The organism is Pseudomonas sp. 18058, from assembly GCF_902706155.1.
Classification (GTDB): Bacteria; Pseudomonadota; Gammaproteobacteria; order Pseudomonadales; family Pseudomonadaceae; genus Aquipseudomonas; species Aquipseudomonas rustica.
This window is the reverse complement of sequence record NZ_CACSJY010000028.1, coordinates 1-57671: the sequence shown is the minus strand read 5'-3', so window position 1 is coordinate 57671 and position 57671 is coordinate 1. Positions and strand designations below refer to the sequence as shown.

Annotated in this window: 48 protein-coding genes (1 of these 48 running past the window's edge); 31 read left to right on the top strand and 17 right to left on the bottom strand. The window is 58.7% G+C overall.

Annotated features, from left to right (window positions below):
- Positions 1–177, top strand: the 3' portion of a protein-coding gene (locus GVL50_RS16610; protein WP_306109863.1) for a Fic family protein. 165 nt of this gene lie to the left of the window's left edge; 177 of the gene's 342 nt are visible here — the last part of the coding sequence; its start codon lies off the left edge, out of view; the stop codon is at positions 175–177.
- A 111-nt stretch (positions 178–288) separates the two neighbouring features.
- On the opposite strand, the gene GVL50_RS16605 is transcribed toward GVL50_RS16610, so the two are convergent.
- The gene (locus GVL50_RS16605) at positions 289–2217 is read right to left on the bottom strand and encodes a transglycosylase SLT domain-containing protein (RefSeq protein WP_053122100.1); all 1929 of its coding nucleotides are present in this window, start codon (positions 2215–2217) and stop codon (positions 289–291) included.
- 214 nt (positions 2218–2431) lie between these two features.
- Here GVL50_RS16605 and GVL50_RS16600 point away from each other — a divergent pair, with 214 nt between their 5' ends.
- Entirely contained in the window at positions 2432–4354 is a 1923-nt protein-coding gene (locus GVL50_RS16600) for an ATP-binding cassette domain-containing protein (RefSeq protein WP_053122098.1), read from the top strand.
- A 190-nt stretch (positions 4355–4544) separates the two neighbouring features.
- Here the strand turns inward: GVL50_RS16600 and GVL50_RS16595 are convergent, their stop codons facing one another.
- The gene (locus GVL50_RS16595; RefSeq protein WP_053122097.1) at positions 4545–4982 is read right to left on the bottom strand and encodes a universal stress protein; all 438 of its coding nucleotides are present in this window, start codon (positions 4980–4982) and stop codon (positions 4545–4547) included.
- 102 nt (positions 4983–5084) lie between these two features.
- Here GVL50_RS16595 and GVL50_RS16590 point away from each other — a divergent pair, with 102 nt between their 5' ends.
- From GVL50_RS16590 to GVL50_RS16560, 7 genes are all read left to right on the top strand, one after another.
- Positions 5085–5522 (top strand): hypothetical protein, encoded by a 438-nt coding sequence (locus tag GVL50_RS16590; protein ID WP_159814295.1) that lies wholly within the window; start codon positions 5085–5087, stop codon positions 5520–5522.
- Positions 5523–6050: 528 nt separating this feature from the next.
- On the top strand, positions 6051–8198 hold the full coding sequence (fadB, locus tag GVL50_RS16585) for a fatty acid oxidation complex subunit alpha FadB (protein ID WP_159814293.1): 2148 nt from the start codon (positions 6051–6053) through the stop codon (positions 8196–8198).
- Between the two features lie 32 nt (positions 8199–8230).
- Positions 8231–9406 carry an acetyl-CoA C-acyltransferase FadA gene (fadA, locus tag GVL50_RS16580; RefSeq protein WP_053122093.1) on the top strand — a complete coding sequence of 392 codons (1176 nt, stop codon included), beginning with the start codon at positions 8231–8233 and terminating at the stop codon, positions 9404–9406.
- Between the two features lie 99 nt (positions 9407–9505).
- Positions 9506–9742, top strand: a complete 237-nt coding sequence (locus GVL50_RS16575) for a DUF1653 domain-containing protein (RefSeq protein ID WP_007910467.1) — start codon at positions 9506–9508, stop codon at positions 9740–9742.
- 114 nt (positions 9743–9856) lie between these two features.
- Complete coding sequence (gene topA / locus GVL50_RS16570; protein WP_053122091.1) at positions 9857–12487, top strand: type I DNA topoisomerase; 2631 nt, start codon at positions 9857–9859, stop codon at positions 12485–12487.
- 144 nt (positions 12488–12631) lie between these two features.
- Positions 12632–13156, top strand: a complete 525-nt coding sequence (locus GVL50_RS16565) for a DUF6586 family protein (RefSeq protein WP_053122089.1) — start codon at positions 12632–12634, stop codon at positions 13154–13156.
- Between the two features lie 106 nt (positions 13157–13262).
- A complete protein-coding gene (locus GVL50_RS16560) occupies positions 13263–13496 on the top strand; it encodes a hypothetical protein (protein WP_008082203.1) in 234 nt (77 codons plus the stop codon).
- A gap of 72 nt (positions 13497–13568) precedes the next feature.
- On the opposite strand, the gene sulA is transcribed toward GVL50_RS16560, so the two are convergent.
- Both sulA and lexA read right to left on the bottom strand, forming a co-directional pair.
- Positions 13569–14069, bottom strand: coding sequence for an SOS-induced cell division inhibitor SulA (gene sulA / locus GVL50_RS16555; RefSeq protein WP_159814291.1), 501 nt, complete (start codon positions 14067–14069; stop codon positions 13569–13571).
- A gap of 10 nt (positions 14070–14079) precedes the next feature.
- Positions 14080–14688 (bottom strand): transcriptional repressor LexA, encoded by a 609-nt coding sequence (lexA, locus tag GVL50_RS16550; protein ID WP_053122085.1) that lies wholly within the window; start codon positions 14686–14688, stop codon positions 14080–14082.
- Positions 14689–14917: 229 nt separating this feature from the next.
- Here lexA and GVL50_RS16545 point away from each other — a divergent pair, with 229 nt between their 5' ends.
- From GVL50_RS16545 to GVL50_RS16530, 4 genes are all read left to right on the top strand, one after another.
- Positions 14918–15625 (top strand): TetR/AcrR family transcriptional regulator, encoded by a 708-nt coding sequence (locus tag GVL50_RS16545; RefSeq protein ID WP_019648307.1) that lies wholly within the window; start codon positions 14918–14920, stop codon positions 15623–15625.
- Between the two features lie 158 nt (positions 15626–15783).
- Positions 15784–16794, top strand: coding sequence for a beta-N-acetylhexosaminidase (gene nagZ, locus GVL50_RS16540; protein ID WP_159814289.1), 1011 nt, complete (start codon positions 15784–15786; stop codon positions 16792–16794).
- 13 nt (positions 16795–16807) lie between these two features.
- A complete protein-coding gene (locus tag GVL50_RS16535) occupies positions 16808–17545 on the top strand; it encodes an S-methyl-5'-thioinosine phosphorylase (protein ID WP_159814287.1) in 738 nt (245 codons plus the stop codon).
- 9 nt (positions 17546–17554) lie between these two features.
- Entirely contained in the window at positions 17555–20848 is a 3294-nt protein-coding gene (locus GVL50_RS16530) for a DEAD/DEAH box helicase (RefSeq protein WP_159814285.1), read from the top strand.
- A 127-nt stretch (positions 20849–20975) separates the two neighbouring features.
- Here the strand turns inward: GVL50_RS16530 and GVL50_RS16525 are convergent, their stop codons facing one another.
- Genes GVL50_RS16525 through mfd form a run of 3 tightly spaced genes read right to left on the bottom strand, consistent with a single transcriptional unit; the run spans position 20976 to position 27704 of the window.
- Positions 20976–23666 (bottom strand): DEAD/DEAH box helicase, encoded by a 2691-nt coding sequence (locus tag GVL50_RS16525; RefSeq protein WP_159814283.1) that lies wholly within the window; start codon positions 23664–23666, stop codon positions 20976–20978.
- Between the two features lie 11 nt (positions 23667–23677).
- On the bottom strand, positions 23678–24244 hold the full coding sequence (locus GVL50_RS16520; RefSeq protein WP_053122077.1) for a CsiV family protein: 567 nt from the start codon (positions 24242–24244) through the stop codon (positions 23678–23680).
- 10 nt (positions 24245–24254) lie between these two features.
- Positions 24255–27704 (bottom strand): transcription-repair coupling factor, encoded by a 3450-nt coding sequence (gene mfd / locus GVL50_RS16515; RefSeq protein ID WP_159814281.1) that lies wholly within the window; start codon positions 27702–27704, stop codon positions 24255–24257.
- A 354-nt stretch (positions 27705–28058) separates the two neighbouring features.
- On the opposite strand from mfd, the gene GVL50_RS16510 reads away from it, so the two are divergent.
- Positions 28059–29522 (top strand): glyceraldehyde-3-phosphate dehydrogenase, encoded by a 1464-nt coding sequence (locus GVL50_RS16510; protein WP_008082184.1) that lies wholly within the window; start codon positions 28059–28061, stop codon positions 29520–29522.
- Between the two features lie 171 nt (positions 29523–29693).
- Here GVL50_RS16510 and GVL50_RS16505 read toward each other — a convergent pair whose 3' ends face one another.
- Positions 29694–30995: an MFS transporter gene (locus tag GVL50_RS16505; RefSeq protein WP_159814279.1), complete on the bottom strand. Its 1302-nt coding sequence runs from the start codon at positions 30993–30995 to the stop codon at positions 29694–29696.
- Between the two features lie 178 nt (positions 30996–31173).
- Here GVL50_RS16505 and GVL50_RS16500 point away from each other — a divergent pair, with 178 nt between their 5' ends.
- Both GVL50_RS16500 and sthA read left to right on the top strand, forming a co-directional pair.
- The gene (locus GVL50_RS16500; protein ID WP_371926004.1) at positions 31174–32118 is read left to right on the top strand and encodes an FAD:protein FMN transferase; all 945 of its coding nucleotides are present in this window, start codon (positions 31174–31176) and stop codon (positions 32116–32118) included.
- 197 nt (positions 32119–32315) lie between these two features.
- Positions 32316–33710, top strand: a complete 1395-nt coding sequence (sthA, locus tag GVL50_RS16495; RefSeq protein ID WP_038362239.1) for a Si-specific NAD(P)(+) transhydrogenase — start codon at positions 32316–32318, stop codon at positions 33708–33710.
- Between the two features lie 42 nt (positions 33711–33752).
- On the opposite strand, the gene GVL50_RS16490 is transcribed toward sthA, so the two are convergent.
- Complete coding sequence (locus tag GVL50_RS16490; protein ID WP_159814277.1) at positions 33753–34475, bottom strand: glycerophosphodiester phosphodiesterase; 723 nt, start codon at positions 34473–34475, stop codon at positions 33753–33755.
- Positions 34476–34489: 14 nt separating this feature from the next.
- Positions 34490–35071: a PilZ domain-containing protein gene (locus tag GVL50_RS16485; protein ID WP_159814275.1), complete on the bottom strand. Its 582-nt coding sequence runs from the start codon at positions 35069–35071 to the stop codon at positions 34490–34492.
- Between the two features lie 94 nt (positions 35072–35165).
- On the opposite strand from GVL50_RS16485, the gene GVL50_RS16480 reads away from it, so the two are divergent.
- The 3 genes from GVL50_RS16480 to GVL50_RS16470 all read left to right on the top strand — a co-directional run bounded on the left by GVL50_RS16480 (position 35166) and on the right by GVL50_RS16470 (position 38415).
- A complete protein-coding gene (locus GVL50_RS16480) occupies positions 35166–36416 on the top strand; it encodes a lipoprotein-releasing ABC transporter permease subunit (protein WP_053122066.1) in 1251 nt (416 codons plus the stop codon).
- Complete coding sequence (lolD, locus tag GVL50_RS16475; RefSeq protein WP_008087731.1) at positions 36409–37107, top strand: lipoprotein-releasing ABC transporter ATP-binding protein LolD; 699 nt, start codon at positions 36409–36411, stop codon at positions 37105–37107. The genes GVL50_RS16480 and lolD overlap by 8 nt, the downstream gene beginning before the upstream one ends.
- Before the next feature lie 63 nt (positions 37108–37170).
- On the top strand, positions 37171–38415 hold the full coding sequence (locus GVL50_RS16470) for a lipoprotein-releasing ABC transporter permease subunit (protein WP_053122062.1): 1245 nt from the start codon (positions 37171–37173) through the stop codon (positions 38413–38415).
- A 119-nt stretch (positions 38416–38534) separates the two neighbouring features.
- Here GVL50_RS16470 and GVL50_RS16465 read toward each other — a convergent pair whose 3' ends face one another.
- Together GVL50_RS16465 and GVL50_RS16460 are read right to left on the bottom strand one after the other, a co-directional pair.
- On the bottom strand, positions 38535–39881 hold the full coding sequence (locus tag GVL50_RS16465) for a heavy metal sensor histidine kinase (protein ID WP_159814273.1): 1347 nt from the start codon (positions 39879–39881) through the stop codon (positions 38535–38537).
- Positions 39881–40561, bottom strand: coding sequence for a heavy metal response regulator transcription factor (locus GVL50_RS16460; protein ID WP_159814271.1), 681 nt, complete (start codon positions 40559–40561; stop codon positions 39881–39883). The genes GVL50_RS16465 and GVL50_RS16460 overlap by 1 nt, the downstream gene beginning before the upstream one ends.
- 164 nt (positions 40562–40725) lie before the next feature.
- Between GVL50_RS16460 and GVL50_RS16455 the strand changes: the two genes are divergently transcribed.
- Both GVL50_RS16455 and queF read left to right on the top strand, forming a co-directional pair.
- Positions 40726–41253, top strand: coding sequence for a plastocyanin/azurin family copper-binding protein (locus GVL50_RS16455; protein WP_159814269.1), 528 nt, complete (start codon positions 40726–40728; stop codon positions 41251–41253).
- A 61-nt stretch (positions 41254–41314) separates the two neighbouring features.
- Positions 41315–42145 carry an NADPH-dependent 7-cyano-7-deazaguanine reductase QueF gene (gene queF / locus GVL50_RS16450; protein ID WP_159814267.1) on the top strand — a complete coding sequence of 277 codons (831 nt, stop codon included), beginning with the start codon at positions 41315–41317 and terminating at the stop codon, positions 42143–42145.
- 144 nt (positions 42146–42289) lie between these two features.
- On the opposite strand, the gene GVL50_RS16445 is transcribed toward queF, so the two are convergent.
- Together GVL50_RS16445 and GVL50_RS16440 are read right to left on the bottom strand one after the other, a co-directional pair.
- Positions 42290–42553, bottom strand: coding sequence for a DUF4404 family protein (locus tag GVL50_RS16445; RefSeq protein WP_053122053.1), 264 nt, complete (start codon positions 42551–42553; stop codon positions 42290–42292).
- Positions 42554–42662: 109 nt separating this feature from the next.
- Positions 42663–43283 carry an HAD family phosphatase gene (locus GVL50_RS16440; RefSeq protein ID WP_159814265.1) on the bottom strand — a complete coding sequence of 207 codons (621 nt, stop codon included), beginning with the start codon at positions 43281–43283 and terminating at the stop codon, positions 42663–42665.
- Positions 43284–43479: 196 nt separating this feature from the next.
- On the opposite strand from GVL50_RS16440, the gene GVL50_RS16435 reads away from it, so the two are divergent.
- Positions 43480–44169, top strand: a complete 690-nt coding sequence (locus GVL50_RS16435) for a VacJ family lipoprotein (protein ID WP_053122049.1) — start codon at positions 43480–43482, stop codon at positions 44167–44169.
- A gap of 54 nt (positions 44170–44223) precedes the next feature.
- Here the strand turns inward: GVL50_RS16435 and GVL50_RS16430 are convergent, their stop codons facing one another.
- Positions 44224–44523: a PilZ domain-containing protein gene (locus GVL50_RS16430; protein WP_159814263.1), complete on the bottom strand. Its 300-nt coding sequence runs from the start codon at positions 44521–44523 to the stop codon at positions 44224–44226.
- Between the two features lie 273 nt (positions 44524–44796).
- On the opposite strand from GVL50_RS16430, the gene rssB reads away from it, so the two are divergent.
- Both rssB and rssC read left to right on the top strand, forming a co-directional pair.
- Positions 44797–45978, top strand: a complete 1182-nt coding sequence (rssB, locus tag GVL50_RS16425) for a two-component system response regulator RssB (protein ID WP_053122045.1) — start codon at positions 44797–44799, stop codon at positions 45976–45978.
- Positions 45978–46460: an anti-sigma factor antagonist RssC gene (gene rssC / locus GVL50_RS16420; protein ID WP_042560140.1), complete on the top strand. Its 483-nt coding sequence runs from the start codon at positions 45978–45980 to the stop codon at positions 46458–46460. Before rssB ends, rssC begins: the two co-directional genes overlap by 1 nt.
- 374 nt (positions 46461–46834) lie before the next feature.
- On the opposite strand, the gene tal is transcribed toward rssC, so the two are convergent.
- The gene (gene tal / locus GVL50_RS16415; RefSeq protein ID WP_053122043.1) at positions 46835–47761 is read right to left on the bottom strand and encodes a transaldolase; all 927 of its coding nucleotides are present in this window, start codon (positions 47759–47761) and stop codon (positions 46835–46837) included.
- A gap of 202 nt (positions 47762–47963) precedes the next feature.
- Positions 47964–48920: a cellulase family glycosylhydrolase gene (locus GVL50_RS16410; RefSeq protein WP_159814261.1), complete on the bottom strand. Its 957-nt coding sequence runs from the start codon at positions 48918–48920 to the stop codon at positions 47964–47966.
- A gap of 292 nt (positions 48921–49212) precedes the next feature.
- Between GVL50_RS16410 and GVL50_RS16405 the strand changes: the two genes are divergently transcribed.
- From GVL50_RS16405 to GVL50_RS16375, 7 genes are read left to right on the top strand one after another with little or no spacing between them, the layout of a single operon-like run.
- Positions 49213–49653, top strand: a complete 441-nt coding sequence (locus GVL50_RS16405) for a low molecular weight protein-tyrosine-phosphatase (RefSeq protein ID WP_053122039.1) — start codon at positions 49213–49215, stop codon at positions 49651–49653.
- A 39-nt stretch (positions 49654–49692) separates the two neighbouring features.
- Positions 49693–51921, top strand: coding sequence for a polysaccharide biosynthesis tyrosine autokinase (locus GVL50_RS16400; protein ID WP_159814259.1), 2229 nt, complete (start codon positions 49693–49695; stop codon positions 51919–51921).
- Between the two features lie 40 nt (positions 51922–51961).
- Positions 51962–53044: a glycosyltransferase family 4 protein gene (locus GVL50_RS16395; RefSeq protein ID WP_053122031.1), complete on the top strand. Its 1083-nt coding sequence runs from the start codon at positions 51962–51964 to the stop codon at positions 53042–53044.
- A 15-nt stretch (positions 53045–53059) separates the two neighbouring features.
- Positions 53060–54172, top strand: a complete 1113-nt coding sequence (locus GVL50_RS16390) for a polysaccharide pyruvyl transferase family protein (RefSeq protein WP_159814257.1) — start codon at positions 53060–53062, stop codon at positions 54170–54172.
- Complete coding sequence (locus GVL50_RS16385; RefSeq protein ID WP_159814255.1) at positions 54169–55401, top strand: phosphoribosylaminoimidazole carboxylase; 1233 nt, start codon at positions 54169–54171, stop codon at positions 55399–55401. The genes GVL50_RS16390 and GVL50_RS16385 overlap by 4 nt, the downstream gene beginning before the upstream one ends.
- Complete coding sequence (locus GVL50_RS16380) at positions 55392–56495, top strand: hypothetical protein (protein ID WP_053122025.1); 1104 nt, start codon at positions 55392–55394, stop codon at positions 56493–56495. Before GVL50_RS16385 ends, GVL50_RS16380 begins: the two co-directional genes overlap by 10 nt.
- A 12-nt stretch (positions 56496–56507) precedes the next feature.
- Positions 56508–57554 (top strand): acyltransferase family protein, encoded by a 1047-nt coding sequence (locus tag GVL50_RS16375; protein ID WP_159814253.1) that lies wholly within the window; start codon positions 56508–56510, stop codon positions 57552–57554.
- Positions 57555–57671: the final 117 nt, after the last annotated feature.

Here is a 57671-nt window from a genome sequence, read left to right as displayed (position 1 = left end):
AACGAGCTCATGGGTAGCCTCGGGCTGGCTCACAAGGCAACCTTTCGCGCGAACTATCTCAAACCCGCACTGGCTATTAAATTGATTGAAATGACCGACCCCGATTCGCCCAGGAGCCCAGTACAAAAGTATCGCCTGACTGCACGGGGCAAAACGACAGCCCCCACATTCAGGTAGGAGCTGCCGCAGGCTGCGATCTTTTGATCTTGCTCCAAACAAAATGCCCGCATTTTCATGCGGGCATTTTTTTCAGGTCAAAAGATCGCAGCCTTCGGCAGCTCCTACAGTTCATTGGTCGTCGAAGTAGCGCTCATGCCAATCCACCAGCGGCTGTGGCGAGTTGAGTTTCTGGCCGTAGATCACCGAGTACGACAGTACGTTTTGCACGTACTGGCGGGTTTCGTCGAACGGGATGCTTTCCACCCAGACGTCGAAGCTCAGGTGATCGGCGCCGCGCAGCCATTGGCGCACACGACCGGGGCCGGCGTTGTAAGCGGCGGAGGCGAGGACGCGGTTGCCGTTGAACTGGCTGTGCACCTGGCTCAGATAAGCTGCGCCGAGCTGGATGTTTTTGTCCGGATCGAGCACTTGTTGCGGCGAGGCCAGCGGAATGCTGAACTTGCGCGCGGTTTCCTTGGCGGTGGCGGGCATCAGTTGCATCAGGCCGCTGGCACCGACGCCGGAGCGGGCGTCGTCCATGAAGGCGCTTTCCTGACGGGTGATGGCGAACACCCAGCTCGAGTGCAGTCCGCGAACCTTGGCTTCACGCACGAGAGTTTCGCGGTGGGCCATCGGGAAGCGGATGTCCAGGTCGTCCCAATACTGCGCCTGACTGATGGTGCGGATCGCCGGGAAATACCATTTCAGGTCATAAGCCAGTTTTGCCTGCGCGACCATTTCGTCACGATTGAAATGACGGCTGACGTGGTACCACTCGCGGCGACCGTCGACGATCTGCCCGCGCGCATGGAATTCAAGCGCACGGCGTACGCCAGGCGTGTTGCGAACCTTGTTGATCAACGCCTGGCTCAGCACCAGTGGCTTGTTGTTCAACGAATACGGCGATTGCGAGCGGTCGGCGGCGAGGAAACCGTAGAAGTCACGTTCACGCGCCAGATTTTTGTACAGGGTCTGTGCTTCCGGGTTCTGCGGTTGCGCCAGTTCCAGACTGCGCGCCTGCCAGTAACGCCAGCGGTTGGTGGTGGCGAGATCCTGCGGCAGACGCTTGGTCAGTTGGTAAGCATCGTCCCAACGCGCCAGACGCAACAGCAGACGCAAACGCCATTCGGACACGGTGTTGTCACGCAGTTCCGGGTCGTATTTGGTCATCACGTCCAGCGCGCGGCTGTCGAAACGCCGGGCCAGGGTCAGGCCTATTTCCCGGGCGATCGCGACTTTTTCATCGCGGGAGAAATGCATGCTGCTGGCGTAACCATCGAGCAGCGCCATGGCCTTGTCCGGATCCTGACGGGCGAGGCGGCGCAGGCCGAGGCTGACCACGTCGGACATCGGTTCATCCGCCGGAGTGAAGCGCGATGGTTGGTTGAGCAACTCGGGTTTCTGCGCGACATCGACCAGCAATCGACCGCGCGGGGCGAGGGTGGTCAGGCCGTTAACGAGGCTGTTGGCGAGCGGATAGTTGCGCGCCTGAGCGGCGAGTTTGGTGCGCTCCCAGCGTTTCTGTTCGGTCAACTGGCCGTCAGCGGCCCAGATGCCGAACAGCGCGTCACACGCGGCGGGCTGCGATTTGCCGGTCAGCCAGAGCTTGTCGGCATTGGCATAACCTTCGGATTTTTTGTCGTGGGTGATCTGGTACTGCGCATTCAGGCAGTCCAGTTCGGTGAAGTTGAGCTTCGGATCGTAGTACTTGACGAAGGTCGCCCAGTCGCCACGGTCGGCGAGCCAGCGCAACCAGCGCAGCTTCATCCAGTTGGCCTGGGGCAGGTCACCGTGCTCGGCGAGGAATTTTTCGATTTCCTCGTTGCTTGCGCTTTTCAGGCGCGCGGTCAATTCGTCGTAAGCCAGATACGGTTCCAGCGGATAATCGGCCAGGGCCTGGCTGTAACGGAAATACGGGCCGGTGTCGCCTTTGGCCAAGGCGCGCTTGGCTTCATCGTAATACTGGCGTTGGGTGGACAGATCCACCGCCTGGGCGGATTGAACGGCAGCGGCGGTAAGTAGCAAGCAGGACAAAACACTGAAAAGGCGACTGCGCATGAGACATCCGGGCAGAGAAATCATGACAAGTGCCGACCTCGGTCAGCACTGAATTGTCTGTAGCTTAGCCTTTTGCCAGCGAGCGGCGAAAGCTTTGCGGGCCTCGCTGCACAAGTTCGCAACAATTGTTGTGCAGAGTGCTTCGACAGACAAATTGCCGGCCTGCTGGAGCCCTAAGTCAGGTAGAATGCGCGCCCGGTTTTTGGAGAAGCTCATGACCCTGCTCAAATTCAGCGATGTGTCCCTTGCGTTCGGCGCTATGCCGTTGTTGGACAAGGTGTCCTGGCAGATCGCCCGTGGTGAGCGGGTGTGCATCATCGGCCGCAACGGCACAGGCAAGTCCAGCATGATGAAGCTGGTCAAGGGCGATCAAAAGCCCGATGACGGCTCCGTGTGGCGTGCCCCCGGTCTGAAAATCGGCGAATTGCCGCAAGAATTGCCAGTGGCCGACGATCGGACGGTGTTCGACGTGGTCGCTGAAGGCCTGGATGGCGTGGGCGCGTTGCTCGCCGAGTACCATCATTTGGCGCAGAACTGCGTCACTGAAGAAGACCTGAACAAGCTGATGCACGTTCAGCAAGACCTCGAAGCCCGTGATGGCTGGCGCTTGCAGACGTTGGTCGACAGCACCCTGAGCCGCCTGCAACTGCCGGCCGACAAGACCCTCGCCCAGTTGTCCGGCGGCTGGCGTCGTCGCGTGCTGCTGGCGCAGGCGCTGGTGTCCGAACCGGATCTGCTGCTGCTCGACGAACCGACCAACCACCTCGACATCGGTGCGATTGCCTGGCTCGAAGAAGCGCTGAAAGATTTCCAGGGTGCCGTGCTGTTCATCACGCACGACCGTTCCTTCCTGCAAAACCTTGCCACGCGCATCCTCGAATTGGATCGCGGCGGCCTGATCGACTGGAACGGCGACTACGCCAGTTTCCTCGTGCACAAAGAAGCCGCGCTGGCCGCTGAAGAAACCGCCAACGCGCTGTTCGACAAGAAACTGGCCCAGGAAGAAGTCTGGATCCGCCAGGGCATCAAGGCGCGCCGCACCCGTAACGAAGGCCGCGTCCGCGCCCTGAAAGCTTTGCGCGTTGAGCGCAGTGAGCGTCGTGAGCGCACCGGCAAGGCCAATATTCAGTTGGACACTGCCGACAAGTCCGGCAAGCAGGTGATGGTGCTCGAGAACGTGAGTTTCGCTCACCCGGGCGGCCCGTTCCTGATCAAGGATTTTTCGATGGTGCTGACGCGCGGCGACCGTATCGGTCTGCTCGGCGCCAACGGTACCGGCAAGACCACGCTGCTGAAACTGATGCTCAGCGGTCTGCAACCGACTAGCGGCAAAGTGGAAGAGGGCACGCGGATCGACGTGGCCTACTTCGATCAGTTGCGTCATCAACTGGATCTGGAAAAAACCGTTATCGACAACGTTGCCGAAGGTCGCGACTTCATTGATATCGACGGCCAGAGCCGCCACGTGCTGAGTTATCTCGGCGACTTCCTGTTCAGCCCGCAGCGTGCTCGCACGCCGGTCAAGGCGCTGTCGGGTGGTGAGCGTGCGCGTCTGTTGTTGGCGAAGCTGTTCAGCAAACCGGCCAACCTGCTGGTGCTCGACGAACCGACCAACGACCTCGACGTGGAAACGCTGGAGCTGCTTGAAGAAGTGCTGCTGACGTTCAACGGCACCGTGCTGATGGTCAGCCACGACCGGGCATTCCTCGACAACGTGGTCACCAGCACCCTGGTCTTCGAAGGTGAAGGCAAGGTGCGTGAATACGTCGGCGGCTATCAGGACTGGATCCGTCAGGGCGGCTCGCCGCGTCTGCTGGGCGTGACTGAAAGCAAATCCGGCAAGGCTGACCTGAATTCGGCAGTGGTAACGGCTGAGCCGGCTGCGGTGGCTGAACCTGCCGCTACCGCCCCGGCGGCCAAGAAGAAGCTGAGCTACAAGCTGCAGCGCGAGCTGGAAGCGTTGCCGGGCGACATCGACGCCAAAGAGCAGCAGATCGCTGCGGTGGAAGCTGAAATGGCGGATGCCGGTTTCTATCAGCGTCCTGCGGCTGAGACGGCCAAGGTGATTGCTTCTTTGGAGCAGTTGCACGCTGAGCTGGATGCGTTGATGGAGCGTTGGGCCGAGCTGGATGCCTGATTGATCCCGTAACAAAAAAGCCCGGCGCTCAGTGATGAGCGCCGGGCTTTTCATATGTAATGCGATCTATCGGTCTACGCAGATCAAATGTGGGAGCGGGCTTGCTCGCGAAAGCGGTTTAGCATTCAACATGTCTGTCGACTGTTATAACGCTATCGCGAGCAGGCTTACTCCTACAGGGTGCAGTGTTTCAGCGTTTGACCAGGTGGACGGCGAGCACATCGCAAGGCGCACCGTGCAGTACGTCGTTCGCAGTGGAGCCGAGCAACAAGGCCAGACCATGACGACCATGGCTGCCAACCACAATCAGATCGCATTGCTGTTCCTTGGCGAAGTGGTGGATTTCCTGACGTGGCTGGCCATAGGTCAAATGGCAGTTGGCGCCTTCGAGCTCGGAGTATTTGAGCTTCAGGCGCTCCAGGCGCTCCTTGGCCTGATCGAACTGCTGTTGTTGCAGTTGTGACAGATCCATCGGCACGTCGCCGCCGAACGCCATGGCCATTGGTTCGACAATATGCACCAGCGACAGCTTGGCACCGTTGCTCACCGATAGCTCGCGGGCGCGGTGAATCACAGGGTCGCACTCTTCAGTCAGATCTACGGCGACCAGGATATGGGTGTAGGGCATGAGGTGCTCCTCGTGACGGTTCAATATTGTTAAGTATGGCTGGTTTCAAGCGCATTGGTTCCGAAGTGGAGCAATGGCTCATCAAAAATCGGGAGTAGAGATATGACGGTCTGGTTGGTGGTGTCAATCCTGTTGGTGGTTTTGAGTCCGCTGGCGTGGTTGCGTCCATCGCGTGCGCAAAGCGGTCGCATCGCCCTGCGCATGGAGGCGCGCCGCATCGGTCTGGCCATGCAGCTGGCGCCTCAGGAGTGGCCACACTGGATGGCGCAAGAGCCGCCGAGCCCGTGCGCGCAATATCATCGGCCGCGCCGTAGCAAGCAGCCGGCGTGCTGGACGTATTGGCAGAAATCGCCGGGTGCGTGGGTCAATCAATGGCAGGAAGCCTGCGAAGATCCGGCGCTGCTTAATCATTTCGAAAAGTTGCCGGGCAACGTTTTCAAAGTTGAAGCCGACAAGCAGATGATCGCCTTGTATTGGGGTGAGAAAGGCGAAGCCTCGGTTTTGCTGGATATCGACGCGACTCTGAAAGCGCTGGCATGACGCGCGGACTTTTCCCACTGCAACGGTGGGGAATGTCCGGCAGACGCGCATTAAAAAGCCCGACATGATTCATCGGGCTGGGTTGGCCAGGCAGGCCGGTAAATCTTTTTACAACGAATCTCGCTTGCAGCGCTCAGCGCTTTTCCCTGTAGTCCAGCCAGCGTAGCCTGTTAAACAAGGCTCGGCGCTAATTAGGGCGACTTTTCTAACTATTGATTCTATGAATGGCTCCTCATGCGGGCGCGTGTTGCCGGTCTGCGTGGTGCGGAAATGACCGCAAAGTCGCATTTCAACCCGTATTTTGGGCGATTGACAATTGTCGGAAATTCCGTGAAGGTGACGTACCCAAATCAAACGGGCGTATGAATTGAGCGTTTGTCTTACTGACCGCTCCTACAGAATCCCGACTATCGCGTTGGCGGGTGTGCCGGGTGAATGGGTATCAGCAGTGACGAAGAAGCGTCCTGCCAAACCATTCGCTTGCGTCCGACGTGTACTGTTCAGCTTCCATATCGTGGAGATCAGTTGATGATTTACGAAGGTAAAGCCATCACGGTTAAAGCTCTTGAAAGTGGCATCGTCGAATTGAAATTCGACCTCAAGGGTGAGTCCGTCAACAAGTTCAACCGTCTTACCCTGAACGAACTGCGTCAGGCCGTAGACACCATCAAGGCAGATGCTTCGATCAAGGGCGTGATCGTCAGCAGTGGCAAGGACGTATTCATCGTCGGCGCCGACATCACCGAATTTGTCGAGAACTTCAAGCTGCCGGATGCCGAGCTGGTTGCTGGCAATCTCGAAGCCAACAAGATCTTCAGCGATTTCGAAGACCTCAATGTTCCGACCGTAGCGGCCATCAATGGCATCGCTCTGGGCGGCGGTCTGGAAATGTGCCTGGCGGCTGACTATCGCGTCATGTCGACCAAAGCCAAGATCGGTCTGCCGGAAGTCAAACTGGGCATCTACCCAGGCTTCGGCGGCACCGTGCGTCTGCCGCGCCTGATCGGTGCCGACAACGCCATCGAGTGGATTGCCTCCGGTAAGGAAAACCGCCCTGAAGACGCGCTGAAAGTCAGTGCTGTCGACGCTGTGGTTGCTCCAGAAAAACTGCAGGAAGCGGCTCTTGAACTGATCAAACGCGCCATTTCCGGCGAGTTCGATTACAAGGCCAAGCGTCAGCCGAAGCTGGATAAGCTCAAGCTGAACGCCATTGAACAAATGATGGCTTTCGAAACCGCCAAAGGTTTCGTTGCCGGTCAGGCTGGCCCGAACTACCCGGCGCCGGTTGAAGCGATCAAGACCATCCAGAAAGCTGCGAACTTCGGTCGTGACAAGGCTCTGGAAGTCGAAGCTGCCGGTTTCGTCAAACTGGCCAAGACCTCTGCTGCGCAGAGCTTGATCGGTCTGTTCCTGAACGATCAGGAACTGAAGAAGAAGGCCAAGGCCTACGACGAAATCGCCAAAGACGTGAAGCAGGCTGCCGTACTCGGCGCAGGCATCATGGGTGGCGGTATCGCTTATCAGTCGGCCTCTAAAGGTACGCCGATCCTGATGAAGGATATCAACGAGCACGGTATCGAGCAGGGTCTGGCCGAAGCCGCCAAACTGCTGGTTGGCCGCGTTGATAAAGGTCGCATGACCGCTGCGAAAATGGCTGAAGTGCTCAACGCCATTCGCCCAACCCTGTCCTACGGCGACTTCGGTCACGTCGATCTGGTTGTCGAAGCTGTTGTCGAGAATCCGAAGGTCAAGCAAGCCGTATTGGCTGAAGTTGAAGACAAGGTCAAAGAGGACACCATCCTCGCGTCCAACACGTCGACCATTTCCATCAGCCTGCTGGCGAAAGCCCTCAAGCGTCCGGAAAACTTCGTCGGCATGCACTTCTTCAACCCGGTGCACATGATGCCGCTGGTGGAAGTGATCCGTGGCGAGAAGTCGAGTGAGCTGGCTGTTGCCACCACCGTTGCTTACGCCAAGAAAATGGGCAAAAACCCGATCGTCGTCAACGACTGCCCGGGCTTCCTGGTCAACCGCGTACTGTTCCCGTACTTCGGCGGTTTCGCCAAACTGGTCAGCGCCGGTGTGGACTTCGTCCGTATCGACAAAGTCATGGAAAAATTCGGCTGGCCAATGGGCCCGGCATACCTGATGGACGTGGTCGGCATCGACACCGGTCACCACGGTCGTGACGTAATGGCTGAGGGTTTCCCGGATCGCATGAAGGATGACCGTCGCACCGCCATCGACGTGCTGTACGAAGCCAAGCGTCTGGGTCAGAAAAACGGCAAGGGCTTCTACGCCTACGAAGCCGACAAGAAAGGCAAGCAGAAGAAAGTCGCCGATCCATCGGTACTCGAAGTGCTCAAGCCGATCGTTTACGAGCAGCGCGAAGTCACTGACGAAGACATCATCAACTGGATGATGATCCCGCTGTGCCTGGAAACCGTGCGTTGCCTGGAAGACGGCATCGTTGAAACCGCCGCCGAAGCCGACATGGGTCTGGTCTACGGTATCGGTTTCCCTCCATTCCGTGGCGGTGCACTGCGCTACATCGATTCGATCGGTGTTGCCGAGTTCGTTGCCCTGGCTGACCAGTACGCTGATTTGGGCGCGCTGTACCACCCGACCGCGAAGCTGCGTGAAATGGCCAAAACCGGCCAACGGTTCTTCGGTTAAGCGTCCCAACTTTTGAGCGAGAGTGAAATTTTATGAGCTTGAATCCAAGAGACGTCGTGATTGTCGACTTCGGTCGTACTCCGATGGGCCGTTCCAAGGGCGGCATGCACCGCAACACCCGCGCCGAAGACATGTCGGCGCACCTGATCAGCAAACTGCTGGAGCGCAACGTCAAGGTCGATCCGGCGGAAGTCGAAGACGTGATCTGGGGCTGCGTCAACCAGACCCTGGAGCAGGGCTGGAACATCGCGCGCATGGCGTCGCTGATGACCCAGATCCCGCACACTTCGGCCGGCCAGACCGTCAGCCGTCTGTGCGGCTCGTCGATGAGCGCGCTGCACACTGCTGCGCAAGCGATCATGACCGGTAACGGTGACGTGTTCGTGGTTGGCGGCGTCGAGCATATGGGCCACGTGAGCATGATGCACGGTGTCGATCCGAACCCGCACATGTCGCTGTACGCGGCGAAAGCCTCGGGCATGATGGGTCTGACCGCTGAAATGCTCGGCAAAATGCACGGTATCACTCGCGAGCAGCAAGATGCTTTCGGCGTGCGTTCCCACCAGTTGGCCCACAAGGCCACCGTGGAAGGCAAGTTCAAAGACGAAATCATCCCGATGCAGGGCTACGACGAGAACGGTTTCCTGAAACTGTTCGACTATGATGAAACCATTCGTCCGGAAACCACCCTGGAAAGTCTGGCGGCCCTCAAGCCTGCCTTCAATCCAAAGGGCGGCACCGTGACGGCGGGTACTTCGTCGCAGATCACCGATGGTGCTTCGTGCATGATCGTGATGTCGGCGCAGCGCGCACAAGATCTGGGTATCCAGCCAATGGCGGTTATCCGTTCGATGGCAGTGGCAGGTGTGGATCCGGCAATCATGGGCTATGGTCCAGTTCCGGCAACACAAAAAGCCTTGAAGCGCGCCGGTCTTGGCATCAACGATATCGACTTCTTCGAGCTCAACGAAGCTTTCGCTGCACAGGCTCTGCCAGTGCTGAAAGATCTGAAAGTACTCGACAAGATGAACGAGAAGGTTAACCTGCATGGCGGCGCGATCGCCCTGGGTCACCCGTTCGGTTGCTCCGGTGCCCGTATTTCCGGCACCTTGCTGAACGTGATGAAGCAGAATAGCGGCACCTTCGGGGTAGCCACTATGTGCATTGGTCTCGGCCAAGGCATCTCCACCGTCTTCGAACGCGTTTAAGCGTCTCGTCGATGGAAGCCGGGGCCAAGTGCCCCGGTTTTTGTTTTTCTGGATTTATTTTTGTTTTTATTTTGAAAAAATTTGAGTGAGGGCCAAAACATGCCGATACAACCTGGGCTCTACCAACATTACAAAGGTCCGCAGTACCGTGTATTCAGTGTTGCGCGGCATTCGGAAACCGAAGAAGAAGTGGTCTTTTACCAAGCCCTGTATGGCGATTACGGCTTTTGGGTACGCCCCTTGAGCATGTTTCTCGAGTCGGTCGAGGTTGACGGCGAGCAGGTGCCACGCTTTGCTTTGGTGCAGGCCGAACCGAGCCTTTTTTCCAAGGCATAAGGCGAGTGCGCACAGAACCCTGTGCTTGACCTCACCTTGTATCAACTATATATAGCGGTGCCGCGTCAGGCGCCAACCGCCTTTCACTTCTAGAATTCAGGAATTTTCTGATCCATGGGCAAATCGCTGGTCATTGTGGAATCCCCGGCTAAGGCCAAGACCATCAACAAGTATCTGGGTAACCAATACGTGGTGAAGTCGAGTATCGGCCATATCCGAGACCTGCCCACCAGCGGTTCGGCTAGCGCCAGCAAAGAGCCAGCCGCCAAGCGCGGCAAGGCTGCTGCGGGCGAAGGTCCGGTGCTCTCGCCGAAAGAGAAGGCGCGCAAGCAGCTCGTCTCGCGTATGGGTGTCGATCCCGATCATGGCTGGAAAGCCAAGTACGAGATCCTCCCGGGTAAAGAGAAGGTCATCGAAGAGCTGCGCCGGCTCGCCAAAGATGCTGACACCATCTATCTCGCAACCGACTTGGATCGCGAGGGGGAAGCCATTGCCTGGCACCTGCGCGAAGCCATCGGTGGTGACGACAGCCGCTACAAGCGCGTGGTGTTCAACGAAATCACCAAGAAGGCGATTCAGGAAGCGTTCTCCAAGCCGGGCGAGCTGGACATCGATCGTGTCAACGCTCAACAGGCGCGTCGGTTCCTCGACCGCGTTGTCGGTTACATGGTCTCGCCGCTGCTGTGGGCGAAGATCGCCCGTGGCCTGTCCGCTGGCCGCGTGCAATCTGTAGCCGTGAAGCTGGTCGTTGAGCGTGAGCGCGAAATTCGTGCGTTCAACCCGGAAGAGTACTGGGAAGTGCATGCCGATCTCGGCACCACCAAAGGCTCGACCGTGCGTTTCGAAGTGGCTCGCGAAAAAGGCGAAGCCTTCAAGCCGCTGAACGAAGCCCAGGCCACGGCCGCGCTGGAAAAGCTCAAGGCTTCCAGCTACAGCATCGTCAAACGCGAAGACAAGCCGACCAGCAGCAAGCCTTCGGCACCGTTCATCACGTCGACCCTGCAACAGGCTGCGAGTAACCGCCTGGGCTTCGGCGTGAAGAAAACCATGATGATGGCCCAGCGTTTGTATGAAGCCGGCTACATCACGTATATGCGTACCGACTCGACCAACCTCTCGGCCGATGCCGTGACGATGGCGCGTGCTTACATCGAAGACGAGTTCGGCAAGAAGTACCTGCCGGAAACGCCGAACGTCTACAGCAGCAAGGAAGGCGCACAAGAGGCTCACGAAGCGATTCGTCCTTCCGACGCCAACACCATTCCAAGCAAGCTGGCGGGCATGGAGCGCGATGCAGAGCGTCTCTACGAGCTGATCTGGCGCCAGTTCCTGGCTTGCCAGATGCTGCCGGCCCAGTACCTGTCGACTACCGTCAGCGTCGGCGCTGGCGATTTCGAGCTGCGCGCCAAGGGCCGCATCCTCAAGTTCGACGGTTACACCCGTGTCATGCCGCAAATTGCCAAGCCGGGCGATGATGACGTTCTGCCTGATATGGCGCAGGGCGACGTGATGAAGCTGATCAAGCTCGATCCGTCGCAGCACTTCACCAAGCCGCCGGCGCGTTACTCCGAAGCCAGCCTGGTGAAAGAAATGGAAAAACGCGGCATCGGTCGTCCTTCGACTTATGCGGCGATCATTTCGACCATTCAGGATCGCGGTTACGTGACCCTGCACAACCGTCGTTTCTATTCGGAAAAGATGGGCGACATCGTTACCGAACGTCTGTCGGAGAGCTTCTCGAACCTCATGGACTACGGCTTCACCGCCGGCATGGAAGAGAATCTCGATGACGTGGCACAGGGCGAGCGCGACTGGAAAAACGTGCTGGACGAGTTCTATGGCGACTTCAAGAAGAAGCTCGAAGTAGCCGAGAATCCGGAAAACGGCATGCGTGCCAACCAGCCGGTGATGACCGACATTCCGTGCACGACTTGCGGCCGTCCGATGCAGATTCGTACCGCATCGACCGGCGTGTTCCTTGGTTGCTCGGGCTACAGCCTGCCGCCGAAAGAACGTTGCAAGGCCACCGTCAACCTGGTGCCGGGCGATGAAATCGCTGCGGACGATGAGGGCGAGTCGGAGTCGCTGGTACTGCGCGGCAAGCATCGTTGCCCGATCTGCAGCACAGCGATGGACGCTTACTTGCTCGACGAAAAGCGCAAGCTGCACATCTGCGGTAACAACCCGGATTGCGCTGGCTACGAAATCGAAGAGGGCAGCTATCGCATCAAGGGCTACGAAGGTCCGAGCCTGGAATGCGACAAGTGCGGCAGTGAGATGCAACTCAAAACCGGCCGTTTCGGCAAGTTCTTCGGTTGCACCAACCCCGAGTGCAAGAACACCCGCAAACTGCTGAAAAGCGGTGACGCGGCGCCGCCGAAGATGGATCCGGTGAAGATGCCTGAGCTGAAATGCGAAAAGGTCAACGACACCTACATCCTGCGCGACGGTGCCTCCGGCCTGTTCCTCGCGGCGAGTCAGTTCCCGAAAAACCGCGAGACCCGTGCTCCGCTGGTGATCGAGATTGTGCCGCACAAGGACGAAATCGATCCGAAGTACCACTTCCTCTGCGACGCGCCGAAGAAGGATCCTGATGGTCTGCCAGCGGTTATTCGCTATAGCCGCAAGACCAAGGAGCAATACGTGCAGACCGAAGTCGACGGCAAGCCTACCGGTTGGAAGGCTTACTACGACGGCGGCAAGTGGACGGTTGAAGACAAGCGTACGAAGGCCAAGGCCGAGTAAGCGTTAGTCCGATACTGAAAAGGCCGCATGCGAACCCTCGGGTTTTCATGCGGCCTTTTTGTTTTCTGCTTGCGGTGGGATCGGCTGATCCACGACACTGTCCGGCCTGTGTGAAGCAATTATTTCGTTGTGGAGAGCGCCGTCATGGCTCACGAACTCTATACCCGTACCAATCAGAAGATCTATTTCGCCGGCCTGTCGCTGGAAGCCCTGGCTCGCGCTGAAGAAGGGCGGGCGATGAATTCTCTGGCGCTGATTCAGGCCGGGCGTGAATCGGCGTTATTCCACCTCTACGGCGCTTTGCTGGGCCTGTGCCACGAGATCGCCGGGTTCTATCGTCTACCTCAGGCCAATGCGCCACGGGCAGAGATGCTGCTGACGCGCGAAGTGCTGGAGTCGATCGCGATTCCCGAAATGGCCGAAATGGTCGAATTGGCGGGTAATCCTGAAACCTGGCTGGCGAAACTGTTGGCGGCGCATTCGGCACTGTTTCAGCCTCCGCGGGTGCCACACAAGCCGAAGGGCGACGTGACCCAGCCGCTGATTCAGGCGATCAACCTCGATGAAGAAGAGGCGCCAGAAGAGTTGAGCCGAGAGGAGCTGGAAAGCTGGCGGCAGAATCTGAAAGGCTTGGCGATTCGTTTTCGTGAAGGATTGAACGAGTGCTGAGACTGATTGAGACGGTGGCAATCTGAAACATGCTGCTGGTCAAGATCCCGAGCGAATCCTGAATGATGTCTATATAATCCCTGCCTTTCGTGGAGAACAGACCTATATGCCAACGTCCTTTCTAGAAATTGTCGAGTTACCAGACGGCCGAATCGAACTGCGCAGGGCTGAGGACGAAGGTTCTTTGGTGACTCTGGATTTCTCCGAGGATGCCAAGACTTTCCTTCAGGGGCAGCACGTGGAAATCGCCAAGGCGATGTTGAGCGTCGGCGTGCAGATGGCCGGCCGGATGATTGAAGGTGAGTTTGATAAGGAAGAGGGGCCACGGGTTCTTCACTGATCCCTGCCTGCTTTTCGTTTTTATCGGTACCGCTTCAGATCGGCTTCTCTGTCCTTGGAGAAGCCCTGCGCTTCACACAGCGCATTTTACCTGCGAATCACAACCCAAGCGAATGTTCAGGCTTTGAGCGTCGCCCGTGCGGGCCGCGCTGATCAGTTGCTGACGTGAGGTTGTGTTCAGCGGGTTGAGCCAGGTCACCACTGTGTGACTGCGGCCCAGACGCAATGCCTCGCACGCCAACTGTTGAGCACTTTGCGTGCCGCGCGGTTGCAGCAGCAGAATGCGTTCGCGGTTCAGGCCGGCATCGCGCAGCCAGGTTTGCGTCAGGCTGGCAGGCGGCGCGATCAGCGTCAGCCAGCGAGCGTCCTGATCTTCGCTGAGTTCGCGAAGGATCGGGGCGAGCAGGTTCAGGCAGTTCCCGGCCGCACCGCGCAGAGACAGCTCACTGAATACTTCAGGTTCGGCATTCCATTCACGCTCGACCACTTCTTTGAGGATCGGCGCCATCGGTTGCGCCAGAAACGCTTCGAATAAAGGCAGTTGTGTTTGCTGAGGTGTGTGTGGGAACTGCATAAAGCCTCCTTTAGCGGCGGATAACGCCGACACTCAAGCCTTCGATCACCAGTTCCTGATCTTTCAGGTCGACTTCGATTGGGGCGAACTCAGGGTTTTCGGCCATCAGCCAGACTTTGCTGCCTTCACGCTTGAAGCGTTTGACGGTCACTTCATCGCCGATCCGGGCGACGACAACCTGGCCGTTACGCGCTTCGCGGGTGGTGTGGACGGCCAGCAGGTCACCGTCGAAAATGCCGATGTCCTTCATGCTCATGCCGTGCACGCGCAAAAGGTAGTCGGCGCGCGGGTGGAAGAAGGCAGGATTGATGTTGCAGGATTCTTCGATGTGCTGCTGAGCGAGGATCGGCGCACCGGCAGCGACACGGCCAATGACCGGCAGGGTAGAGTCGTCAGCCTTGGCTTCGAAGCCAGGGATGCGAATGCCACGAGAGGCGCCCGGGGTCATTTCGATGGCGCCTTTGCGGGCCAGCGCCTTGAGGTGTTCTTCTGCCGCGTTAGGCGACTTGAAGCCCAGTTCCTGAGCGATTTCCGCACGGGTTGGCGGATAACCGTTGTCTTCGAGGCAACGTTTGATAAAGGCCAGAATCTCGGCTTGGCGTGGCGTCAGCTTTAGCATAATGATCGCTCTGTCTTTTTATACAGTGACTGGGATTATATACAGTGAAACGCTCTTGGCAATGCCCGTTTTTTTGCCTGCCGCCGGACGGTCGGCAGCACTGCTTATAAAAGCGCCGGGCTTGTGTGGTTAAATAGCTGACCGACCATTCCCAAAACGAACTGGCAGGCTTGACAAGGCATAGGCTGAAACGTATGTTTCAAACAAGTGTTTGTCAGGCGGAGTAGCCATGGCCCAGTCGGAAACCGTTGAACGCATTCTTGATGCTGCCGAGCAGTTGTTCGCGGAGAAAGGTTTCGCGGAAACCTCATTGCGTTTGATCACCAGCAAGGCTGGCGTCAACCTGGCAGCAGTGAACTATCACTTCGGTTCGAAGAAGGCCCTGATACAGGCGGTTTTCTCGCGCTTCCTCGGGCCATTCTGCCTCAGCCTCGATAAAGAGCTGGAGCGCCGTCAGGCCAAGCCTGAGAACAAGCCGACCCTCGAAGAACTGTTGGAAATCCTCGTCGAGCAAGCCCTCGTGGTGCAGCCACGCAGCGGTAACGACCTGTCGATTTTCATGCGTTTGCTCGGCCTCGCGTTCAGCCAGAGCCAAGGCCACTTGCGCCGTTATCTGGAAGACATGTACGGCAAGGTATTCCGTCGCTACATGTTGCTGGTCAACGAAGCCGCGCCGCGTATTCCACCCATCGAACTGTTCTGGCGCGTGCACTTCATGCTCGGCGCTGCGGCCTTCAGCATGTCCGGCATCAAAGCGTTGCGGGCGATTGCCGAGACCGATTTCGGCGTCAACACTTCCATTGAACAAGTCATGCGCCTGATGGTGCCATTCCTCGCCGCGGGCATGCGCGCAGAAACCGGCGTCACCGACACAGCCATGGCCACCGCGCAACTGCGTCCGCGCAGCAAGTCAACGCCGGTCGCCGCCAAGGTTTAACCGCGCACGGGTGGGCGCGGCAGCTTGTATCCGCTAAGCTAGCCGCCCATGCCGACTCTCGTTCTGAACCCGATCCAAACAGAAATTGCCGACCTGCCGAGCATTGCTCACGGTAGCGATTTTCTGCGCATCGGGTTTTTCGTTTTCAAGGAATCTCTATGACTGCTGGCCTGCAAGGCTCGTTGATGGTGGACGTCGCCGGTACCTGGCTGACGGCCGAAGATCGCCAATTGTTGCGTCAGCCCGAAGTGGGCGGCCTGATTATTTTCGCCCGTAACATCGAACATCCACGCCAGGTGCGTGAGCTCAGCGCCGCGATCCGCGCGATTCGCCCGGATCTGCTGCTGGCGGTGGATCAAGAGGGCGGTCGTGTGCAGCGTCTGCGTCAGGGCTTCGTGCGCCTGCCGGCCATGCGTGCCATCGCTGACAACCCGAATGCCGAATACCTCGCCGAACAATGTGGCTGGATCATGGCCACCGAAGTGCTGGCGGTCGGCCTCGACCTGAGTTTCGCCCCGGTACTCGATCTCGATTACCAGCGCAGCGCCGTGGTCGGCACCCGTTCCTTTGAAGGCGATCCCGAGCGCGCCGCAGTCCTTGCCGGGGCATTTATTCGCGGCATGAACAGCGCGGGCATGGCGGCCACCGGCAAGCACTTCCCTGGTCACGGTTGGGCCGAAGCCGATTCCCACGTGGCGATCCCGAATGACGAGCGCAGCCTCGACGAGATCCGCGCCAACGACCTCGTGCCGTTCGCCAAACTTAGTAAGCAACTGGCCGCGATCATGCCGGCGCACGTCATCTATCCGCAGGTCGATTCGCAGCCAGCCGGTTTCTCCCGCCGCTGGTTGCAGGACATCCTGCGCGGCGAGTTGCAGTTCGACGGCGTGATCTTCAGCGACGACCTGTCGATGGCCGGCGCTCACGTGGTCGGCGACGCCGCCAGCCGCATTGAAGCTGCGCTGACTGCCGGCTGCGACATGGGCCTGGTGTGCAACGACCGCGCCGCTGCCGAACTCGCCCTTAGCGCCGCGCAACGGATGAAGGTCAAGCCCTCCGCCCGAATTGCGCGCATGCGCGGTCAGGCCATTGCCAGCACCGAATATCGCCAGGATCCGCGCTGGCTCACCGCCATCGGCGCGCTCAAAGACGCTCAACTGATCGATTAAGGATTTTTTCGTTATGACCGTTTACGCAATCATCGGTGGCACCGGCCTGACTCAACTCGAAGGCTTGACCATTCGCCAATCGCTGGCAGTCGACACACCTTACGGCGCCCCATCGGCCGACGTGCAAATTGGCGAGTACGCCGGCAAGGAAGTGCTGTTCCTCGCCCGTCACGGCCACCCGCATCGCTTCCCGCCGCACAAGGTCAACTACCGCGCCAATCTTTGGGCGCTGAAGCAGGCCGGCGCCGAAGCGATCATCGCGGTGAATGCCGTCGGCGGGATTCATCCGGCGATGGGCACCGGGCATTTCTGCGTGCCACATCAGATCGTCGACTACACCAGCGGCCGCGAGCACACCTATTTCGCCGATGATCTGGAGCACGTCACCCACATCGACTTCAGTTTTCCCTACAGCGAACCGCTGCGTCAGCAATTGATTGCCGCCGTGGCTGCTGAAGGTTGCGAGTTCAGCGATCAAGGCGTTTACGCCTGCACTCAAGGGCCGCGTCTGGAAACGGTCGCCGAGATCGTGCGACTGGAGCGTGATGGCTGCGACATCGTCGGCATGACCGGCATGCCGGAAGCCGCGCTGGCGCGTGAGCTGGATCTGGATTACGCCTGTCTGGCGCTGGTGGTGAACCCTGCGGCGGGCAAGACCACCGAAGTGATCACCATGGCCGAGATCGAGCAGGCGTTGCATGACGGCATGGGTAAGGTGAAGTCGACGTTGGCGCGGGTGTTGGCCGGCTAAGGGCTGCCCATGAGCATTTTCATCGAGCGGCTCAAGTCGTCGGCCTGGACTCAGGCATTCACTAGCAGCGCGCTGGCCAAGGCTCGCGCTTATGCCGCTGAGGGCCGGGTAGAGATCATCGAGATCAATGACCGAAAGATCGAGGCGTTCTGCGTCGGTTCGCAAGATGAGGCGTATCAACAAAACATTTACCTGTCCGAAGATCGGCTGGGCTCCGTCAACTTGCGTTGCCTGTGCACCTGTCCTGTCGCTATCGATTGCAAGCATTGCGCTGCGGTGCTTTATCACCTGCAGGGCAGTGATCATAGTGCGTCTGAAAGTGACGCACAGATCCCGCTGGGTCGGGCGCTGGAACATTGGCTTTCGACAATTCCGGTTCCCACCAAGCCCGCCGTAGAAGGCGCGCAAACCGCAGGCACGCGCCTGTTTTACAAGCTCAAGCCTATGTCAGTCAGCGGCAAGTGGCTGCTCGATATTTTCAAGGTCTCCCAGCTAAAGAGCGGCGAGTTACGCGAAGTCAAACCGATGTATTCGCTGGCGGAAATGCTCATGCGTCAGCCCGGCTACCTGTCCGAGCTGGATCTGCGCGTCGCCAGGCTGCTGGTTGCCATGCACTCGCACCACGCCTATTACAGCGGCTATCCGCTGGAAGGCAGCAGCGGCGCCGAACTGCTGGATATGCTCCTGCGCACCTCGCGGCTGTTCCTTGATTTCGAAGATCTGCGCCCGTTGGTGGCGGGGGCGAAACGCACCGGCCAGTTCGCCTGGGCCGAACAGGCCGACGGCGGCTTCCGCGCGCAGTGGAGCAGTGCCGAGGCGGCGCAAGAAACCGTGCTGGCGCTGGAGCCGCTTTATTACCTGGATCGTGAACAGCGGCAGATTGGCCCTCTATTCAATGAACTGGAAGAAAAACTGGCCAGTCATTTGACACTGGCGCCGGACATTCCGGCGCGTCAGGCCATGCAGTTCAGCCATCGCATGAGCACCGCAACGAGAATCCCGCCGCCACACCAACTGACCGAACGAGTCATCGACGACGTACTGCCGCAGCCACAACTGACCCTCGTCAGCGGTCGGGAGCGCTCGCGCTGGGAATACGTTCTGGAGCACCGCGCCGCCCTGGTATTTACCTACAACGGCCAGCCGACGGTGGATCGCAATCCGGAAGTGATGATCCTCAACGGCACCGAAACCCAGCGTATTCAACGCCAGCCTGCGGTGGAAAAGCAGCTGCGCCAGATCCTGCAAAAGCACGGCTTCAAGAAAGCCACCCGCAAGAGTTCGCTGGATCGCCCCGGCGAGATGTTTACCTTGCCGGATGATTCCGCCTGGCTCGGGTTTATGCACGAAGGCCTTGCCACCCTGCGCGCCTTGAACTGGCAAGTCGAGATCAGTGACGGCTTTCATTTCAATGTGCAGCCAGTCGAGCATTGGTACGCCGAGGTCGAAGAAGAGGCTGGGCATCAGTGGTTTGATTTGCAGTTGGGTATCGTCGTCAATGGCCAGCGCTACAGTTTGCTACCGATCCTTCTGCACTTGTTGCGCACCCAGCCGCGCTTGCTCGACCCGGTCAATCTGGCACAACGCAGCGATGACGAAAAACTCCTGATCGAACTGAAGCCCGGCGGTTTTGGTGACTCTTCGGGCGCCAAGGTCGCGCTGCCGCTGAGTCGGGTCAAACCGCTGATGGCGACGCTGGGCGAGTTGTACCTGGGCGGTCATCAGGGCGATGCACTGCGCTTGAGTGTCCCGGACGCCGCGCGCTTGAGTATTCTCGATGGTGTGCCGCTGGATTGGCAGGGTGGCGAGCGGCTGCGCACCTTCGCCAAGCGTTTGCAGAATTCCAGTCACACCCACGTCGCTGCGCCGGCCGGTCTTAACGCGCAACTGCGCCCGTATCAGCTCGAAGGCCTGAACTGGATGCAGACCCTGCGTGAGCTTGAGGTCGGCGGCATTCTCGGCGATGACATGGGGCTGGGTAAAACCCTGCAAACCCTGGCGCATCTGCTCACGGAAAAACACGCCGGTCGCCTCGATTGCCCGGCTCTGGCGGTGATGCCGACCAGCCTGATTCCAAACTGGCTCGACGAGGCCGAGCGATTCACCCCGCAGTTGAAAGTATTGGCGCTGCACGGCACGGGACGGCAGAAAGATTTCGCTAATCTGGCCGAGTACGATCTGGTGCTGACCACTTACGCGTTGCTGCCGAGGGATCTCGAGTTTCTACAGCCGCAGCTGTGGAGCGTGCTGATTCTCGACGAAGCGCAGAACATCAAAAACCCGATCAGCAAAGCGGCGCAAGCGGCCCGTGATCTGCAGGCCCGTCAGCGCTTGTGCCTGAGCGGCACGCCATTGGAAAACCACTTGGGCGAGCTGTGGTCGCAGTTTCATTTCCTCATGCCCGGCTGGCTTAGCGACAGCAAATCCTTCAATCGCGATTACCGCACGCCAATTGAAAAGCACGGCAATGTTCAGCGCGTGCAGCACCTGACGGCACGGATCAAGCCTTTTTTGTTGCGTCGCAAAAAGGATCAGGTCGCCACCGAATTGCCGCCGAAAACCGAAATCGTCCATTGGGTCGATCTCAGCGACGGCCAGCGCGATGTCTATGAAACGGTTCGCGTCGCAATGGACAAAAAAGTCCGCGACGAGATTGCCCGCAGTGGCGTGGCGCGCAGTCAGATCATCATTCTCGATGCCTTGCTCAAGCTGCGGCAGGTTTGTTGCGACTTGCGCCTGATCAAGATGCCAATGACAGCCAAGGCACTGCGTTCCGGCAGTGGCAAGCTGGTCAGCCTGATGGAAATGCTTGAAGAGCTGCTCGGCGAAGGTCGCAGAATCCTGCTGTTCTCCCAGTTCACTTCGATGTTGGCCTTGATCGAGGAAGAATTGCAGCAACGGGACATTGCCTATTCGCTGCTGACCGGTGACACCACGGATCGGCGCACGCCGGTCAAGGAATTTCAGGGCGGCAAGGTGCCGTTGTTTCTGATCAGTCTGAAGGCGGGCGGTACCGGTTTGAACCTGACCGCTGCGGACACGGTGATCCACTTCGACCCGTGGTGGAATCCGGCGGTGGAGAATCAGGCAACCGATCGCGCGTATCGCATCGGGCAGAACAACCCGGTGTTTGTTTACAAGTTGATTGCCCGTGGCACGGTGGAGGAGAAGATACAGGCGCTGCAGCAGGAGAAGGCTGCACTGGCCGGGGCGGTGCTTGAGGGTGGGACGACAGGTGGCTGGAAGCTGGAGCAGAGTGACATCGAGGCGCTGTTTGCACCGCTGCCTGTTTCCAAGGTTTGAGCCTGGGTTTTAACCGTTAGACCGAGGTGAGTCATTCGCGAGCAAGCTTTGCTCCTACAGGGAACTGCGGCGTCCACCCGTAGGAGCAAAGCTTGCTCGCGATAGCTATCTAACAGAAAAAAAGATCTCAACGCTTATCGAGCTTATCCGGCAACGGCGCAAACAGCGCTTCAATATCATCACTCTGCAACTTCCAGTCCCCAGCCTTGCGCCCATCCAGCACGCCTGCCGCCAAGTCGGATTTTTCCTTTTGCAGGTGCTGAATCTTCTCTTCCACCGTGCCCCGAGCAATCATCTTGTAAACGAATACCGGTTTCTCCTGACCAATCCGGTACGCCCGATCCGTCGCCTGATTCTCGGTCGCCGGGTTCCACCACGGGTCGTAGTGAATCACCGTGTCCGCTTCCGTCAGGTTCAGACCAACGCCACCGGCCTTCAGGCTGATGAGAAAAATCTGACGCTTGCCGCTCTGGAATTCCTTCACCGGTGTACGCCGATCGCGGGTCTGGCCGGTCAATAGCGCGTAGGAAACATTACGCTTTTTCAGCTCTTGCTCGATCAAGGCCAGCATCGAGGTGAACTGCGAAAACAGCAGAATCCGCCGTCCTTCCTCAAACAACTCCTCAAGCATTTCCATCAAGCTGTCGAGCTTGCTTGAGGTGCTGCCGCGAGCGGGCAGGGTGGCATCGTTGACCAAGCGCAAATCACAGCAAACCTGACGCAGCTTCAACAGCGCCTCAAGAATGATGATCTGACTGCGCGCCACGCCTTTGCGGGTGATCTCGTCGCGGACTTTCTTGTCCATCGCCAAACGCATGGTTTCGTACACATCGCGCTGCGCTTCGTTGAGATCGACCCAATGGATGATCTCGGTTTTCGGCGGCAGCTCGGTGGCGACCTGCTCTTTGGTGCGGCGCAGCAGGAACGGTTTTATCCGACCGTTGAGGTGCTGAAGTCTGACTTCACTGCCGCGCTTTTCAATCGGCACACGGTAATCGGCGTTGAAGCTTTTGACGTCGCCGAGCCAGCCCGGCAGCAGGAAGTGAAACAGCGACCACAGCTCGCCCAAGTGGTTTTCCAGCGGCGTACCGCTCAGGCACAGACGCTGGCGTGCGTTGAGCTCACGCGCCGCTTGCGCAGCTTTGCTGTTGGGATTCTTGATGTACTGCGCTTCATCCAGCACCAGCACGTGCAGCGGTTGCTTGGCCAGACGTTCGACGTCTTTGGGCAGCAGCGCGTGGGTGGTGAGGATCAGGTCGAAATCGGCCAGATTATCGAAATGCTTTTTGCGCGTGGCACCGTACAGCGCGACCACTTTCAGCTGCGGGGTGAAGTGTGCCGCCTCATCCAGCCAGTTCGGAATCAGACTGGTCGGCATCACCACCATGCACGGGCGATCCAAACGTCCGGCGATTTTCTCGCTGAGAATATGCGCCAGGGTCTGTAGGGTTTTACCCAAACCCATGTCATCCGCAAGGATCCCGCCGACTTCCAGTTGCCGCAGCGATTGCATCCAGCTCAGGCCTTCGAGCTGATACGGACGCAGCGTCGCGTTCAGTCCTTCCGGTGCTTCAGCGCTGAAATCACGGATGTCGCGCAAGCGTTGGGCGAACGTGCGGATCTGCTCACCACCCTCCCACAGCAGCGGCAAGCCTTCCAAAGAATTGAGGCGTGTGGCGTCGGCTTTGCTCAGACGCAGGGTGGTTTCGCCCGGCTCCTGCAAATAGAACTCGCCGAGCGTCATCAGCACAGGTTTCAACCGGCCCAGCGGTAACGCCACCTGCAGTGGCCCGTGCTCGATATTGCGTTGTGGCACGTTGACCAGAATCAGCTCGTCATCGCGACGCCGCGCAAGGCGTTCCGGATTGAGAATCTCCGCGTGCGAGCGCATCAGGTTGAGCAGGATCGGCAGCAGACTCAGGCGCTCACCGTTGACGATGATCCCCAGTTCCAGATCAAACCAGTCACGCTCCGGCGCCTGCTCGACCGTGGCGTACCAGTCATCCACGGCAGTCAGGTCAAAGCCAAACTCCTCGTCGATCTGCAATTCCCAGCCTTGGGTGCGCAGCTTCGGCAAATCGTTGAGGGTAAACGTCAGCCAGGCGCTGTCGTTGACCATCTCATACAGTTCGCCCGCGCTTTCTGGCAGCGCTTTGCTCTGCCGCGTGGCGATACGAAAGCCGAGGATTCTTAACTGTTCGCGGTAGGACTGTTCGACTTCCGGGTGGCGTTTTATCCGCAGCGTCTGGGTTTCCTGACGAATCAGGATGTCGCTGTTTTTCTGCCCGCTGACGTACTCATCCAGATAGCTGAACGACAGCGCCGCGCGGTGCTGAATGTAGCGCTGCATCTTGCCGTTGCGCGGTTCGAAAGCGCTGAACTCGACGCTGGCCAGCCACAGGCGTGGCATCGGCTGCACATTGTCGACCAGCACTTGCGGCGGCGCTTTCGGGCCACGGTTTTCCAGCACGGCTTGAAGTTTCTCCAACAGCTCGGCGTCTTTGGCAGCGGCGGGGTAGTCGAGGGTTTCCTGCACTTTCAGCAACACCGCTGCGCAGTGTTTACAGTTGTTGCGCACCGGGCAGGTGCAGCCGGCATCGACCAGCAGCAAAGTGCCTTTGGCTGACTCGCGAAGATGAATCGTCTGACGGTAAACGTTACCGCCAGAGCCTTCGCAGCTGGCGGTGATCGTTGCATCGCCGACCTGGGCGATGCGTACCCGGTTTTCCAGGGCGTAGCGGCGGCCACGCTCCAGACTCTGTTCCTTGAATCGGCTGACCCAGGAGGGCGCCAACGGTTTACTCAGCGGCGGGTTCATAAGGACTTCGATCAGTCCGGAATCGCTTCAGGCGCTTCCCGTGGCGCAGGCGCGGTCAGGGAAGTGATCTTGATCAGCAGCGCCAGATGGCCGTTGTCGAGATAGTTGAGTTGGCCGTTCTTGGTGTGGCTGTCCTGTTTCAGGCGTTCACTGGCGGTGACCAAGCCATTGGTGTCGATCTGATTGACCCAGAAATCGGCAGCGACGTCGGTGAAGCGCCCGAGCTTCATCTCCAGCGTGCCCTCGATCGGGAACTGGCCGTATTGCTCCTGACCGTCGCTGACCGCGACTTTCGCCGGTGCTTCGCCGAGGGTTTGCTGCCAGGCCTTGTGCATCAGGACTGTGTAGTCGCCACTGGCGGTGAGTTTAGTCACCACGTCATTCAGCGCCGGGGTGCGCTTGCTGTCATCGCCCAAACGCTGGGCGCCTGCGGCCCAGTCTTCCGGCGCGGCACGGCTGACGATGGCTGGCACGGCGTTCTGGCGCACCAGAATCATTTCGACCTGATACAGGTCATCGGCAAAAACCGAAGGTGCTACCAGGGTGAGTAGCAAAGTCAGCGAGCGAAACAGGCGCATGCGGCGTCCTTTAAACAGATTTCGGGAGGAGGCGCTCAAACAGCGCCTCTACAGTATTAAAGCGCTCTTCCGGGCGTTCCATCGGCACCTGGAACTTGAACATCGTGGCGCCTTCGAATTTGTAGCGTTTCGGCTGGCTCTGGATCAGCTTGATCAGCGTCATCGGATCGACCGGCGTCTGCGCTTCGAACTCGATGCGCCCACCTTGCGGCCCGCCATCGACTTTCTTGATGCCCAACTGCTCAGCCTGCAACTTCAACGCCGTGATGCGCACCAGATTTTTCGTCGGTTCCGGCAACAAGCCGAAACGGTCGATCATCTCGACTTGCAGATCCTTCAAACCTTCCTCGTCTGTCGCCGAAGCAATGCGCTTGTACAGAATCAGACGGGCGTGAACGTCCGGCAGATAATCTTCCGGAATCAGCGCCGGCACGCGCAGATTGACTTCCGGGCCACCGCCGAGCGGTTGATCGAGGTTCGGTTGCTCGCCCTTGCGGATCGATTTCACCGCGCGTTCGAGCATTTCCATGTACAGCGTAAAACCGACGGCTTGAATCTGCCCGCTCTGGCCATCGCCAAGCAGTTCGCCGGCACCACGGATTTCCAGGTCGTTGGTCGCCAGCACGAAACCGGCACCGAGATCCTGAGTATTGGCGATCGCTTCCAGACGCTTTTCCGCGTCCGAAGTGATTTGCTGGCGCGGCGGTGTCAGCAGGTATGCATATGCCTGGTGGTGACTGCGGCCGACACGGCCACGCAACTGGTGCAGTTGCGCCAGGCCGAATTTGTCAGCGCGCTCAATGATGATGGTGTTGGCGCTCGGCACGTCGATGCCGGTCTCGATGATGGTCGAGGCGATCAGCACGTTGAAGCGCTTGTGATAGAAGTCGCTCATCACCTGTTCGAGTTCGCGCTCGCGCATCTGTCCGTGGCCGATGCCGATACGCGCTTCCGGTACCAGTTCGGCAAGGTCGGCGGCGCATTTCTCGATGGTTTTCACATCGTTGTGCAAGTAGTAAACCTGGCCGCCGCGCAGCAGTTCGCGGAGCAGGGCCTCTTTCACCGTGCTCTTGTTCTGCTCCATGACGAAGGTGCGCACCGACAGGCGTCGCGCCGGCGGCGTGGCGATGATCGACAGATCGCGCATGCCCGACACCGCCATGTTCAGCGTGCGCGGAATCGGCGTGGCGGTCAGCGTGAGGATGTCGACTTCGCTGCGCAGGGCCTTGAGCTGTTCTTTCTGACGGACACCGAAGCGGTGTTCTTCGTCGATGATCACCAGCCCGAGGTTTTTGATTTTCACGTCGTCGGACAGCAACTTGTGCGTGCCGATGACGATGTCGATCTTGCCTTCGGCCAGATCGGCGATCGCTGCATTCACTTCCTTGGCTGACTTGAAACGGCTCATCACTTCCACGCTCACCGGCCAGTCGGCGAAGCGGTCGCGGAAGCTGTTGTAGTGTTGCTGGGCGAGCAGGGTGGTCGGCACCAGAATCGCAACCTGGCGGCCACCGTGTACGGCGATGAACGCCGCGCGCATGGCCACTTCGGTCTTGCCGAAGCCAACGTCGCCGCAGACCAGGCGATCCATCGGTTTCGGCGCGAGCATGTCGGCGCGCACGGCTTCGATGGTGGTTTGTTGATCCGGAGTTTCTTCGAACGGGAAACCGGCGCTGAACGTCGCGTAGTCGGCTTTCGGGTCGGCGAACGCATAACCTTCGCGAGCGGCGCGGCGAGCATAGATGTCGAGCAACTCAGCGGCGACGTCTCGTACCTGTTCGGCGGCTTTGCGTTTGGCTTTCTGCCAGGTTTCCGAGCCGAGACGGTGCAGCGGGGCCAGCGCATCATCGCTGCCGGTGTAGCGCGCGATCAGATGCAGGTTGGCCACCGGCACGTAGAGCTTGGCGTTTTCGGCGTATTCGAGGGTGAGGAATTCGGCGGCTTGATCGTCGATTTCCAGAATCGTCAGGCCGAGGTAGCGACCGACACCGTGATCGATGTGCACCACCGGCGCACCTTCGCGCAGTTCGGTGAGGTTTTTGATCACTGCATCGTTGTTGCCGTCGGCACGCTTCTCGCGACGGCGACGCTGCATCACGCGTTGACCGAACAGTGGACTTTCGGCGACCAGTGCCAGCGCCGGATCATCCAGCATCAGGCCTTCGTCGAGCGGGGCAATGGTGATCGCCAGACGATCCTTGCTCGCGACGAAGTCCGGCCAACTGTCGACAGTTTTTGGTCGCAGCTTCAGACGTTCGAGCAACTCCAGCAGCACTTCGCGACGGCCCGCGGATTCAGCAGTGAACAACACGCGCCCGGGAAATTCATCGAGGAAGCCAGCCAGCGCGGCCAGCGGTTGCGTGGCTTTGGCTTCAATCGCCAGATTCGGCAGGGCTTGCGCCGGGAAGCGCTCGCGACCGGCGCCGCTTTCGACGTCTTGCTGACTGGCAACCACACGCGGCCAGCTCTTCAGGCGCGCGAAGCAGTCTTCCACCGGCAGGAACAATTCGGCGGGTGGCAATAAAGGACGCGATGGATCGACGCGGCGCTCTTCATAACGATTGCGCACGTCGTTCCAGAAATTCTCCGCCGCTTGCTCGATGCCCGGCAGCGAGAACACTTGCGTGTCTTGCGGCAGGTAATCGAACAGCGTCGAGGTTTCGTCGAAGAACAGCGGCAGGTAGTACTCGATACCGGCCGGGGTAATTCCGCTGCTCAGATCCTGAAAGATCGGGCAGCGACGGAAGTCGACGTCGAAACGCTCGCGAAAGCGCGCCTTGAAACGGGTGACTGCGTCTTTCTGCAACGGGAATTCGCGGGCCGGCAGCAGCTTGACCGAGTCGACCTTGTCGATGGAGCGCTGGTTTTCCGGATCAAACGTGCGCAGGGTTTCGATTTCGTCATCGAACAGGTCGATGCGATACGGCAACTTGCTGCCCATCGGAAACAGGTCGATCAGCGCGCCGCGCACGGTGAATTCGCCGTGCTCATACACAGTGTCGACGTAGCGATAGCCGCTGGCTTCGAGGCGCGAGCGCATCTGCTCGACGTCGAGTTTCTGCCCGACATCCAGTACCAGGCTGCTGCCGAGCAGGAATTTGGTCGGCGCCAGACGGTGCAGGGCCGTGGTGATCGGCACCACCAACACACCGTGTTCCAGTTCTGGCAGCCTGTATAAGCTGGCAATGCGCTGGGAAATGATGTCCTGATGCGGCGAGAACAGGTCGTAGGGCAGGGTTTCCCAGTCGGGGAAATGCAGAACGGGCAAATCCGGGGCGAAGAAACTCAGCTCCTGTTCCAGTCGTTCAGCACTCTGGCTGTCGGCGGTCAGTAGCAGGGTGAAGCGCTTGGCAGCGCTGGCAGCCTCGGCAATCGCCAGACTGAGGGCAGCGCCGGGCAAATTGCCCCAATGCTGTTTACCTGCCTCGGCAGGGAGTTGCGGTAGACGCAGAACGGGCACGGAAGGTTGAGCTCCAGGCTTTGCGACAAAGTCGGTAATTGTAGCGGCGTCGGGTGTCGCCTGTCAGTTGCAGACTACGTCTATCTTCACTGTTTTGGCGAAATGTAGTGGTAACCATAAAAACGAGCACTTTTTTAGTGGTTATGTAGTGCCGAAATTGGCTCGTGTTACGGAGGGTTACAGACATCGTCTAACAGTCGACGAAAAATTGACTGCGCTGGAAGCCGCGTATTTACTGGGCTGGCGCGGGGCGTGATTTTTTTGAAAGGAATTTTGTTACCGATTTCGCGACAAGCGCGCATTGCTGAATGAGGTTGTGGGCGGCATAATGTAGCCCCTTTTTTCTGCCCCTACATGTGGAAGGTTACCGTGACTCAGAAGCCCGACCAGTGTCTTGGTGAATGGATCGACCGTGAAGCACTCGCAGAAGCGATGATCCCGCTTATCGGTCAGCTCTACCGCAATAACAACGTGGTGAGCTCGATCTATGGCCGCAGCCTGATCAACCAGTCTGTCATCGCGATTCTCAAAGCTCACCGCTTTGCGCGCCACCGTTCTTCCGACGACAGCGAACTCTCCGTCCACGAAACATTCCCACTGCTCAAAGCCATGAGCGAGCTCAAGCTCGGCGCGGCTTCGGTAGATCTGGGCAAGTTGGCGTTCAAATTCCGCAACGAAGGCAATGGCCGCAGCGCCGAGCAATTCGTTCGTGAAGAAATGGCTGATGTGGTTGGCCAGCAAAACGCTTCCGCACGTAAAGGCACCGACGTTGTGCTGTACGGCTTCGGTCGTATCGGCCGTCTGCTGGCGCGCATCCTGATCGAGAAAACCGGTGGTGGCGACGGCCTGCGTCTGCGCGCCATCGTCGTGCGCAAAGGCGCCGACAACGACCTGACCAAACGCGCCAGCCTGCTGCGTCGCGACTCGGTACATGGTTCGTTCAACGGCACCATCACCATCGACGAAGAAAACAACACCATCACCGCCAACGGTAACCTGATCCAGGTGATCTACGCGAAGAACCCGACTGAAGTGGATTACACCCAGTACGGTATCAAAGACGCGCTGCTGGTGGACAACACCGGTGTATGGCGTGACGCTGATGGCCTGGGCCAGCACTTGCAGTGCCCGGGTATCGACCGCGTTGTTCTGACTGCGCCAGGCAAAGGCAAGCTGAAGAACATCGTTCACGGCATCAACCACGGTGAAATCACCGCTGATGACAAGATCGTCTCCGCTGCTTCCTGCACCACCAACGCCATCGTGCCGGTGCTGAAAGCTGTGAATGACAAGTTCGGCATCATCAACGGTCACGTCGAAACCGTTCACTCGTACACCAACGACCAGAACCTGATCGACAACTTCCACAAAGGCGATCGCCGTGGTCGTAGCGCCGCGCTGAACATGGTGATCACCGAAACCGGTGCTGCCACCGCTGCTGCCAAGGCCCTGCCTGAGCTGGCCGGCAAGCTGACCGGTAACGCGATCCGCGTTCCAACGCCGAACGTGTCGATGGCCATTCTCAACCTCAACCTTGAGAAAGCCGCCACCCGTGAAGAGATGAACGAGTACCTGCGCTACATGGCGCTGCACTCCGATCTGCACAAGCAAATCGACTTCGTTAACTCGCAGGAAGTGGTTTCGACTGACTTCGTGGGTTCGCGCCACGCCGGTGTGGTCGACGCTGAAGCGACCATCGTTCAGGACAACCGCGTTGTTCTGTATGTTTGGTACGACAACGAGTTCGGTTACAGCTGCCAGGTTATCCGCGTGATGGAAGACATGGCTGATGTGAATCCGCCAGCGTTCCCGCGCTAAGCGATAGCTGCACATGAAAACGCCCCGACTTTGGTCGGGGCGTTTTTGTTTGTGTGCCTTTTAGAGCTGTGTTGTCAGTACCGGCCCCTTCGCGAGCAAGCTCGGCTCCTACAAGGGATTTGTGAGCGCCACATTTCCAATGTAGGAGCAAAGCTTGCTCGCGATAGCGTTCTATCGCGCGCCGCCAGGGATAGCCGCTTGCGCCGTGCGCAGTTCATGCTTATTGCCCCGGAACAACACCAACGTCGCAATCAATCCCAACACCGCCGCACCACTAAGCCAGATCCCCGGCGCAGCTTTGTTATCCAGCACATGAATCAGATAAGTACACGCCGCCGGGGTAAACCCGCCGAACGTCGCCGTCGCCAGGCTATAGGCCAGCGAGAACCCGGTTGTACGCACTTCCACCGGCATGATCTCGGTCAGCGCCACCACCATCGCGCCGTTGTACGAGCCGTACAGGAACGACAACCACAACTCGACGATCAGCAAATGGCTGAAGCTCGGATTCGCCACCAACCACGACAGCGCCGGGTACGCGGTAAGAATCGCCAGAATCGTCGCCGCCAGCAGTAGGGGTTTACGTCCAATCTTGTCGGACACCGCGCCCATCACCGGCAACCAGAAGAAGTTCGACAGACCAATACACACCGTCACCAGCAACGCATCGAAGTCCGACAAATGCAGCTCAGCCTTGCCGAAAGTCGGGGTGTACGCGGTGATCAGGTAGAAAGACACCGTGGTCATCACCACCAGCGCCATGCCGGCGATGACAATGCCAAAGTTCTGACCGATCGAGCGGACGATTTCCCGCAGGGTAGGGCGATGTTTCCGTGCCTGGAATTCCGGGGTCTCTTCCAGCGAACGGCGAATGACGAAGATCACCGGCACAATCATGCAGCCGATCAGGAACGGCACGCGCCAGCCCCAGTCGCCCATTTGTTCTGGACTGAGCCAGTGGTTGAGGCCGACGCCGAGCAAACCGGCGAAGACCACCGCCGCTTGTTGGCTGGCGGACTGCCAACTGACGAAAAAGCCCTTGCGGCCCGGCGTGGCGATTTCAGCCAGATACACCGACACGCCGCCCAACTCCACGCCCGCCGAGAAACCTTGCAGCAAGCGGCCAAACAGCACCAGCAAAGGAGCGGCAACGCCGAGAGTGGCGTATCCCGGAACACTGGCAATCAGCACCGTACCGGCGGCCATCAATGCCAGCGTGATGATCAAACCCTGGCGACGGCCATGACGGTCAATGTAGGCGCCGAGGAAGATCGCCCCCAGCGGTCGCATCAGGAAACCGGCACCAAAAGTCGCCAACGACAGCATCAGCGAAGCGAAGGCACTGTCAGTCGGGAAGAAGGTTTTGGCGATGGCCGTGGCGTAGAAGCCATAGACCATGAAGTCGAACATTTCGAGGAAGTTGCCGCTGACAACGCGAAAGATCGCTTTGCCTTTGCCCGTGGAAGTGGACATTTTTAGATACTCTTTATTGGATTTTTAGAAGCGCGTTCCATCCGTTGGGAGCGAGCGGGCCCTTTGATTCATAATGGCCGGCGCTGTTTTGCGGGGAGATGAAGAATTGTTCACTGGACGGTTTGTGGGGCTTGTGGTTTTGGCGGCTTTTTTGGCGGGCTGCGGCGAGGGTGAATCGATGGAAAGCTTTGGCGGGCCAACCATGGGCAGCACGTATTCGATCAAGTACGTGCGTCACGCGGGTGATGCCGATTCCGCGCAAGTTCGCAGTGAAGTAGAAGGGATCCTCGCCGAAGTCGATCAGCAGCTGTCCACTTACCGCAACGATTCCGACATCGAACGTTTCAACGCTTTGCCCGCCAATAGCTGTCAGACAATGCCCGCGTCGGTACTCGAATTGATCCGCGTCGGCGAACTACTGTCAGCGCAAAGCGAAGGCTCCTACGACCTCACCGTTGAACCGCTGATGAATCTCTGGGGCTTCGGCCCGCAGGGTCGCGAAGAAAAAGTCCCCGATGCCGCCGCGCTGGACGAGGTGATGCAGCGGGTCGGTCATCAGCATCTGCACATAAAAGGTGATCAATTGTGCAAGGACGCCGCTGTCGAGGTCGACTTCAACAGCATCGCTGCCGGTTATGCCGTCGACACCATCGCCGCAAGGCTCGATGCGCTCGGCATCCACGACTACCTCGCTGAAGCCACGGGTGAATTAAAGGCAAAAGGCAAAAAGCTCGACGGCTCACCTTGGCGCATTGCTCTGGAAGAACCCCGCGACGATCAGCAGATCGCCGAGCGCATCATTGATGTCGACGGCTACGGCGTTTCGACCTCTGGCGACTACCGCAACTATTTCCTGCAGGACGGTCGGCGCTATTCCCACACCTTCGATGCCCGCACCGGTGCACCCGTCCTAAACGACCTGGCCTCAGTCACGATAATTCATCCTTCAGCGTTGATGGCCGATGGACTATCGACGCTGTTGCTTATTCTCGGCCCCGAAAGGGCTATGGACTATGCCGAAAAACATGACATCGGTGCATTCTTGGTGATTCGTGCCGATACAGGTTTCGTCATCCGCACCAGTCCGGCGTTTGAACGCCTCAGTGGCAAAAAAACTGACTGAGAACAATACGAAAGCTGGCGTTGTAGTGCAGGCAAAAGTAGCCTACGACGCGACCAAGGGTTAATGTGCGCGGCGTTGACGCTTCTATAGACTGTGTCCGGGTTCTTGATTGACCCCCAATTGTTCCTTCGCGCCGCCGTTCGGCGTGATTTAGCCGTAGGTGCTGCTGGCACCGCGGCCTGTTCTGAGGAGTACGCATGGCTGTCTACAACTACGACGTGGTGGTACTGGGTTCCGGCCCGGCGGGAGAAGGCGCGGCAATGAACGCCGCCAAAGCAGGGCGCAAGGTCGCGATGGTCGACAGCCGTCGTCAGGTCGGCGGCAACTGCACCCACCTCGGCACCATCCCGTCCAAGGCACTGCGTCACTCGGTGCGGCAGATCATGCAGTTCAACACTAATCCTATGTTCCGGGCGATCGGCGAGCCACGCTGGTTCTCCTTCCCGGACGTGTTGAAAAGCGCCGAGAAAGTCATTTCCAAACAAGTCGCCTCGCGCACCGGCTATTACGCCCGTAACCGCGTCGACGTGTTCTTCGGCACCGGCAGCTTCGCCGACGAGCAAACCATCGAAGTGGTCTGCGCCAACGGCGTGGTCGAAAAACTGGTGGCCAAGCACATCATCATCGCCACCGGTTCGCGTCCTTATCGCCCGGCGGACATCGATTTCCACCACCCGCGTATCTACGATAGCGACACCATCCTCAGCCTCAACCACACCCCGCGCAAACTGATCGTTTACGGCGCTGGCGTGATCGGTTGCGAATACGCGTCGATCTTCAGCGGTCTGGGCGTACTGGTAGAACTGGTCGACAACCGTGGTCAGTTGCTGAGCTTCCTCGACTCGGAAATCTCCCAAGCGTTGAGCTACCACTTCAGCAACAACAACATCACTGTGCGCCACAACGAAGATTACGATCGCGTTGAAGGCGTCGACAACGGTGTGATCCTGCACCTGAAGTCCGGCAAGAAGATCAAGGCCGACGCCTTGCTCTGGTGCAACGGCCGTACCGGCAACACCGACACGCTGGGTCTGGAAAACATCGGCGTCAAGGTCAACAGCCGTGGCCAGATCGAAGTCGACGAGGCTTACCGCACCTGCGTACCGAACATCTACGGTGCCGGTGACGTGATCGGCTGGCCGAGTCTGGCCAGTGCCGCCCACGACCAGGGCCGTTCGGCCGCTGGCAGCATCGTTGATAACGGTAGCTGGCGCTTCGTGAATGACGTGCCGACCGGCATCTATACCATTCCGGAGATCAGCTCGATCGGCAAGAACGAGCAGGAGCTGACCCAGGCCAAAGTGCCGTACGAAGTCGGCAAGGCGTTCTTCAAGAGCATGGCGCGTGCGCAGATCGCCGGCGAGCCGCAAGGCATGCTGAAGATCCTGTTCCACCGTGAAACCCTGGAAGTGCTGGGCGTGCACTGCTTCGGTTATCAGGCGTCGGAGATCGTCCACATCGGTCAGGCGATCATGAGCCAGCCGGGTGAACTGAACACCCTGAAGTATTTCGTCAACACCACGTTCAACTACCCGACCATGGCTGAAGCCTATCGGGTAGCGGCGTACGACGGCCTCAACCGGCTTTTTTGACGGGCTCCGGCCGGTGGCCTGAGCCGGCCGGGGAGACCGATTTCAGCAATTCTCGAGCGTGGCAGTGGCCAAACCGGGAAAGTCTGTAATCAGGCTGTCAACGCCGAAGTCGGCGAGTCTGCGCATCAGCGCAGGCTCGTTGACGGTCCACACCGACACATGCAGCCCCTGACGCTGCGCCTTCTGCAGGCGTTCCGGCGTACACAGCGTCCAGTTCAGCGCAAGAATCTCGCAGCCGTAACTAGCCGCGACCTTCAACGGGTCGAGCCAGGCGTATTCGGCGACCAGTCCGCGTGACACATCCGGCACTAGATCCAGCGCTGCTTTCAGCACTTCCCGCGAACTCGAGGTGATCGTCACCTTGTCGAACAGGCCATGCCGTTGGGCCATTTCACGAATCGCCAGCACCGTGGTTGCGGCGCGCGTGCGTGAAGCGCTTTTCACCTCGAGCTGCCAGTGCTCGAAATCGCATTGCTCGAACAACTCTTCCAGCGTCGGAATCGGGCATGGCTTGATCCAGCCCGGGCCACCCTTGCGCGCGTCGTAAGTCACCAGTTCGGCGGCGGTGTGCTCGACGACTTTGCCGCGCCGATCCGTGGTGCGCTTGAGCGTCGGGTCGTGGATGACCATCAACTCGCCGTCCTTGGACAGGTGCAGATCGAGTTCGCAACGGCGTACGCCGTGCTTGAGACATTCCTGAAAGCTGCTCAGGGTGTTTTCCGGTGCTTCGCCCTTGGCGCCGCGGTGGCCGTAGATGAGGGTCACGGTTCTTCCTTAAATTAAATGCCTGATTCGATCTGTTCGCGGGCCAGACGTCGTTCCTGGGCCTGCTTCTGCAAGATATAGCGGGCGAGTAATTGGCGCTGGGCGTCGGTCAAGTGTTCGAACTCGGTGCCGACGTCGAATCCGTTGCCCTTGGGGTCGCAATGGGTGACGCGGGCGCGCAGCAACAGGCCCAGCGCTTGCGGCATCAGCACCAGTTTCACCGACAGGTGCGCGCCGGCGGCGATCGGTGTCGGGTGCTGAAAGTCGATCCCGCCTTCGGAAATGATCACCGGTTGCGGCTCGCCGATCTGGCCGAGCACGGTCAGGGCGACCACCTGGCTGAGCAGGTCGATGCGTTTGTTCTGGGATTTCAGGAACGCGGCGATGGCGCGGTCGCGCTCGCTGATCTGGCGCAACAAGTGCTGCGACTCGAATTCGCTCAGGTGCAGTTCGCTGAGCAGGTTGAACAGCGGGGAAGCATCCTGCAACACTTCCTGGCCTGCGGCTTCGGGAGCGGACAGGGGCCGAATTTCCAGTGCGATCGTGTCCTCGATACGGTAGTATTCGCGGCGATCTTCTTCATCTAATGTCGACATGGCGAACCCATGGTAGCGGCGGTGGTCTGAGTGTAAAGCTGGTTATCGACCCCCGCCACAAGGACGTTCCTTTTCCCTCCGAACAAGCCCCGACATGTTCAGACCTCTCTTCGTATTTATCGGCACGCGTTATACCCGTGCAAAGCGTCGCAATCATTTTGTGTCATTCATTTCCCTGACTTCGATGATCGGGCTCGCCCTTGGCGTGGTCGTGATGATCGTCGTGCTGTCGGTGATGAACGGCTTCGATCATGAGATGCGCACCCGCGTGCTGGGTATGGTGCCCCACGCGACCATTGAATCCACTGAGCCGATCAACGACTGGCAAAGCCTGGCCACCAAGGTCAAGCAGAACCCGCAGGTGACGGCGGTTGCGCCGTTCACCCAGATGCAGGGCCTGCTGACCAACAACGGTCAGGTCTCCAAGGTGTTGCTCAATGCCATTGACCCTGCGCTCGAGCGCAAAGTGTCGATCATCGACAACTTCATGAAGCAGGGCAAACTCGACGATTTGACGCCGGGCAGCTTCGGCATCGTCATCGGCGACAAGGCCGCGACCAAGCTGGGCGTCGGCATCGGTGACAAGGTCACCTTCGTCGCGCCGGAGGTCAGCGTGACCCCGGCCGGGATGTTCCCGCGCATGAAGCGCTTCACCGTGGTCGGCATTTTCCATGTCGGCGCCGGCGAGCTCGACGGCTATCTGGGCGTCACCAACCTGCAGGATCTGGCGAAGATGCACCGCTGGAAGCCTGATCAGGTGCAGGGCATCCGCCTGAAGTTCGACGATCTGTTCCAGGCACCGCGTGTGGCGTGGAACATCGCCCAGCAACTTGGCGAAGACCATTACTACGCTCGTGACTGGACGCGCACCCACGGCAATCTGTATCAGGCGATCCGCATGGAAAAAGCCATGATCGGCCTGCTGTTGTTGCTGATCGTTGCGGTCGCTGCGTTCAACATCATTTCCACGCTGGTGATGGTGGTCAACGACAAGAAGGGCGACATCGCCATTCTGCGCACCTTGGGCGCAACGCCGGGCACGATCATGCGCACGTTCATGGTGCAAGGCACGGTGATCGGTGTGGTCGGCACGGCGATTGGCGCGGTGGTCGGGATTTTCGCGGCGCTCAACGTCAGTGCGGCGATCTCGGCACTGGAAGGGCTGATCGGCCACAAATTCCTTAATGCTGACGTGTATTTCATTGATTATCTTCCGTCGCAGGTGCAGAGCCAGGACGTGGTCATGGTCTGCGCGGCGGCGTTGGTTCTGAGTTTCCTCGCCACCCTGTATCCCGCCTGGCGTGCCGCGCGCACCCAGCCGGCGGAGGCGCTACGTTATGAGTGAGTCGGGCATGAGTGAACAAGCAATCTTGAGCTGCCGCAACCTGGGCAAATCCTACGAGGAAGGCCCGGAGTCGGTAGAAGTGCTGGCCGGTCTGCAACTGGAGTTGCACCCGGGCGAGCGTGTGGCGATTGTCGGCACCTCGGGTTCGGGCAAAAGTACTTTGCTCAACCTGCTCGGTGGACTGGATACGCCGACCAAGGGCAGCGTCTGGCTCGACGGTGAAGAATTGTCGGCACTGAGCGAGAAGAAGCGTGGCCTGCTGCGTAACCGCGCGCTCGGTTTCGTTTACCAGTTCCACCATTTGCTGCCGGAATTCACCGCGCTGGAAAACGTCTGCATGCCGCTGCTGATCGGCAAGACGCCGATCCCTGAAGCGCGTCAGCGTGCGACCGCTTTGCTGGAGCGCGTCGGCCTCGGCCATCGCCTTGAGCACAAACCTTCGGAACTGTCCGGTGGCGAGCGTCAGCGTGTGGCGATTGCCCGTGCCTTGGTGAATAAGCCAGGCTTGGTGATGCTCGACGAGCCGACCGGCAACCTCGACTCCCACACCGCGCAGGGCATTCAGGATTTGATGCTGGAACTCAGCACCTCGATGCGCACCGCGTTTCTGGTAGTGACTCACGACATGAACCTGGCCCGCCAGATGGATCGCGTACTGCACCTGCAAGAAGGTCGCCTCACGCCTATCTGATTGGCTGAAACCCGACTCCTGCAAAGGCGTCGGGTCTTTTATTTTTATACGGTGCCCCAGCGAATGTTCAGACCGTTATCGATCTTTATCGGCACGCGCTATACCCGCGCCAAGCGCCGCAATCGCTTTGTTTCGTTCATTTCGATGACCTCGATGATCGGCCTCGCCCTCGGCGTGCTTGCAATGATCGTGGTGTTGTCGGTGATGAACGGCTTCCAGCGCGAAATGAGCTCGCGCATCCTCGGCATGGTGCCGCACGCGACCATCGTTGGTGTGAAGCCGATTGATGACTGGCAGCCAGTGGCCGCCGCCGCGATGAAAAATCCCGAAGTGACTGCCGCTGTGCCGTTCACCGAAATGGAAGGCATGCTCTCCTATAAAGGCATGATGCAGCCGATCCAGATCAGCGGCGTCGATCCTGCGCAGGAAGGCAAGGTCTCGATCGTTGCCCAGCACATCGTGCAGGGCCGTCTCGATGCGTTGAAACCGGGCGAGTTCGGCGTGGTGATCGGTGAAATCACTGCGCGACGTTTCCGTCTCAACGTCGGCGACAAAATTACCCTGATCGTCCCGGAAGTCAGCACCGCGCCGGGTGGCATCACCCCGCGCATGCAGCGGCTGAACGTGGTCGGCGTGTTCAAGGTTGGCGCTGAACTGGACGGCTCGATGGGCCTGATCCACGTCGCCGATGCCGCGACCATGCAGCACTGGGAACCGAATCAGGTACAGAGCGTGCGTCTGGCAGTCAAAGACCTGTACGCGGCGCCGAAAGTCTCCGCAGACATCGCCGCCAGTCTGGGCGCCGAGTTCAAGGCTGATGACTGGACGCACACTCAGGGCAGCCTGTTCAGTGCGATGAAGATGGAAAAAACCATGATCGGCCTGTTGCTGCTGATGATCGTCGCGGTGGCGGCGTTCAACATCATCGCGACGCTGATCATGGTGGTGAACGACAAGGGCGCGGACATCGCGATCCTGCGTACCATCGGCGCGACGCCCCGGCAGATCATGGCGATTTTCATGGTGCAGGGCACGGTGATCGGGATTGTCGGTACGATCATTGGCGGCGTGTTGGGCGTGATTGCGGCGTTGAATGTCAGTCAGATCGTCGGCTGGATTGAGCGCGTCAGTGGGCAGCATATCTTCAGTTCTGATGTGTATTTCGTCAGCAATCTGCCGTCGGAATTGCAGGGCGGGGACGTGCTGTTGATCTGCTCGGCGGGGTTCATCTTGAGCTTCCTGGCGACGGTGTATCCGGCGTGGCGAGCGGCGAAGATCGAGCCGGCTCATGCCCTGAGATATTCGTAAGCGATCCCAAGCTCGTTCCCACGCTCTGCGTGGGAACGCCTCAACGGACGCTCCGCGTTCGGCTCTGGAAGGGACGCGGAGCGTCCCGGGCGGCATTCCCACGCAGAGCGTGGGAACGATCAGCTTCGAGGCAACTCAATCACAAACCGCGTCCATCCCGCCTCTGATTCGCAACGAATCTGCCCCCCATGCGCGCGGACGATCGACTGAGTAATCGCCAACCCCAACCCCGCATGCTCACTGCTGCCTTCCTGCCGCGCCGGATCGGCCCGATAAAATCGGTCAAACAGCCGTGGCAACAACTCCGCAGAAATCCCATCCCCAGTGTTTTCAACCGAAACCCGCACAGCACCCGGTAATTCAGCGATCCGCAAACTCACTGAGCCCGCCGCCGGGGTAAACCGCAGCGCGTTATCCAGCAAATTCGACAAGGCCCGCCGCAACATATTGCGATCCCCTTCGATCTGCGCGTTACCTTCGCGGCTCAGCGTGACGCCGGCGTCCTCCGCCAGCGGCGCAAAAAACTCCAGCAACACATCGGTCTCATCCGCCAATTCCAGCGGCTCACGCTTGGGCATCAACAAACCGTGGTCGGCCTTGGCCAGGTACAACATGTCGTTGACCAGTTGCGCCATCCATTGCAGTTCTTCGAGGTTGCTGTGCAGCGCTTCGCGGTAATCCTCGATCGGCCGGGGGCGGGTGAGGGTGACCTGGGTATGAGTCAGCAGGTTCGACAGCGGCGTGCGCAGTTCATGGGCGATGTCGGCTGAAAACGCCGAGAGCCGCTGAAACGAATCGTCGAGACGGCCGAGCATGGCGTTGAAACTGTGGGCCATTTCCGCAAGCTCTGGCGGCATTTGCGCTTCCGGCAGTCGGGCATTTAGCGATTGTGCAGAAATCCCACGCGCCACCGCGCTCATGCGCCGCAATGGATGCAATCCGCTACGAGCTGCCCACGCGCCGAGCAACGCCGTGGCCAGTGCCGAGAGGCCGACGGTGAGCCAGATCAAATGCTGCATGCGTTGCAGGAAGTGTTGGTGATGGGTGATGTCGAGCAACAGGCTCAAGTGCGGCGAATCGGACTTGTCCGGGTAGAGCGGGGCGTTGAGTACCCGGTAATCGGTGCCGTCAGTGCTGATCGTCGACAGCCCGTTTTGCGACGGCAAATCCTTAGGGATCTGCGTCGAGCTGTCGTACCAGCGCTGGCCGTCAGCACCGGTGATGCGCAGCGACAAATCGGCCTGACGACTGAGCTCATCCGCCAGTCGCGCTTCACGCTGAGTCGGCTGAACGTCCTGCAGCGCACGGCGCAGGCCAATCAGTTTGCCATCCAGTTGTTGCTGGTCGAGCTCAATGAAATGCACCTCGCTGGCGCGGTTGAACAGCACCCCGGCGAACAGCGAGACCACCGCGGTGCAAGCGGCGAACAACAACGCCAGGCGCGAACTCAGGGACAAACGGCGCATCAGACGCTGCGCTCTTCAAGCACGTAACCCATGCCGCGCACGGTGTGGATCAGTTTGTTGGGGAACTCGTCGTCGATTTTCAGGCGCAAACGGCGGATCGCCACTTCGATGACATTGGTGTCGCTGTCGAAATTCATGTCCCAGACCTGCGAGGCGATCAGTGATTTCGGCAGCACTTCGCCTTGGCGCCGCAGAAGCATTTCCAGCAGGGCGAACTCTTTGGCGGTCAGATCGATGCGCTGGCCACTGCGTTCTACACGGCGGCGAATCAGATCCAGACGCAAGTCGGCGAGTTGCAGACTGGTTTCCTGTGGCGTGGCACTGCCACGACGCAACAGACTGCGCACCCGCGCCAGCAACTCGGAGAAGGCGAACGGTTTGACCAGATAATCGTCAGCACCGAGTTCGAGGCCGTGAACCCTGTCCTCCACCGCGTCTTTAGCCGTGAGAAAAAGTACCGGTGTGTCCAGTCCGGCACTGCGCACCGCTTGCAGAATCTGCCAGCCACTGCGACCGGGCAGCATCACGTCGAGGATCAACAGCGCATAATCACCGCTCAATGCCAATTGCTGACCGCTGTTGCCGTCGGCCACCAGTTCGGTATTAAACCCGGCCTCGGTCAGGCCCTGACGCAGGTATTGGCCGGTTTTCGCTTGGTCTTCGACGATCAACAGTTTCATGGGCGACTCGGGTTATTCGGGGATGGCTCAGTGAAGGCTTTATACCGTGAGAGCACGCGTGAGGCGCCAACCTGACAAAGTTGTAATCTGCCTGTCAGGTTGATGCCAGTGCAGGGCGGCTAAAGTTTCCCACAGGCTGAACCTTATCTTGTTGGAGAACGATCATGTTTTTACGCCAATCCCTGGCCCTGTGTTTGTTGGCGTTGAGCTCGCCGGTATGGGCGGCTCCCGCGCACACTTACGACTTCGGCCAGCCAGCGCCTGCTGCCCAAGCCACGCGCAGCGTTGAAGTGGTGCTGAACGACATGTCATTCGACCCCAAGGCGATTCAGGTCAAGGCCGGTGAGACCGTGCGTTTTGTGCTGGTGAATAAAGGCCAGTTGCTGCACGAATTCAACCTCGGTGACGCAGCGATGCATGCCAGACACCAGCAGGAAATGTTGCAGATGCAGCAAAGCGGCATGCTTACGCCTACCGGCATGAAGGAAATGTCCCACGACATGGCCGGTATGGATCACGCCGCGATAGGCCACGGGATGAAGCATGACGACCCGAACAGCGTGCTGGTTGAACCGGGTAAAACAGCGGAATTGACCTGGACGTTCAGCAAAGCCACGAGCCTGGAATTTGCCTGCAATATTCCGGGGCATTATCAGGCGGGGATGGTGGGTAAGTTGACTGTCAGTCAGTAACCACTCAAAGCCGCGCGCAAAGGCTGGTAGAATCCGCTGATTCTTCAGTCAGGTTTCCGCCATGCATCCCGCAGCCGAACATTCGCCGCTGGGCAAGTCCAGCGAATACATCGCCACTTACACGCCGTCCTTGTTGTTCCCGATTCCGCGCACTGCGAAGTGGGCGGAGCTGGGGCTGACCGCCGAGACCCTGCCTTATAAAGGTGTGGATTTCTGGAACTGCTTCGAGCTGTCGTGGTTGTTGCCGTCGGGCAAACCGGTGGTGGCGATTGCCGAGTTCAGCATTCCGGCGGATTCGCCGAATATCATCGAGTCGAAGTCGTTCAAGCTGTACTTGAACTCGTTGAATCAGACGCCGTTTGCTGACGTCGCCACGCTGGAAGCGACGCTGGTCAAGGATCTGTCGGCCGCTGCCGGGAAACCGGTGGGCGTGCGGGTGCGCAGTTTGAAAGACGTTGAAGCCGAAGGCGTTGTGGCGTTGCCGGGCGTGTGCATCGATGATCTGGATATCAGTGTCAGCAACTATGAGCATCCGCGCCCGGAGTTGCTGCGTTGCGATGAGTCGCGGATCGTCGAGGAGACTGTTTACAGTCATCTGCTTAAATCGAACTGCCCGGTGACCAGTCAGCCGGACTGGGGCACGGTGGTCGTGGAATATCGCGGCTCGGCGCTGGATCACGCCAGTTTGCTGGAGTACATCGTGAGCTTCCGTCAGCACTCGGACTTTCATGAGCAGTGCGTGGAGCGGATCTTTCTTGATCTGCAGCGACTGTTGAAGCCGGAGAAGCTGACGGTGTTTGCGCGGTATGTGCGTCGCGGTGGTCTGGACATCAACCCGTATCGCAGCACTGAAAGCGTACAACTGCCGAACGACCGGCTCGTGCGACAGTAAGATCAAAAGATCGCAGCCTTCGGCAGCTCCTACCTTTGGAATGCACTCCCCATGTAGGAGCTGCCGAAGGCTGCGATCTTTTAAATGTCAGAAATGAAAAAGCCCTGCCGGTGATGGCAGGGCTTTTTTATGTATCAGGGGAAATCAGATCCCCATGCTACCCAGCGCATTGACGATATTGCGCAGGGTGCCGGCGATCGCCGGGTGCTCGACTTCGAAGCGCTCGACCGCCAGGTTCACGCCATCGGCGATGCTGGCGTCCTGAGTAGCGTTCTCCAATTGGATTTCAGACTCGATTTGCGCCATCAACACGCGCAGATCTTCACGTTCGGCTTCCGACAGTGGCGGATTCTGCTCCAGTTGCTCGCGCAGGGTTTCGAGCTGTTTTTGCAGTTCTTGGGCCGGCATTGGTGTTTTCCTTTTATCGAGAGGCACTGGCATTGACCGCAGCCGCGCGCCAAAGGTCTGTGGCTGACCTTTAGATTAATCCACTCTCGTTCAAACTGCATGATCCCGATCAGGGCTTTTCGCCTTTGAGGCGGCGCAGGCTGATGTCGGCGAGGCAGGTGTCGAGTTCGCCCAAGTGATCGATCACTGAATGCACGCCAAGCCCGAACAATTGCACCGTCGCTTTGCCCCGCAGTTGTTCGCGTTCTTTTCGCGTCAGCGCTTGCCATTCACTCGGCGCCAGACCGCACAGTGAACCGCAGGAGGCGAGGCCGATCGTCCATAACCCGGCGTTCAGCCCGGCTTGCAGCAAACGAGGTTCGCCGCTGACCAGCACGCAGCCATCGAGCCGATCGACGTTGAGTCCCATCAGTGCTTGCCAGCAAGCATTCGGCGCGGGCCACGGATTGTTTGTTGCTGAATGTTGCGAAGGTTTGATCCACTCCGGCAAAGCGGCCGACAGCGGTTTTGCCAGGGCAGGGGGGAGTTCATCGATCCATGCGCAGGGGATTTTACGGCGCTGCAGGCTGAGCAGGCTATCGAGTGCGCCGGGAGTTGTTTCAGCGTGCTCCGGGTCGCTGCCGCCAAGCTGCCGCGCACGTGCGCCGAAATCCACCAGACAGCCACTGAGCCCGAACAGCACGGCGGTCAGGCTGGGTGTGGCGAGCGGTAAGGTTTCGGCCTGTGACATGGAAGCGTCCCTGAAATAGCGTCAAGGCTAGGGCGCGAGAATGACAGTTGGATGACAGGGCTTGCGGAAGGGAATGAAGGAAACTTCCTACAGACAGTCTCATGCCAGACTGCCCAAAATGCCGATTGCGCTTATACTAGCGTTCTTACGCGTGGCCTCAGCTGCCCGTGCCAGAATCAAATCCAAGGAGTTTTCTATGCGCTGGAGCAATCCTCTCGCTCAGCTTTGTGTATGCGCCAGTGTCATGCTGGTTCCGTTCGCCGCCAACGCTGCGACGGAAGAAGACCCTTGGGAAAGCGTTAACCGTCCGATCTTCCAATTCAACGATTTCGTTGATACCTACGCGCTGAAGCCGCTGGCACAGGGTTATCAGTTCGTGACGCCGCAGTTCGTTGAAGACGGCATCCACAACATGTTCCAGAACGTTGGCGACGTCACCAACCTGGCGAACAACATTCTGCAAGCCAAACCGGCTGCCGCTGGCGTTGATACGGCGCGTCTGATCTTCAACACCACTTTCGGTCTGCTCGGTTTCTTCGATGTCGGCACGAAAATGGGCCTGCATCGCAGTGACGAAGATTTCGGCCAGACCCTCGGTTACTGGGGCGTGAGCAGCGGCCCGTACGTGATGCTGCCGTTGATGGGCCCGAGCACCCTGCGTGACGCGCCGTCCAAGTACGTCGACAGCTTCACCGGCATGTATCGCTACATCGACGACGTACCGGCGCGTAACTCGATCTTCGGTCTGAACATCGTCGACACCCGCGCCAGCCTGCTGTCGAGCGAGAAGCTGATCAGCGGCGACAAGTACACGTTCATCCGCAACGCTTACCTGCAGAACCGCGAGTTCAAAGTTAAAGATGGTCAGGTTGAAGACGATTTTTAATCTCGACCTGTAGAAACAACAAGGCGACCCTCGGGTCGCCTTTTTTGTGTGCGCTTATTTCATCTTCAGAATGGTCAGGCCGAGCTTCTGAGCGCCGCCATCTTGTGCGCTGACCCAGACCACTTCGGTCTCGGCCTCAAGGCCAGTGAGCGCTGCATGGTCGGAGTCGATCCGCACGCGCAAACGGTCGCCGACCGCGAATTCTCTGGGCGCTTCGACCTGCATGCCACTGCTCGAGAGGTCGATGCACACTCCTGAAACCTCATCACCCTCATGAATCAACACGACATCGGCATCGACTCGCATGCGGATGAAATCGCGCTTTTCGCTGTAGTCCCGACCGGTTTGACTCATGCCTTCGTCCTTCCATTGGGTTACGGTTTGAGCTGTTCTTATAACTCTCAGTGATTTGACAAGTAAAGTCGTCAAGCGACCATCGGCGCATGCTTGAAACGCTCTGCGGATGGGAGTACCGTCTGCGCCTTAGAAGGGCACCTCTGAAGTAACTGCGTTTCGGCCTATGCTCGAAAGCGGTGCAACAGAGAGGCTAGAAAGCGAATCCAGTAGTCCGCGCAGGGTTGTTACCTTGCCCACTACGCCAACCTAATTCTGGCGCCGTTTGCCCACATGCCAAAAACCAGTGCCACGCTGCTGATAATCGATGATGACGAAGTAGTGCGCGCGAGCCTCGCGGCCTATTTGGAAGACAGTGGTTTCAGCGTCCTGCAGGCCAGCAACGGCCAACAGGGTCTCAAGGTATTCGAGCAAGAACAGCCCGATTTGGTTATCTGCGATCTGCGTATGCCGCAGATGGGCGGACTCGAATTCATTCGCCAGGTCACCGAGCGTTCGCCGCAAACGCCGATGATTGTGGTGTCGGGTGCCGGCGTGATGAACGACGCGGTCGAGGCCTTGCGCCTGGGCGCGGCGGATTACCTGATCAAGCCTCTCGAAGATCTGGCCGTGCTCGAGCACTCTGTGCGCCGGGCCCTCGATCGTTCGCGTCTGCTGCTGGAAAACCAGCGCTACCGCGAGAAGCTGGAAAAGGCCAACCGTGAGCTCGCCGCCAGCCTGAACCTGCTCCAGGAAGACCAGAACGCCGGTCGCCAGGTGCAGATGAACATGCTGCCGGAAAGTCCGTGGAGCATCGACGAGTTCAAGTTTGCCCACCAGATCATCCCGTCGTTGTACCTGTCGGGTGATTTTGTCGACTATTTCCGTGTCGACGAGCGCCGGGTTGCGTTTTACCTGGCGGATGTTTCCGGGCATGGCGCCTCGTCAGCCTTCGTCACGGTGCTGTTGAAGTTCATGACCACGCGCTTGCTGTTCGAATCCAAGCGCAACGGCACATTGCCGGAATTCAAGCCTTCAGAAGTCCTTGGTCATATCAACCGGGGGCTGATCAGTTGTAAGCTGGGCAAACACGTCACAATGGTCGGTGGAGTCATCGACGAGGAGACCGGTTTGTTGACCTATAGCATTGGCGGTCATCTGCCTTTGCCAGTGTTGTACACGCCTGACAGTGTTCGTTATCTCGAAGGGCGCGGTTTGCCGGTGGGCCTCTTCAATGAAGCCACCTACGAAGACCACGTGCTTGAGCTGCCGCCGACGTTCAGCCTGACGCTGATGTCCGATGGCATTCTGGATCTGTTGCCAGAACCCACGCTCAAAGAAAAAGAAGCTGCTTTGCCCCAACGGGTGAAGTCGGCGGGCGGCAGCCTGGATGGTCTGCGGCAAGTGTTTGAATTGGCCACGCTAGGGGAGATGCCGGATGATATCGCCCTGTTGGTGTTGAGCAGGAATCTTTAATGAGTACCGGTAGAATCCAGTTCGCCGAGCAGGACGGCACCTTCGTCCTGAAATTCGTCGGTGAAGTTCGCCTGACCCTGTGTTCGGCGTTGGATGCGACTATTGAGAAAATCTTCACCGCGCTGAATTTCAACGCGATCGTGATCGATTTGACCGAAACCCGCAGCATCGACAGCACCACGCTTGGTTTGCTGGCCAAACTGTCGATCCTGTCGCGGCAAAAGGTCGGCCTGCTGCCGACTGTCGTGACCACCCACGATGACATCACCCGTCTGCTGCAATCGATGGGGTTTGAGCAGGTGTTCAACATCGTCAACCACCCGGTGCCATGCCCGGAGTGCCTGGACGACCTGCCGGATCAGGATCAGTCGGAAGAAGTGGTGCGGATCAAGGTGCTGGAAGCGCACAAAATCCTCATGGGCCTGAACGATTCCAATCGCGAAGCGTTTCATGACCTGGTGAATGCCCTCGAAAGGCATTGATCTCATGTAGTGATGTCGTCTGGGCTTGCTCGCGAAGGCTTCAGGTCTGTCGGCGGATGGCTTGGCACCGAACAAAAAAGGGCGAACCCTCACAGATTCGCCCTTTTTGCATTTCAGAAAATCAAATCACAGCTTGGCCAATAACACCGCCTCAAGCTTCTCCTGATCCCGAGACAATTCAAGAAGTGATGCTGTCCGGGCTGGCTCCTTCGCGAGCAAGCTCGCTCCCACACTGGATCAGCGTCGTTCACAAATCCCCTTGTGGGAGCGAGCTTGCTCGCGAAGGCTTAAGTTCAGTCAACGCAGCTCTCAATCCAGAACAAAAAAGGGCGAACCTGTGAGGGTTCGCCCTTTTTGCATTTCAAACAATCAAATCACAGCTTGGCCTGCAACAGCGCCTCAAGCTTTTCTTGGTCGCGAGCGAACTGACGGATGCCTTCAGCGAGTTTCTCGGTGGCCATCGCGTCTTCGTTGGACAACCAGCGGAATTGCGCTTCGTTCAGGCTCTGACGGGCTTCACCGGCGTGACCTGGGGCCAGTTTGCGTTCCAGCTTGCCGTTATCCGCTGCCAGTTTGTCGATCAGATCCGGGCTGATGGTCAGTCGGTCGCAACCGGCCAGTTGCTCGATCTGATTCAGGTTACGGAAGCTCGCGCCCATGACCACGGTCTTGTAGTCATTGGCCTTGTAGTAGTTGTAGATGCGCGTGACCGACTGTACGCCCGGATCATCGGCACCGGTGTAGTCGTTGCCGTTGGCCTTTTTGTACCAGTCGTAGATGCGGCCCACGAATGGCGAAATCAGGAACACGCCGGCATCGGCGCAGGCTGCGGCCTGGGCGAAGGAAAACAGCAGGGTCAGGTTGGTTTGAATGCCTTCCTTTTCCAACACTTCAGCGGCGCGGATGCCTTCCCAGGTCGAAGCGATCTTGATCAGTACGCGGTCGCGGCCAATGCCAGCCTTGTCGTACAGCTCGATCAGGCGATGTGCGCGCTTGAGCACGGCGTCTTTGTCGAACGACAGGCGTGCATCCACTTCGGTGGAGATGCGGCCCGGGATCACTTTAAGAATTTCCTGACCTACCGCGACGCCAAAACGGTCGCTGGCCAGGCCGACATCGCCCTTGCAGTCGCTGACGCAAGCGTTCAGCAGCTCGGCGTAGCCGGAAATGGCCGCGGCTTTGAGCAGCAGGGAAGGGTTGGTGGTGGCGTCGACCGGTTTGACTCGGGCGATCGCTTCGAAGTCGCCAGTGTCGGCCACTACGGTGGTGAATTGTTTGAGTTGTTCCAGCTTGGAAGTCATGGGCGTGCTCTATCCTATGGGTCTGATGACATTACCCGAGCGCTGACGGTCACTCAAGGGCGTGGACGTGTATCGATGGCCCCTGCGGCAACAACCTGAAAACGATTGTTTGAAAGGTGGGGCGGGCTATCGATGAATACGATGCCAAAACAGCGCACAGGTTCAAAGCAACCGACCTGCGTACAGATCGGTTGCGCACGGACTACTCAGCGTTCAACAGGGTTTCGACCGACATTCGCGCCGGTTTCGGCTGACCGTCAGAGGTCAACAGGCCGAAGTTCTTCTCGCGATCGTTACTGCCGGAATCACTGTTCTTCCATTCATAGATAGACGTCAGCGGGATCTGCAGTTTTTTAACATCGCCAATAAAGGCGTTGATCTTGCTCGCCTGACCGTCGGCGCCACCATTAGAGCTGAGCGCTGAGACACCCCACTCACTGATAACCCCCGGCAAATGGAAATTCTGCTGAATGAATGCCTGCGCGCTGCTGATCTGTGCGGCAGTCATGCCATACGGGTGATACGACACCGCGCTCAGGCATTTCGGGTATTCGCTGACGATGCGGTTCAGCGCCACGGTGGACGCGGAACCGGCGGTCGGCGGCCGCGCGAAGCCATAACCCACCAGTGGCGTCGCCAGCGGCTTGCCCTGCAACGTCTTGCACACCGAACTCATGAACGGCACGAACGTCGTGTCGAAATTGCCCGTCGGCCAGTAGGTCGGCAGATCCGGCTCGTTCCACAGCTCAATCGCCACCAGTTGCGCGCTGTAGGACGTTTCCAGGCTTGTCACGGCATTGGCGAACGCTTCACCCGCCGTCGCCAGTTCGCTGCCTGACGAAGCCGGCAACGGCTTGATCGCGCGCACCGTCAACAGCACCGGCAACCCCGCTGATCGCGCCGCCGCAAAGGCAGCGCTGACCTGCTGTTGATAGGCCTTGGCGCTCAGGCTGTCGCTCCACACACCGAAGCGCACAAAACTGAACCCGGCCGCTTTGATCTGCGCGGCATCGGCGGCGGTGAAGTTCTGGATCTTCACCTGCACGCCGATGGTCTTGGCGGGGAGGTTAGGGAACAGTTCACTGGCGTGAACCTGACTGGTGGAACTGAGCAGCGCCAACGTCAGCGCGCCAAGTTGTTTCAGAGGTGTCGATTTCATGTCTGCTCTCCCGAAGAGAAATGACAACTACGAAGAATGATCTCTTTTCTCAATTTTCGAGTGAGGTGATGGCACTTAGTGCGCGAATGTTATTTTTTGTCGGAAAACAATCAGCCGAAAATCACAGTTATTTTTAGTCCGCTAATAGTGGTTGGGCGCCTTTAAAACGCTGTGGTACTTAATGCTCCAGTACTAACAGGGCGATTCTATTTCTGAGTGCAGAAAGATCCACAGGGTTCATTGCAATCCTTTGGCATGTTGGCCGTTTGACATTACCCGGGAAAGTAAAACCTTGTTCAGAAAGATCCTTGTTGTGTGCGTGGGCAATATTTGCCGCAGTCCGACGGCAGAACTGTTGCTGCGTAACGCGCTGGCCTCGTCAGCGATCACCGTCACCTCCGCAGGCCTTGCGGCGCGGGTCGGCGAGGGTGTCGAAGCGTCGGCGCGTCAGGTGCTCGAAGATCACGGCCACAGCGCCGAAACGTTCAAGGCTCGGCAACTGACATCAGACATCGTCAATGAATCAGACCTGATTCTGGTCATGGAAAAACAACACGTTAATCAAGTACTGAAGATTGCCGCGCACGCGAGGGGCAAAGTGTTTCTGCTTGGCAAGTGGCAGAGCGAGCGCGAAATACACGATCCGTATCGTCAAGGTAAAGCCGCTTTTATCCATGCGCATGCATTGATTGAAGATGCAGTTAGTTCATGGGCGCAGCGCCTCGGGCATTGACGAATATTCTTCAGAACAGTGAATGGTAAGAACAGACTTATGCAGTTACCGTCCGTAATCGGCACCCGTGACAATGATCAAGACAGCATTGATCTGCTCGGTATCTTTGGCAGCCTGATCGATCAGAAATGGTTGATTGGCGCGCTCACCGGCGCGTTTATGGTCACCGGCATTGCCTATGCGGTTTTGGCCACGCCGGTGTATTCGGCGAACGCGCTGGTGCAGGTCGAACCGAAAAAGAACGACATGCTCGGTTTTTCCGACCTCAACAGCATGCTCGGCGGCCAATCGCCGTCGGTGACCGAGATCGGCATCATCAAATCCCGCGCAGTGATCGGCAAAACCGTCGACGACCTGCGCCTGGACATCGACGTCAGCCCCAACACCTTTCCGCTCATCGGCGGCTTTCTCGCCCGGCGTTATCGCGGCGAAACCGACAGCAGCGTCGCCGCGCCGCGTCTCGGCCTGAACAGCTACGCCTGGGGCGGTGAGCGGCTGGAGTTTGCCCGGCTCAATCTGCCAAAAGAACTGCTCGGCAAAAAACTCACGCTGATCGCTGGCGAACAACATCGCTTCCAGTTGCTCGATGACAACGACAACCTGCTAGCCGAGGGCGCGATGGGCGAAGCCTTTGCGCAGGATGGCGTGGAAGGCTTGATCACTCAATTGCAGGCCAATCCCGGTACGCGTTTCGAAGTGGTGCGCAACCCACGCATCGTGACGATTCAGGGTTATCAGGACGCGCTGGATATTTCCGAGCAAGGCAAAGAGTCGGGAATCATTCGTCTGGCCCTCGCCAGTGCCGACGCGCCTGAAGCGGTGAAGATTCTCAACAAGATTGCCTCGCTCTACGTCGAGCAAAACGTACGCCGTACCTCGGCGGAAGCGGCGCAGAGCCTGGCCTTCCTGCAAAGTCAGTTGCCGCAGGTCAAACGTGATCTGGCCAAGGCCAGCGATGCCCTCAACGCCTATCAGACCCACGGCAAAACCGTGAACATTTCCCTGGAAACGCAATCGGTGCTCGGTCAGTCCGTGGCGCTGGAAACGCGGATTTCCGAGCTGAAAATGCAGCAGGCGGAGATGGATCGCAAGTTCACCAAACAGCACCCGGCCTACCGCGCGTTGATGAGCCAGATCGGTGAACTGACCCAGCAGCAGAAGTCGCTGGAAGGCAAAGTCCAGGACTTGCCGGCCACCCAGCAAGAACTGCTCAACCTGACTCGCGATGTCGAAGTCGCCTCGCAGATCTACACGCAGTTGCTCAACAAATCCCAGGAGCTGGACATCGTCCGCGCCGGTGCGGTGGGCAACGTGCGTCTGGTCGATACGGCGGACGTTGACCTGACCAGCCCGGTCAAACCGAAGAAAGCCTTGATCGTGTTGATCGCGACATTCTTCGGCGCCTTCGTCGGTGTGGCGCTGGTGCTGCTGCGCAAATCCCTGAGCCGTGGGCTGGAAGGCCCCGAAGCCATCGAGCAACTCGGTTTGCCGGTGTACGCGTCGATTCCCTACAGCGCGCTGCAACAGGAAGAGGACAACAAAAAGGGCCGCGCCCGCGATGGCGTCGACAAACCGGCGTACCTGTTGGCGCTGCGCAATCCGACCGATCTGTCGATCGAGTCGATCCGCAGCCTGCGCACTTGCCTGCACTTCGCCGGGCTCGATTCGACCAACAACCGCATCATGATTTCCGGGCCGAGCCCGCAGGTCGGCAAGACTTTTGTTTCGTCCAACCTCGCGGCGGTCATGGCGCTGAGCGGCCAGCGCGTGGTGCTGATCGACGCCGACATGCGTAAAGGGCATCTGCACAAAACCCTCAATACGCCGATCAGCAACGGTTTGTCCGACTTGCTGGTGAAGCGCTGCAGCATCGATCAGGCGATCAACAAAGTTGAAGTCGACAACCTGCATTTCATCAGCCGTGGTCAGGTGCCACCGAATCCTTCCGAGCTGTTGATGCACGCGAACTTCCGCGAATTGCTCGCGCAACTCAGCGAGATGTACGACGTGGTGATCATCGATACGCCGCCGCTGCTGGCGGTGACCGATGCGGCGATTGTCGGCCGTGAAGCGGGCATCAGCCTGATCGTCACGCGCTTCGGGGTGAACCCGGCCAAAGAGATCGAGCTGACCATCCGCCGCTTCGCGCAGAACGGTATCGAGTTGAAAGGCGCGGTGTTCAACGGCGTCGAGAAGCGTGCTGCGAGCTATTACGGCAACGGCGGCTACGGCTATTACAACTACGAATACGCGTCCGACAAGTCCTGAGTTTTGGCGATTGTCCTTTCCTGTTTGAAGTGGGTGAGTTGTGAAAAAAATACTGCACGTGGCAGAGACGATCAAAGGTGGCGTCGCAACCGTTATTCGGACGATTTCGGCGTCGCCGGAAGGCGATGCGGCCGACTACGAGTTGGTGTATCTGGTGCCGGAGGATCAGGCCAAAGAACTGCACGGCATCGGCGCGCAACAGATCCGCACCTTCCCGCGTACCGGGCGAAATGTGCCGTCGTTGCTGCGTTTCGCCTGGCGTCTGACGCAAGTGCTGCTCAAGGAAAAACCCGATGTGGTGCATTTGCACAGCACTTTTTCCGGGGTGATTGGCCGCTGCGTCTGCGTGCTGTTGCGTCCGTGGCGCAAGCCGAAAATCGTCTACTGCCCGCACGCGTTTTCGTTCCTGATGGAAAGCTCGCCGATCAAGCAGAAGGTCTATGCGTGGATCGAGCGCGTGCTGCAAAAGGTCACCGACGTGATCATTTGCGTCAGTCAGTACGAACTCGACAAAGCCGCGCGCTTCGGCATCGAGCGCAAACGCATGAAGCTGATCTACAACGGCATTCATCATAAGGACGACGCGCCGAAAGCCGCGAGTCCCGAGCCGATTCATCTGCTGTTTGTCGGCCGTCTCGATTACCAGAAAGGCTTCGACGTGCTGCTCAAGGCCTTCGCCAATGTGCAGCGCAATGACCTGAAACTGACGGTGGTCGGCAGCGCGGTTAACGAAGATTCGGTGGAGTGTCCGCCGATGGATTCGGTCGAATACCTGCCGTGGGTCACGCCGAGCGAAGTGCAGGCGCTGTACCAGAAAGCCGATGCGCTGATTGTGCCGAGTCGCTGGGAAGGTTTCGCCATGGTGCCGCTGGAAGGCATGGCCATGGGGCTGCCGGTGATCGCCAGCAATTGCACCTCGCTGCCGGAACTGGTCACGCACGGCGTGTCGGGCTACGTGTTTCCGTCCGGTGATCACCAGGCGCTGGCCGATGTGCTCGCGCAAATCCAGAAGCCGCGCTTGCTCGATCTCGGCAGCGAAGGGCGCAGCATCGTCCGCGAGCGTTTCAGCGCCGCGTTGATGATTCGCCAGACCTACGACCTGTATCGCGCTCCCACTTTTTAAGTAGAACTCAAGCATATGAACGTAACGATTTTGCATGGCTACAGTGCGTCCAACTCCGGTGACGGCCTGCTCGTCGATCTGGCCATTGCCTTGGTGCAGCGCAACTTTGGCGACGACACCGCGATCAGCGTGGTCGCCTCCGATCCGGATTCTTTCAGCTATCTGCCGCACCCGCGTTTCGACGCGCCAGTGATGGCGGCCAAGGGCCTGGGCCGGGTCAAGCAAGCGGTGTTTCTCAATCAGTCCTACGCCGGGTTGGCGGATCTGCTGCAGAAAACCGATCTGATCGTCGGTGTTGGCGGCGGCTACATGCGTTCGAAAAGCGCTTTCGAACACATCAAGTTGAAGCTCGGCCACGCCAAACAACTGGAAACCGCGATCCTCAGCAAAGTGCCGTCGGTGTACCTGCCGCAAAGCATCGGCCCGTTCCATGGCGAGAGCAGCAAAATCGTCGAGCACTACGCCAACGCCGATGCGGTGTTCGTGCGTGACAACCGTTCCTCGGCGATTTTCGACGCCTGCGAAAACGTCTACCGCGCGCCGGATCTGGCGGTGCAATCGTTGGCGAGCAAAATTCTCCAGCAACCGAAGTTCACCCGTTGCGCCGCATCGCCGGCCACGGTGTGCGTGGTGCTGCGCAAGCCGCCGGAGTGGAGCAAAGACAAGAAGGTCGCCTACGTCGCCAATCTGAAGCTGCTGCTGCAACGCCTGAAGCAAAAAAGCAAAGTGGTCTGCGCCGTGCAGAGCGCCGTGCGTGGCAACGATGACGGTGCGTTCTATCGCGAACTGGGCATCACTGAAGACCTGCTGTCGTTGAAGGCGACCATCGCCAAATATCAGCCGGATCTGGTGATCTCTGTGCGCCTGCACGGCGCGATCGAATCGCTGCTGTCCGGCGTGCCGGCGTACCACATCAGCTATGAGCGCAAAGGCTTCGGCGCCTATCAGGACATGGGCGTCGAGGATTGGGTGATCAATGGCGGCGACATCGAAGTCGACACCATCATCAACACGGTTTACGCGCCAAATGCGCTGTCGAATTTCGGCCAGCGCTTGACCGATACCTGCCGTGAAATTGAAGCGAAAACCGTGGCCATGGACGAAATCATCAAGGGTGTCGTTCGATGATATTTCGGCTGCTGCTTCGCGGCGGAGCTTTGGGCGCGAAGTTTTTGCTGGTGTTGGCGATCACCCATTACCTCGGTTATGAGGCGCTGGGTTTTTACGGCGTGGTGGTCGCCGCGTCGTTGATCGCGTCGAAGTTTTACAGCGTCGGTTTCAGTTCCGAGATCAATCGCTTGATCAGCGTGGGCGGCAGTTCGCGCCGCGTGGTCGACAAGGTTTTGCTGTTGTACCTGGCGGTGGGACTGGTGCTGTCGGTGGTGACGGTGCTGATTTATTCACTGTTCCAGACCGTTGAAGCGACGGCGACGCTGATCCTCTGCGTAACCCTGGTTTTGCTCACCGAGCACCTGTCGTTCGAGATCAACTCGTTCGTGTTTTCCGCACAAAAAGCCACGGCCGGCGCATTGCTTTTCTTCATCAAGACCGGTCTGTGGGCGGTGTTGGCGGTGGGCGGGATGATGCTCGGCTGGGTGTCGGGCATCGCCAGTGTGTTGTGGTTGTGGGTCGCGGCGAATGTGCTGGTGATTGTCGCCGGATACTTGATTGTGGTGAACGTGCACAAGGGCCGCGAGAGCTCGACGCTGGCGACGGGCGCGGTGTGGAAGGCCGGGTTGCCGTTCTACCTCGGCACCGGTTTGATCGCGTTGAGTCAGTACGCCGAGCGTTTCCTGATTATCGATCTGGAGCCCTACGCCAGCCTCGGTAAATATGTGTACGCGTGGTCGGCGGCGAACACCTTGCAAGCCTTGTCCTATGCGGTGGTCGCGGTGGTTGGCATTCCGGTGTTGGCCAAGCGGTTTCAGGCCGATCAGCAGGCGTTTACGGTCAAGCAATTGTTCGTCAATAAATGGGTGATGCGTTCGCTGGTGGTGTCGGCGGCGGTGGCGGTGGCGATTTATCTGTTCTTCAACGTGGTGCTCGATTACGTCGCCACCAGCGTGCCGCGTCCGGACAATGCGATTCTTGGCGTGTTGATCTTTTCCTTCGCGTTGCGGGCGATTGGCGACATCGTCTGGGGCGGTTTGATTGCCTCGAAAAACAGCCGTGTATCGCTTGCCAGCGCGGCGATCTGCCTGCTGGTTTCGGTGCCGGTCAGCTATGTGTTGATCAAGCACTATTCGATTTATGGCGCGGCATGGGGCAATGTTTTCGCGATCATCGTGCAGCTCGGCGTTATTGCCGTTTTGACGCGCGTGACCGCTGCGAAAAAGGCTGCCGTGTCATGGGCCTGAAGCTGCCGTGCATCGAGTTTCGCGGCAAGCGACTCGATTCGTATGTGTCGTTCCTGATTCTGTTCACCGGGTTGTTTTTGTCGGTGGCCATGCCGCTGCTGATCCCTCGCGATCCGGGCCCGGATGCGATGACCTTGTGGTCGTCCTACGCGCGCGCCGACAACTGCAACTTCTGGAATCCGTTCTCGCCCGATCGCTCATCGTACGAGTGTTCGGCGTTCCTGCTGCGGCCCACCGGGATCAACCTGACCAATGCCTGGGCCTACGGCATGTTCTGCAATTTCTTCCTCACGGCGATTCCGGTGGTGGTGTTTCGGCGCATGCCGTTGGCGATCTTCGGCACCCTGTGTTTGTGGGGCATCGTCCGCTCGTTTTTCCTTGAGAACCTGACCAAGGAAATCATCGTGTCGGTGGCGGTGTTGAGCATTTTGCTCAGCTCGTTGACGCGCAAATATCGTGGCGGATTCTTTCTCTCAGCGGTGATCTACGGCGTGCTGATCCGCCCGTACTGGATTCTGTTTTCGCTGTCGTGGGTCGGCGTCTGCGTGATGAAAAAGTACGTGTCGCGCACGACTTTCTTCCTGATGTTGTTCCTGTTCTATCTCGCGGTGGCCATGGCGATTCAGCTGGCGCTGGGCTTCCCGGTGTCGTCGATTCGCGCCAGCAACAACGAACTGCGCACGGCGGGCGAGGAGGGCTCGAAGTCGTTGATTGTCTCGTGGCTGACGGGCAGCGACTTCGTTTCGCAAGCGCTGGACTCGATGATCATCTTCTTCCGCTTATCGTTCCCGGTGGAGCTGATTCTGTTGTCCGGGCCGGGGCAGGTGATCTTCGTGGCGTTGATGATCATGACCGCGCTGCTGCTGTTCAAAGTCATCACTTCGACCGATTACAAAGGCGCGCCGATCCAGACCAAACCCAAGGAACTGATCGCAATTCCGCTGGCGTTTCTGTTGGTGCAGGGTTTGTTCGAGCCGGACTTCGGCTCCTTCGCCCGACACTTTTCGATGGTGGTGCCGGTGCTGTTCGTGGGGCTGGGCTTGATGCTGCGGGCGAACAAACCGGTGCAGGTTGAATCAAGAATTCTGAATTGAGGCAGGTGCTTTATGTCGAGCAAGAAAAAGTCCCTGGAGATTGAAACCCTGCGCGGTCTGGCGTGCCTGCTGCTGGTGCTTTACCACGTCATCGGGCCGTTGGGCGGCGGGTTGAAGATCGATATCGGCTCGCCGTTCCGGGTGATCGCCGACTCGATGGTGTACGTGCGCATGCCGCTGTTCACCTTTATTTCCGGGTACATCTATTCGATCTACAAAATCCGTGGCAACGACTTTTCCGCGTTCTTCAGCGGCAAGGTGCGGCGCCTGATCGTGCCGTTGTTTTGCGTCGGTGTGCCGTTTTCGGTGCTGCAATCGGTGGGGCCGGGGGTGAACAAGGATGTCGGTGTGATCGACGCGTTGCTGTCGTTCTGGGTGCCGATCAACCACTTCTGGTTTTTGCAGGCAGTGTTCATCATTTTCATGTTCGTCGGGTTGTTGGAATGGCGCGGGATGCTGCGCTCGGCGACGCGCTTGTATGGGTTGTTCGCGTTTGCGGCGCTGTTGTTTTTGCTGCCGCCGTTCAAACTCGATGCGTTCGGGATAAACGGTGCGATCTACCTGCTGCCGTTTTTTGTTGCGGGGATGATCGGGCAGGAGAATGTCGAGGCGCTGAAGCAACGGTTCGCGATGATCGGGCCGGTGGTGTTTGTGCTGATTTCGCTGACGTTGCTGTATGTGGCGGCGCTGGATCGTGAGCTGATTGTTGATCGCCGCAGCTTGATTGGTTTGACGGTGGGGTGTGTGTCTTGCTTTGCGTTCTTGTCGAGTGGGATGCGCTCGAAGGCGTTGACCTGGTTGGGTGGGTATTCGTATGCGATTTTTCTGTTTCATGTGCTGTTTGCGGCGACGTCGCGGGTGGTGCTGGGGCGGTTAGGTGTGAAGGATGAGAGCTTGTTGGTACTGGGTGGGTTGAGCGTTGGGCTGCTGGGGCCGGTGGTGTTGTCGATGGTGTTCAGCCGGTTTAATTTCACCTCGGTGTTGTTTCTTGGTGAGCGAGCGGCGGTGAAGAAACCTGTGGCGGTCATTGCCCCGGTGGTGCCGGTTCAGAATAGCTAGAAGCTTCGCGAGCAAGCCCGCTCCCACAGTGGATATCGAGATCTCCTGTAGGAGCTGCGGCACGCTGCGATCTTTTGCTGTTGCTTCTAAAGATCAAAAGATCGCAGCGTGCCGCAG

Bases quoted from the DNA above. Each gene is read 5' to 3' on its own strand.
- GVL50_RS16605 (WP_053122100.1), bottom strand. From the start codon at position 2,217: ATGCGCAGTCGCCTTTTCAGTGTTTTGTCCTGCTTGCTACTTACCGCC.
- GVL50_RS16600 (WP_053122098.1), top strand. From the start codon at position 2,432: ATGACCCTGCTCAAATTCAGCGATGTGTCCCTTGCGTTCGGCGCTATG.
- GVL50_RS16595 (WP_053122097.1), bottom strand. From the start codon at position 4,982: ATGCCCTACACCCATATCCTGGTCGCCGTAGATCTGACTGAAGAGTGC.
- GVL50_RS16590 (WP_159814295.1), top strand. From the start codon at position 5,085: ATGACGGTCTGGTTGGTGGTGTCAATCCTGTTGGTGGTTTTGAGTCCG.
- fadB (WP_159814293.1), top strand. From the start codon at position 6,051: ATGATTTACGAAGGTAAAGCCATCACGGTTAAAGCTCTTGAAAGTGGC.
- fadA (WP_053122093.1), top strand. From the start codon at position 8,231: ATGAGCTTGAATCCAAGAGACGTCGTGATTGTCGACTTCGGTCGTACT.
- GVL50_RS16575 (WP_007910467.1), top strand. From the start codon at position 9,506: ATGCCGATACAACCTGGGCTCTACCAACATTACAAAGGTCCGCAGTAC.
- topA (WP_053122091.1), top strand. From the start codon at position 9,857: ATGGGCAAATCGCTGGTCATTGTGGAATCCCCGGCTAAGGCCAAGACC.
- GVL50_RS16565 (WP_053122089.1), top strand. From the start codon at position 12,632: ATGGCTCACGAACTCTATACCCGTACCAATCAGAAGATCTATTTCGCC.
- GVL50_RS16560 (WP_008082203.1), top strand. From the start codon at position 13,263: ATGCCAACGTCCTTTCTAGAAATTGTCGAGTTACCAGACGGCCGAATC.
- sulA (WP_159814291.1), bottom strand. From the start codon at position 14,069: ATGCAGTTCCCACACACACCTCAGCAAACACAACTGCCTTTATTCGAA.
- lexA (WP_053122085.1), bottom strand. From the start codon at position 14,688: ATGCTAAAGCTGACGCCACGCCAAGCCGAGATTCTGGCCTTTATCAAA.
- GVL50_RS16545 (WP_019648307.1), top strand. From the start codon at position 14,918: ATGGCCCAGTCGGAAACCGTTGAACGCATTCTTGATGCTGCCGAGCAG.
- nagZ (WP_159814289.1), top strand. From the start codon at position 15,784: ATGACTGCTGGCCTGCAAGGCTCGTTGATGGTGGACGTCGCCGGTACC.
- GVL50_RS16535 (WP_159814287.1), top strand. From the start codon at position 16,808: ATGACCGTTTACGCAATCATCGGTGGCACCGGCCTGACTCAACTCGAA.
- GVL50_RS16530 (WP_159814285.1), top strand. From the start codon at position 17,555: ATGAGCATTTTCATCGAGCGGCTCAAGTCGTCGGCCTGGACTCAGGCA.
- GVL50_RS16525 (WP_159814283.1), bottom strand. From the start codon at position 23,666: ATGAACCCGCCGCTGAGTAAACCGTTGGCGCCCTCCTGGGTCAGCCGA.
- GVL50_RS16520 (WP_053122077.1), bottom strand. From the start codon at position 24,244: ATGCGCCTGTTTCGCTCGCTGACTTTGCTACTCACCCTGGTAGCACCT.
- GVL50_RS16510 (WP_008082184.1), top strand. From the start codon at position 28,059: ATGTGGAAGGTTACCGTGACTCAGAAGCCCGACCAGTGTCTTGGTGAA.
- GVL50_RS16505 (WP_159814279.1), bottom strand. From the start codon at position 30,995: ATGTCCACTTCCACGGGCAAAGGCAAAGCGATCTTTCGCGTTGTCAGC.
- GVL50_RS16500 (WP_371926004.1), top strand. From the start codon at position 31,174: ATGGAAAGCTTTGGCGGGCCAACCATGGGCAGCACGTATTCGATCAAG.
- sthA (WP_038362239.1), top strand. From the start codon at position 32,316: ATGGCTGTCTACAACTACGACGTGGTGGTACTGGGTTCCGGCCCGGCG.
- GVL50_RS16485 (WP_159814275.1), bottom strand. From the start codon at position 35,071: ATGTCGACATTAGATGAAGAAGATCGCCGCGAATACTACCGTATCGAG.
- GVL50_RS16480 (WP_053122066.1), top strand. From the start codon at position 35,166: ATGTTCAGACCTCTCTTCGTATTTATCGGCACGCGTTATACCCGTGCA.
- lolD (WP_008087731.1), top strand. From the start codon at position 36,409: ATGAGTGAGTCGGGCATGAGTGAACAAGCAATCTTGAGCTGCCGCAAC.
- GVL50_RS16470 (WP_053122062.1), top strand. From the start codon at position 37,171: ATGTTCAGACCGTTATCGATCTTTATCGGCACGCGCTATACCCGCGCC.
- GVL50_RS16465 (WP_159814273.1), bottom strand. From the start codon at position 39,881: ATGCGCCGTTTGTCCCTGAGTTCGCGCCTGGCGTTGTTGTTCGCCGCT.
- GVL50_RS16460 (WP_159814271.1), bottom strand. From the start codon at position 40,561: ATGAAACTGTTGATCGTCGAAGACCAAGCGAAAACCGGCCAATACCTG.
- GVL50_RS16455 (WP_159814269.1), top strand. From the start codon at position 40,726: ATGTTTTTACGCCAATCCCTGGCCCTGTGTTTGTTGGCGTTGAGCTCG.
- queF (WP_159814267.1), top strand. From the start codon at position 41,315: ATGCATCCCGCAGCCGAACATTCGCCGCTGGGCAAGTCCAGCGAATAC.
- GVL50_RS16445 (WP_053122053.1), bottom strand. From the start codon at position 42,553: ATGCCGGCCCAAGAACTGCAAAAACAGCTCGAAACCCTGCGCGAGCAA.
- GVL50_RS16440 (WP_159814265.1), bottom strand. From the start codon at position 43,283: ATGTCACAGGCCGAAACCTTACCGCTCGCCACACCCAGCCTGACCGCC.
- GVL50_RS16435 (WP_053122049.1), top strand. From the start codon at position 43,480: ATGCGCTGGAGCAATCCTCTCGCTCAGCTTTGTGTATGCGCCAGTGTC.
- GVL50_RS16430 (WP_159814263.1), bottom strand. From the start codon at position 44,523: ATGAGTCAAACCGGTCGGGACTACAGCGAAAAGCGCGATTTCATCCGC.
- rssB (WP_053122045.1), top strand. From the start codon at position 44,797: ATGCCAAAAACCAGTGCCACGCTGCTGATAATCGATGATGACGAAGTA.
- rssC (WP_042560140.1), top strand. From the start codon at position 45,978: ATGAGTACCGGTAGAATCCAGTTCGCCGAGCAGGACGGCACCTTCGTC.
- tal (WP_053122043.1), bottom strand. From the start codon at position 47,761: ATGACTTCCAAGCTGGAACAACTCAAACAATTCACCACCGTAGTGGCC.
- GVL50_RS16410 (WP_159814261.1), bottom strand. From the start codon at position 48,920: ATGAAATCGACACCTCTGAAACAACTTGGCGCGCTGACGTTGGCGCTG.
- GVL50_RS16400 (WP_159814259.1), top strand. From the start codon at position 49,693: ATGCAGTTACCGTCCGTAATCGGCACCCGTGACAATGATCAAGACAGC.
- GVL50_RS16390 (WP_159814257.1), top strand. From the start codon at position 53,060: ATGAACGTAACGATTTTGCATGGCTACAGTGCGTCCAACTCCGGTGAC.
- GVL50_RS16385 (WP_159814255.1), top strand. From the start codon at position 54,169: ATGATATTTCGGCTGCTGCTTCGCGGCGGAGCTTTGGGCGCGAAGTTT.
- GVL50_RS16380 (WP_053122025.1), top strand. From the start codon at position 55,392: ATGGGCCTGAAGCTGCCGTGCATCGAGTTTCGCGGCAAGCGACTCGAT.
- GVL50_RS16375 (WP_159814253.1), top strand. From the start codon at position 56,508: ATGTCGAGCAAGAAAAAGTCCCTGGAGATTGAAACCCTGCGCGGTCTG.